Here is a 56,299-nt window from a genome sequence, read left to right as displayed (position 1 = left end):
ACAGAGTGGAACCCTTCCGTTTCCTCGGCGCCGTCCCCGGCGCCGTGCTGGGCGTCGGCGGGGAGGCACGCAGCCGCGGGCAGAACGCGGCGAGCGTGGTCAGCAGGGTGAGCGTCAGCAGGACGCGGTCCCCGCTGAAGGCGTGCGCGGCTATCAGTACCGTGGCGACGAGCATCGCGGCGCTCACGCTCAACAGGACGGCCAGCATCAGCCGTTCCAGCAGGTCGGAGTGGCGTTCGAAGTGCGGGTCCCGGCGCTCGACGGGGGCTTCGGCACGGCGGGCCCGCAGCGCGGGGCCGCAGATTCCGACCAGGGCGGCGCCCGGGCCGACGGACAGGAACGCGGCGACTGCCGCGCCGCGCAGTGGTGAGCCGCCGGGCAGGGCGAGCGCGGCGAGCGCCAGCCAGCCGGCGAACGGGGGCAGCATACGGATCACGAGGTCCTGCGGTGTCGTGGCGCCCCGCGGTGTCATGGCGCCCCGCGGTGTCATGGCGTTCTGCGGTGTCATGGCTGACTCGCTCCCCTTCTCAGCTCGCCGGTTTCAGGACGTAGAGCACGCCGGCGCTGTTCTCGGCGACCAGCTCGAACCTCGGTGACGCCGCCACGGACTCCCGTACGCGCGCCAGCTGCGCCTTGTCCAACTGGCCGTTCATCTCCGAGTTGGCCGTCTGCCCCTGGGTGAGCAGGAAATAGGCGCGTGCCGGTGCTTCCACGGCGGCCATGTCGCGGGCCAGGACGGCGGCCGGGTCGCGGACTATCTCGTCGACGTGGCGTCGGTCGTCGTCGAGGAACCAGTAGTGGTCGACTCTCCAGTACTGCTCGTAGGCGAGCGGGTAGTTCCGGTTGGCGGCGACGACCAAGGAGTCGTCGGGCGCCTGGTCGAAGAGCTGCCGGACGAGGGCGACCTCCCGGGGCGGGAAGTAGTTGATGCGGTCCTTGCCCGAGTAGCTCGGTACGAAAGCGAGGGTCCCGGCGAGCAGCACGAGCGGCGGCACCCACGCGCCGTACCGCAACGGGGGCAGGGAGGGCAGTGGCAGGCGGCGGCGTCGGGCGGTGGTGGCCGGCAAGCGTCCACCCGTCTCCCGCGCGGCGGCGTCGGCGGCCAGCGTGCGGACCTTGGGCAGCAGCGCGGCGGCGGCGAAGAAGGCCGCGCCGGGCAGCGTGAACATCAGGACCCGGAAGATCATCTCGCTGCCGTAACTGCTCGCCACGAACATCGGCAGCGGCGCCGCGGCGACCAGCAGCAGCGGCAGCGCCCGGTGCCGCAGCACCCGTTGGCGCAGTACACCCACCAGCGCGAGCAGGAGCACGGAACCCGAGAGCAGCCGGGCCGCCCAGGAGGTCGCCACCGCTCCGGTGCCGGTGGGGGTGGCCCCGTACCCGGTCTCGACATTGGCGCCGACGTCGCCGATGGAGCGAATCATGTCCGGCATTGCGGCGGACAGAAAGGGCAGCGCGGCCGTGAGGCACCAGGCCAGGAAGATCACGACCGTCGTGACCGCAGGGACCCAGTGGCGGTAGCGGCGCGTGAAGGCCAGCGCGACGAGCGTGACGACGAGCATGCCGGGTGTCAGCTGGTGCGAGACGACGATGGCGGTGACCAGCACGCTGAGCAGTACGGTCCACACGGCCTGCCCCTGCCGGCCTTCCCGCCCGCCGGAGCGGCCGTAGTGGCGCAGTACGACCGTGATGACGCCCAGGTGGAGGACGAAGGCCACGGACTGCGGGGAGAAGTAGTCCTGGCCCACCCAGTTGGCGACGCAGAACAGCCACACGGCGGTCCAGATCAGCCGCCGGTCCTCGGTGAAGGTCCGGTAGATCAGCAGCAGCGGGAGCAGCAGCAGCACGCTGGAGACCAACGGCCACCAGGCCATGTACATCGCGGCGTTGTCCACACCCAGCAGCCGCACCAGCGCCGCCTGGGCGGCGAAGAAGGCGGGCCACTGGTCGTAGACGGCCATGTCGCCGAGTTGGTCCGCGGTCTGCAGACCCCCGGACGTCAGCAGGTGGTCGATGACCGCGTCGTGCTTCCACGCCCACGCGTAGAGCGGGGTCGGGTAGAGAACGGCCTGGGTGGCCCGCTCCATCACCAGCAGGCCCAGAACGTACGCGAGGGACCAGCCGTTGCGGCGGCGCGGGTCGCGGACCGTGCACCAGAAACCCGCGGTGAGCACGGCGAGGCCGGCCCAGAAGGTGGGGTGCAGCGCGCTGGCCAGGCCGTAGTCGTCCAGGGCGGACACGTCGGTGTGCCGCATCGCGTAGCCCCACAGGGCGAGGGCGACGAGGAGGGGCACGGCAGGCCAGGCGGCGGCCGTGCGGGCCGGCCAGGCGGCGGGGGTGAGGTCGGACAGGTCCGTCACGGGCAGCTCGGCGGCGGAGTCGGAGGGCCCCGGGGTGGAGGGGCGGTGGGCGCGTGCGGTACTCCTCGGGCCCGGCCGGGCGGACGCTTCGTCCGACGTCGTGGTGGCCGACTCCTGCGCAGTGCGGGACCGCTCCTGCGCGGTGCGGGGCCGCTCCTGCGCGGTGCGGGGCCGCTCCTGCGCGGTGCGGGGCCGCTCCTGCGCGGTGCGGGGCCGCTCCTGCGCGGTGCGGGGCCGATCATGTGAGGTGGAGGGCTCCCCGGTTGCTTCCGGCGTGTCCCGGTTCGACGCGTCCCGGGGTTCCTGCCCGGGCGCGGGCTCTGGTGCGGATCTCTCCCGTGGAGTTGCTGGCGGACGCACGGCGGTTCCCCCCTGGCGATTCGGCTCTGTGCTTGATCAGTCCCTGAACATGCCGTTCGGTCTGGTGCGATGCGGGGGCTCCGTCACAGCTCTCTTGTCGGTCGTGTCGATCGCGCCAGTCGCGTCCGTCGCACCCGTCGCGTCCGTCGCACCCGTCGCACCCGTCGCACCCGTCGCACCCGTCGCACCCGTCGCACCCGTCGCGCCCGTCGCGCCCGTCGCGCCCGTCGCGTCCTTCATGGGGGACGGGCGGCGCAGGGACAGGAGCAGGACGACGAGGGCGAGCAGCAGGAGGAGAGGCGGCGCGATCGGCGCCAGCTCCTCACGCCAGACCCAGCTCCCCACCGCGACGAGATACAGAACCCCCCAGCGTCCCTGCCGCGGCAGCCGGCCGCCCGCCATCGCGAGCAGCAGCCACAGCGGTACGAGACACAGCAGATGCAGGACGAGCGGAGTCCAGCGCAGCAGTGGGCCGGGCCCGTCGAGCCCCGCCGCTTCCGCGATGAATTGGGCCGTCTCGGTGTATAACGTCCCGCCGACCGCCTCCGGTTCCCAGCCGAGCGCCACGGGCGCCGCGTGCAGGGCGAGGACGGCGGCGCCAAGTGCGCCACCGGGGAGCCACGGGTCGGGCGAGGCGCACAACGTCACGGACGCCACGAACACCACGAGCATCAGGGCCCCGGCGACCAGCGCCGGCAGAGGAACCCCCCGCAGCAGCTCCTGCCCGGTGAGTTGGGCCCCGACCTCCGAGACGCCGCTCAGCCACGGCAAGTCGCGCAACGCCACCAGGAAGACGATGGTGGCGACGCCGATCAGCAGCCACAGAACAGGCCTCAGAAGCCGCTCGGGGACCGCCCCGGTCCCGCCGGCATCACCCTCCACGAAGTCGCCGTCAGCGTCGCCGTAACCGTGGTCGCCGTCTCCGTCGCGATCGCCTACGGGGCGGGAGCCGGAGCCGAGGCCCGAGTCCGCGTCGGTCGCGTCAGCCCCGTGGAGCGCCCGGGGCATGTCAGCCATGCTGGCCCCGTGGGTCGCGGGGGGCATGTGAGGCTCGTGGGCCACGTGGAGCCCGTCGGAGTCATGGGTCGCGTCGGACGCGTCGGGTGTTGCAGTCGCACCGGACGCTCCCGTCGCACCGGAGGCAGTAATCGCACCGGACGCTCCCGTCGCACCGGAGGCAGTAATCGCATCAGACGCTCCCGTCGCACCGGACGCAGCAGTCGCATCAGACGCAGTGCTCGCACCGGTCAAGTCCGGCGTCGGGCCCTGGCCCGACGGGAGCCCGGCCCCGGCGTCCGGGTTCTGGGGCCGCCGGACGATCACCGCGAGGGTGTCCGCCTCCAGGGCCTCCCGCTCGTACCCCGGGCGCCCTATGAACAGGGCGACGGTGTCGTCCCGTGGCGCCTCGTCGGACTGCCCGTGCTCGTAGGCCGCCCGCCGCGCCCAGGTCGTGCCGTACCCGGCGGTGGCGTTCAACCGGGCCCAGTGAGTGCCGTAGGAGTTGCCGGGGCCCGGCTTCCGAACGCCCCGCAGCCGGAGGCGATCGGAGGCGTCCGTGTCCCGGGGCCCGCCGGAACGACCGGCTCCGTCGCTGCCGCGCAGGGTGGCCCGCAGGCCGGGGACGCAGCCGACGGCGACCACCGTCATGCCCCCGAGCACCGCCCAGCCGGCGCCCGCGATCCCGGCCGGGCTGAACAGCATGACCGCGCTGCCCAGCACGAGGACGCACATGGTGCCCTGCACGGCGGCGAGCACGCCGGTACGCCCCTGGACGCGCAGCACGCCGATGTACAGCTCGACCACGATCCTCGGCAGCGCGCCGATGGCCAGCAGCCGCAGCACCGTGGAACCGTGCTCGGCGTAGTCCTCGTCGAAGGGCGCGAGGATCTGCGGCGCGAAGACGACCAGGAAGAGCACCACCGGCACCAGCAGCAGCGTCATGCGGCGCAGTGCTCCCCGGACGCCGTCGGCGAGGCGGCGCGGATCGTGCGAGGCGTGCGCGGTGAGGGAGGAGGCCATGTTGATGGCCATGAACTCCATCGTGCCGCCGACGGTGTACGCCACGTAGAAGTAGCCGTTCTCCGCGGCGCTGAAGTTGACCGCGACCATCACCGGGAGCAGGTTGATCATCGCCAGGCTGAACACCGCGCCCAGCGAGTCCCCGGCCAGGAACCGGCCCATCTCACGGACCTTGAGCGGCTCCACGTCGTGGTCGGCGGCGGCCTGGCGCGGGATGAGTCTGCGGAAGATCAGCCAGCCGAGCGGCAGGGTGGAGAAGGCGATGGCCACGGCCCAGGACACGAAGATGCCGAGCACCGGCAGCGTGGTGGCGAAGAGGGCCAGCAGGATCAGCTTCCCGACCGAGAACACCGCGTTCCCGGCGGGCACCCACTCCGCCTTGCGCAGCCCGGTCAGCACGCCGTCCTGGAGGGTGAGCAGCGCCCAGGCCACGCACGCCGCGACGAACAGCGCCCCCGCCTCGGCGGTGCCCAGCGGGGCGTACGAAGCCCCCCACAGGTCGAGGGTGAGCAGGAAGACGACGGCGGCCACGGCGACGACCACCGAACTGGCCGCGTACGCCCGCCACACGAGCGGCCCGGTCGCGCGGCCGGCCCGGGGTACGAAACGGACCACGGCGCCGATCATGGTGGTCGCCGTGATACTGGCGAGCAGCCGCATGGCGGCGATGGCGGCGGAGCCCTGCCCGACGGCCTCCTCCGAGTAGTAGCGGGCGGCCACGAGCCAGAAGCCGAGGCCGAGCACGGCGGAGACGCCGGTGCTGAGCATCAGGAAATAGGCGTTCTTGAAGAGCGAGTCGCCTCCGTGCCCGCTCCCGGACGGCGTCGGGTCACCGCCCGCGGGTGCCGCCGCGGTCTCGTGCACCTGAGCCTCAGCCACCGGTCGGAACCAGCCCTTCGGGTGCCTCGGCCGGTCGTACTCCGGACTCCTCCAGCGCGGCGACGGCCGCACGGGCGCGCAGCGGATCCACGGGCAGCGCGTGCCGCGCGAACCAGCGCGCCCCCTCCGGAGAGGGTGACGGGTCGGTGAAGGCGGCGCCCGCGTAGTCGTCCAGCGGCGGGTCGTAGAGGTAGCCGACGACGATGCCGCGCCGGGCCAGCACCCGCACCGCCGCGTCCCGGTCCGCCACCAGCAACGGCACGCGGAACAAGGGCTGCGCGGCGCCCGGTGATCGGCTCCTCGCCACCTCCCACCCGGCCGGCTTCGCCCAACGCGTCGACAGCAGCAGCTCCGTACCCGCACGGCAGTCGGCGAGCACGTCGTCCAGCCGGTCGAGCCCGCGTCCGATGCGCCCGAGCCGGAACCGGCCGGCACGCAGCCGGTAGTCGTGCATGTCGACGCGGACCCAGGGGTCGTGAGCGTCGAGGGAGTCCCGGGCATCGAGGTCGGGGGCCGAGGCGACCGCGCGGGTCAGCTCCTCCGGACGCAGCGGCATCCGGATCTCCTCCCGCTCCATCAGTCCCAGCAGCCGCATCGCGCCCCAGGCGGCCCGCCGCAGCCGCAGGCCTCGTACGGCGGCCTCCGCGTACGGTCTTACGGCATAGGCGAGTTCGGCCGTCCTACGGCGCGGCAGCAGCAGGTCGTCGCAGGTCTTCGCCAGCGCGTCCCGCAGCCCCGGGTCGGCGACCGCGAGGATTCCCCCGGCCTTGGCACCGACGTGTTTGGACAGGCTGAAAACGGAGGCATCGCCCCAAGCGCCCACCGGCCGCCCGCCCACCTCGCTGCCGATGGCGTGCGCCGCGTCCTCGAACAACGGGATGCCCGACGCGTCGCAACGGGCCCGCAGTCCGGGCGCTGGGTCCGGGTTGCCGTACAGGTTGGTCGTCACTACGGCGGACAGCGAACCCCACACCTCCGCGGGCACGGCATCGATGTCGATGGACGCGTCCGACGGATCCAACGGCGCCTGCACCGGGCGCAGTCCGGCCGCGAGCACGACGAAGAAGATGACGTCGTCGTTGACCGGCGACATCAGCACCCGGCCGCCCGGCGGGCACCAGTGACGCAGTGCCGCGTACAGCCCGAAACGGCATGACGGTACGTACACGCATTCTCGGCCGAGTCGGCTGCGCATGGTCTCTTCCAGCCGCTTCCTCGGCTGCGAACCATCCCGCACCGAACCCGGACCGGCCTCCCCAACGGCCATCCGCCCCCCTGGTGTGCCATCGAAAGCCCCCTCCCCGAGGCCTTCCGGCACCCGCCCAGAGTCGCCCCGTTCGCACCGCTCCGTCAAGATTGCGTACCTGCCTGTGGACAACTTCCCGTACACAAGCGGAAGCGGAGCGCCACATCCCCGGCCGTTCGCGCGGGCGTACGCGGGCGGCGCAGGAGCCGCCCCACCGGTCACTCCCCCGCCTCCACGCACGGGTGCCCGCACCACTCACCGCACGTCAGCACGCGGGACCGCGCCTCCCCCGCCACGCGCCGCCACCTCCCGACGCACTGCCCAAGACCGGTATGTCACCCGTAACGTGTGGCCCGACCACGAACCACGTGGCGCACCCGGCGCGCACGGCGCACATGGCGAGCACGAAAGCGAGGCAGCACCCGATGCCCCCCTTCGATGTCCCCGAGGGCGACCCCTTCGGCCCGCACAACCTTCCGTACGGCGTGTTCTCGATCCCCGGCACGCAGGAGCGGACGGTGGGCGTCCGGCTCGGCGACCACGTCCTGGACGCCGGCGCGGCGGCCCACGCACTCGGATCGCCGTACGCCTCCCTGCTCGCACGGCCCACCCTGAACCCGCTGCTGGCGGCCGGCCGCACCGCCTGGTCCGACGTACGGCGCGCGCTGACGGCCTGGGTGACGGTCCCCGCCCACCGCGAAACCCTGGAACCCCTCTTCCACCCCCTCTCCTCGGTGACGCTGCACCTGCCCTTCGAGGTCGCGGACTACGTCGACTTCTACGCCTCCGAGAACCACGCCCGGAACGTCGGCCAGATCTTCCGCCCCGACGCCGCCGACTCCCTCACCCCCAACTGGAAGCACCTCCCCATCGGCTACCACGGCCGCTCCGGCACGGTGGTCGTGTCCGGCACGGACGTCGTACGGCCGTCCGGGCAGCGCAAGGCCCCCACCGACACCGCTCCCGTCTTCGGCCCGTCCGTCCGCCTCGACATCGAGGCCGAGGTCGGCTTCGTGGTGGGCGCGCCGTCCGAGCTGGGCAACCCGGTGGCGCTCGGCGACTTCCGCGAGCACGTCTTCGGACTCTGCCTGCTCAACGACTGGTCCGCGCGGGACGTCCAGGCCTGGGAGTACGTCCCCCTCGGCCCGTTCCTCGGCAAGTCCTTCACCACCTCGGTGTCGGCCTGGATCACGCCGCTGGACGCTCTGGAGGAGGCACGGGTGGCCCCGCCGGAGCGCACGCACGAGCTGCTGCCCTACCTCGACGACACGGGCGGGGAACTCGACGAACCCGGAGGCTACGACCTGCGGATCTCCGTCGCCGTCAACGGCCACGTCGTCTCCGAGCCGCCGTTCTGCACCATGTACTGGACGGCCGCCCAGCAACTGGCCCACATGACCGTCAACGGCGCCTCCCTGCGCACCGGCGACCTCTACGGCTCCGGCACGGTGAGCGGACCGGCCGACCGGGAGCGCGGGTCCTTGCTGGAGCTGACCTGGAACGGACGCGACCCCATTGAACTGCCGGACGGCAAGCGGACGTTCCTGGAGGACGGGGACGTGGTGACCCTGTCGGCCTGGGCACCGGGGCCGGGCGGCACCCGGGTGGGGCTGGGCGAGGTGACCGGCCAGGTGGTCCCGCCACGGACCGGACGGTAACCACCGCGACTCCCCCGACTTCCGCGCACTCGGATCCGTTGCCCGTCGGGGCCTGCCTCACGCCGCCCGTCACCGTCATACTGGCGTCGGGCGGTGTGTACGGCACGTCCGCGCCCGCGCGGCGGACCCGTCACGCCGGCCCGGCAGACGCACCCCGGACACACCCCGGACACCCCGCTGTCTGCACCACAGCACAGCCCAGCACAGCCAGAGCCGCCCATCCGACCAGGATCCGGAGCCCGTGGCATGACCGTCTGCCTGCTCCTGCTGTTCGTCGTCGCCGTGACCGCCGCGGTACCGGTGCCGCGCGCGCTGACCCGTTCCGCGTGGCCCGAACGGGAGCCCGTGGTCGCGCTCTGGGTGTGGCAGTGTCTGGTAGCCACCGTCCTGCTGTGCTGTCTGACGGCCCTCGTCCTCGGCGCCGCCGCCGTCTTCGGCACCGTGCGCGCCCAGCTCTTCGCGCCGGCGCCACCGGCGGTGACCGCGGCCTACAACCTCTCCGCCGGCCCGCCGTGGGCGGCCGCCCTCACCCTCCTGCTGGCCGGCGGCGCCGCCTGGACGACCGCCATGCTCGCCCGCGAACTCGTCGAGGCCCGCCGACGGCGCGCCCGCTCACGCGCCCACCTGCGCGAACGCGCCCCCGACCTGCCCGCCGGGCTCCCCGCCGCCCGCGGCCCCCTGCTGGTCCTGGAGGACGAGTACCCGGACGCCTGGTGGATGCCCGGCAACCCACCCCAGCTGATCGTCACCACCGGTGCCCTGCAGCGCCTCACCGACCATCAGCTCGACGCCGTCCTCACCCACGAGCGGGGCCACGCCCGGGCCCGCCACGACTGGCTGCTGCACCTGTCCAGCGCCCTGGCCACCGGCTTCCCGCGGGTCCCGCTGTTCACCCATTTCTGCGACCAGACCCACCGCCTGGTCGAACTCGCCGCCGACGACACCGCCTCCCGCCGCTGCGGCCACCTGACCACGGCACTGGCCCTGATCGAGCTGAACCAGCACCGCGGTGTCCTGTCCTGCTCCTCCAGCCACCGCCTCCTCGGCGAACGGGTCGACCGCCTCCTGGAACCCCCGCCCCGCCTGCTTCCCCGGCACAGGGCCCTGACCACGGCGACAGCCGCTCTGGTCCCCCTCCTTCCGCTGCTGATCACCTTCGCCCCGGGCCTGACGGCGCTGGCGTAGGGAACAGCGTCACGCGTCCGTCGCTCGCCACCCGTCGCCCGCCGCTCGCCGCCCGTCGCCCGTCGCCCGTCGCCCGTCGCCCGTCGCCCGTCGTTCGTCGTTCGTCGCCCGTCGCCCGTCGCCCGTCGTTCGTCGCCCGTCGTTCGTCGCCCGTCGTTCGTCGCCCGTCGCCCGTCGCCCGTCGTTCGTCGCCTATATCCAGTCGTCGGGCTCGGGCTCCGGCTCGTGTTCGGGCCAGTCGTCCACGCCGGAACCAGCATCTGCGCCGGAGCCTGATCCGGCCGACGGGCGGTCCGGTACGGGCGCCGTGGCCGCCGCCGGTCCGTTCAGCTCCGCCAGCACCACGAGCACGCCCTCGCCGTACGTCGCCAGCTTCTTCTCGCCGACCCCGCTGATGCCTCCGAGCTGCCCGATCGAGGTGGGCCAGGCGGTGGCGATCTCCCGGAGCGTGGCGTCGTGGAAGATGACGTACGCCGGGACGCCCTGCTCGCGGGCCTGCTCCGCGCGCCAGGCGCGCAGGGCCTCGAAGGCGGGGAGCAGCTCCTCGGGCAGTTCGACCGCGGCGGCCTTCGGCTTACGGCCCCCCCGCCCGCCGCCTGCCGACCGGGCCGTGGCCGGCTTCTCGGGCTCCTTGCGCAGCGGCACCTCCCGCTCCCGGCGCAGCACCGACCCGCTGGTCTCGGTCAGCACCAGCGTGCCGTACTCGCCCTCGACCGCGAGGAGCCCCTGGGCCAGCAGCTGCCGGGCGACGCCCCGCCACTCGCCCTCGGTCAGCTCCTCGCCGATGCCGAACACGGAGAGCTGGTCGTGGTCGAACTGGATCACCTTGGCGGTGCGCTTGCCCAGCAGGATGTCGATGATCTGTCCCGCGCCGAACTTCTGCCCGCGCTCCCGCTTCAGCCGCACCACCGTCGACAGCACCTTCTGTGCCGGGACCGTGCCGTCCCAGGTCTCCGGGGGCGTGACGCAGGTGTCGCAGTTGCCGCAGCCGGCCGGGTCCGGGTCCTGCCCGAAGTAGGCGAGGAGCTGGCCGCGGCGGCACTGGACGGTCTCGCACAGGGCGAGCATCGCGTCCAGGTGGGACTGGGCCCGGCGGCGGAACGCCTCGTCACCCTCGCCGGACTGGATCAGTTTGCGCTGCTGTATGACGTCGTTGAGGCCGTACGCCATCCAGGCGGTCGACGGCAGGCCGTCCCGCCCGGCACGGCCGGTCTCCTGGTAGTAGCCCTCGACCGACTTGGGAAGGTCCAGGTGGGCGACGAATCGCACGTCCGGCTTGTCGATGCCCATACCGAAGGCGATGGTCGCCACGACCACCAGGCCCTCCTCCCGGAGGAACCGGGACTGGTGCGCGGCTCGGGTGCCCGCGTCCAGGCCCGCGTGGTACGGCACGGCCTCGATGCCGTTGCTCGACAGGAACTCGGCTGTCTTGTCGACGGAGTTGCGCGAGAGGCAGTACACGATGCCCGCGTCGCCGGGGTGCTCCTCGCGCAGGAAGTGCAGCAGCTGCTTCTTGGGGTCGGACTTCGGCACGACCCGGTACTGGATGTTGGGCCGGTCGAAGCTCGCCACGAAATGCCGCGCCGCCGGCATGTTCAACCGCTCGGTGATCTCGCGGTGCGTCGCGTGCGTGGCCGTCGCCGTGAGCGCGAGCCGGGGCACGTCCGGCCAGCGCTCGCCGAGCAGGGACAGGGCCAGGTAGTCGGGCCGGAAGTCGTGGCCCCACTGGGAGACGCAGTGCGCCTCGTCGATCGCGAAGAGGGAGATCTTGCCCCGGGAGAGCAGGTCGAGGGTGCCCTCCAGCCGCAGCCGCTCGGGGGCCAGGTACAGCAGGTCCAGCTCGCCGGCGAGGAACTCGGCCTCCACCACGCGCCGCTCGTCGAAGTCCTGCGTGGAGTTCATGAACCCGGCCCGCACACCGAGCGCCCGCAGCGCGTCCACCTGGTCCTGCATCAGCGCGATCAGCGGCGAGACCACGATGCCCGTGCCGGGCCGGACCAGGGACGGAATCTGGTAGCACAGCGACTTGCCGCCGCCGGTCGGCATGAGCACAACGGCGTCACCGCCCGCCACCACGTGGTCGACGACCGCCTCCTGCTCGCCGCGGAAGGCCTCGTACCCGAAGACCCGGTGCAGCGTGGCCAGCGCCTCGCTGTCCACGCTTCTGGTCTGTGTCGCCTCTGCCATATCGCCGATCACGCCCGTCCCGCCCATCGTCCCGTCCCCCGTACGTCCTGCCTCGCCCGTCCGGGCCAGCCCGTCCCGCCCGGCCTGTCTGATCCGTCTGGTCCGTCCTGTCCCGACCACTGCCTCAACGATAGGGGTCCGCGCCGACAGCCCCGGAGTTATCCACAGGCTTCACCCGTCGCCGATCGTCACGAGCCGATAGCCTGAAGTGGCATCCGACACTCCTATCACTGGGAACTCACAAGAGTGGCAACCGAGGCCTCACTCCCCAAGTGGCCGATCCCTCCTGCCGAGGGGTGGAGCGCTGACGATCTGGACCGCCTCCCCAACCTGCCGGCGCATACGCAACTGATCGACGCCAGTCTTGTGCTCCCTTGCCCGCAGTCGGTCTTCCACGAGCGAGCGACGTCCTTCTTCGGCCGGCAGCTCTCCGTAGCCGCACCTCAGGGGCTCGATGTCCTGTGCGGGTTCACTGTGGACGTGGACCGGCAGAACAGGCCGGAGCCGGACGTGCTGATGCTGCGGGAAGAAGCACTGACGAGTCCCGACCAGACCCGGGTCCCGGCATCAGCCGTCGTACTCACCGTGGATGTCGTCTCATCGGACTCCGTCTCCCGCGACCGCGAGACCAAGCCCCTGAAGTACGCCCGGGCGGGCATCGCGCACTATTGGCGAGTGGAGAACGGGAAGGGCCTCGCCGTCGTCCACGCCTTCGAGCTGGAGCCCACCACCGGCACCTACGTCGACGTCGGCATCTTCCGTGAACGCATGAAGGTGAGCGCGCCCTTCCCGATGGACCTGGACCTGACCGCCATCAAGGCCCGTCCTGGCGGCGAGTAACCCCCCGCACTCAGGGCGGCGGCCCGGCACCCCCGAAGGATGCCGGGCCGCCGCCGTGTCCGAACCGGCGAGCGCCGCGTCAGCGCACGAACACCCCCGCCTGTCCAGCCAGGTCCAGGAAGTACTGCGGCGCCACACCGAGCACCACCGTGACCGCCACTCCGACGCCGATCGCCGTCATCGTCAACGGTGACGGCACCGCGACGGTCGGGCCCTCCGGCCTCGGCTCGCTGAAGAACATCAGCACGATCACGCGGATGTAGAAGAACGCCGCGATCGCCGACGAGATCACACCGATCACGACCAGCGGAGCCGCGCCGCCCTCCGCCGCCGCCTTGAACACGGCGAACTTGCCGGAGAAGCCGGAGGTGAGCGGGATGCCCGCGAAGGCCAGCAGGAACACCGCGAACACGGCCGCCACCAGCGGTGACCTGCGGCCGAGTCCGGCCCACTTCGACAGGTGGGTCGCCTCACCGCCCGCGTCGCGCACCAGGGTCACGACCGCGAAGGCGCCGATCGTGACGAAGGAGTACGCGGCCAGGTAGAAGAGGACGGACGAGATGCCGTCCGGCGTGGTCGCGATGACACCGGCGAGGATGAAGCCCGCGTGCGCGATCGACGAGTACGCCAGCAGCCGCTTGATGTCGGTCTGCGTGATCGCGACGATCGCGCCGGCCAGCATGGTGACGATCGCCACGGCCCACATCACCGGCCGCCAGTCCCAGCGCAGGCCGGGCAGGACGACGTAGAGGATGCGGAGCAGGGCGCCGAAGGCCGCCACCTTGGTCGCCGCCGCCATGAAGCCGGTCACCGGCGTCGGCGCGCCCTGGTACACGTCCGGCGTCCACATGTGGAACGGCACCGCGCCCACCTTGAACAGCAGGCCCATGACGATCAGCGCGGCCCCCACCAGGAGCAGCGCGTCGTTGCCCATGGTGTCGGCGAGCGCCGGGGTGACGTTCTGCACGGTGCCGTCGACGACCTGCGCGATCGTGCCGTACGACATCGAGCCCGCGTAGCCGTAGAGCAGGGCGATGCCGAACAGGGTGAAGGCGGAGGCGAAGGCGCCGAGCAGGAAGTACTTGACCGCCGCCTCCTGCGACATCAGCCGCTTGCGGCGGGCCAGCGCGCACAACAGGTAGAGGGGAAGGGAGAAGACCTCCAGCGCCACGAAGAGCGTCAGCAGGTCGTTGGCGGCCGGGAAGACCAGCATGCCGGCGACGGCGAAGAGCAGCAGCGGGAACACCTCGGTGGTGGTGAACCCGGCCTTCACCGCCTTCTGCTCGCTCTCGCTGCCCGGTACGGACGCCGCCTGTGCGGCGAAGGAGTCGACGCGGTTGCCCTGCACGTCCGGGTCGAGCCGCCGCTCGGCAAAGGTGAAGAGGCCGACCAGGCTCGCCAGCAGGATGGTGCCCTGAAGGAACAGGGCCGGTCCGTCGACGGCGATGGCGCCCATCGCAGCGATGCCCGCCTTGGTCGTGCCGTATCCGCCCGCCGCGAGCGCGACGACCGCGGCGAAGGCGGCGATGAGTGCGACGGCGGACATGAACGTCTGTACGTAGTAGCGGGACCGGCGCGGCACGAAGGCCTCGATCAGGATTCCGATGATCGCCGCGCCGAGGACGATGAGGACGGGCGACAGCTGCCCGTACTCGATCTTCGGCGCGTCGATCTTCCCGATCGGGTCGGCCGCCGTTGCCGCCGTTGTCCACAGGCTGTGGACGGCTGTTGCGCTCACTTGGCCGCCTCCACCTCAGGCTGGGGGTCCTTCTTGTGTACGTCGGACATGGTCTGCTCCACCGCGGGGTTGACGATGTCCGTGAGGGGCTTCGGGAAGACGCCCAGGAAGATCAGCAGCGCCACCAGCGGAGCCACGACCACCAGCTCACGCACCCGCAGATCGGGCATCGCGGACACCTCCGGCTTCACCGGTCCCGTCATCGTCCGCTGGTAGAGGACGAGGGTGTAGAGCGCGGCGAGCACGATGCCGAACGTGGCGATGATGCCGATCACCGGATAGCGCGTGAACGTGCCGACCAGGACCAGGAACTCACTGATGAAGGGCGCGAGACCCGGCAGGGAGAGAGTCGCCAGGCCACCGATCAGGAAGGTGCCGGCGAGCACCGGGGCGACCTTCTGCACTCCGCCGTAGTCGGCGATGAGCCGCGAGCCGCGCCGCGAGATCAGGAAACCGGCGATCAGCATCAGGACGGCGGTCGAGATGCCGTGGTTGACCATGTAGAGCGTCGCGCCGGACTGGCCCTGGCTGGTCATCGCGAAGATGCCCATGATGATGAAGCCGAAGTGCGAGATCGACGCGTAGGCGATCAGCCGCTTGATGTCGCGCTGACCGACCGCGAGCAGCGCCCCGTAGATGATGCTGATGACCGCGAGGACGAGGACGACCGGTGTCGCCCACTTGCTCGCCTCCGGGAAGAGCTGGAGGCAGAAGCGCAGCATCGCGAAGGTGCCGACCTTGTCGACGACCGCCGTGATGAGCACGGCGACCGGGGCGGTCGACTCCTGCATGGCGTTGGGCAGCCAGGTGTGCAGCGGCCACAGCGGTGCCTTCACCGCGAAGGCGAAGAAGAAACCGAGGAACAGCCAGCGTTCCGTGCTGGTCGACATGGTCAGCTCGCCGCTCGCCCGTGCCTCGGCGATCTCGGTGAGGGAGAAGTTCCCGGCGACCACGTAGAGCCCGATCACCGCGGCCAGCATGATCAGGCCGCCGGCCAGGTTGTAGAGGAGGAACTTCACGGCGGCGTACGAACGCTGCGTCGCCGCCGTCTTCTCACCGTGCTCGTGGGCCCGGTCCCCGAAGCCGCCGATGAGGAAGTACATCGGGATCAGCATGGCTTCGAAGAAGATGTAGAAGAGGAAGACGTCGGTGGCCTCGAAGGAGATGATCACCATCGCCTCGACGGCCAGGATCAGGGCGAAGAAGCCCTGCGTCGGCCGCCACCTGGTGCTGCCGGTCTCCAGCGGGTCGGCGTCGTGCCAGCCCGCCAGGATGATGAACGGGATCAGCAGGGCGGTCAGCGCGATCAGTGCCACCGCGATGCCGTCCACGCCCAGCTCGTACCGGACGCCGAACTCCGCGATCCAGGAGTGGGACTCGGTGAGCTGGTAGCGGTCGCCGCCGGGGTCGAAACGGACCAGGATCGTGATCGCCAGCGCGAGCGTGGCCAGCGAGACCAGCAGCGCCAGCCACTTGGCCGCGGTGCGTTTCGTGGCCGGCACGGCTGCCGTCGCGATCGCCCCGACGGCCGGCAGGGCCGCCGTGACTGTCAGCAGGGGAAAGGACATCGGTATCAGACCGCCCTCATCAGCAGGGTCGCGGCGACGAGGACCGCCGCACCGCCGAACATCGAGACCGCGTACGAGCGCGCGAAGCCGTTCTGCAGCTTGCGCATCCGCCCGGACAGGCCGCCGACCGAGGCCGCCGTGCCGTTGACGACCCCGTCGACCAGGGTGTGGTCGACGTAGACCAGGGAGCGCGTGAGGTGCTCCCCGCCGCGGACCAGGACGACGTGGTTGAAGTCGTCCTGGAGCAGGTCGCGCCGGGCGGCCCGGGTGAGCAGCGACCCGCGCGGGGCGACGGCCGGGACGGGACGGCGGCCGTACTGTGCCCAGGCGGCCGCGACGCCGATCACCATCACGGCGACCGTGGAGATCGTGACCGTCAGGGCGCTGATCGGCGCGTGGCCGTGGTCGTGCCCGGTGATGGGCTCCAGCCAGTGCACGAAGCGGTCGCCGATGCTGAAGAACGCGCCGCCGAACACCGAGCCGACGGCCAGCACGATCATCGGGATCGTCATGCTCTTCGGCGACTCGTGCGGGTGCGGCGGGGTGTACTCGCCGCGCGTCTCGGCGGCCGGCTCCACGTCGGGCTCGGCGGGCGACGGCGTCGGAGCCTTGCGCCAGCGCTCCTCGCCGAAGAACGTCATCAGCATCACGCGCGTCATGTAGTACGCCGTGATGGCCGCGCCCAGCAGGGCCACGCCGCCGAGGATCCAGCCCTCGGTGCCGCCCTTGGCGAACGCCGACTCGATGATCTTGTCCTTGGAGAAGAAGCCGGACAGACCCGGGAAGCCGATGATGGCGAGATAGCCGAGGCCGAAGGTGATGAACGTGACCGGCATGTACTTGCGCAGTCCGCCGTAGCGGCGCATGTCGACCTCGTCGTTCATGCCGTGCATGACCGAGCCGGCGCCGAGGAACAGCCCGGCCTTGAAGAAGCCGTGCGTCACCAGGTGCATGATCGCGAAGACGTAGCCGATCGGGCCGAGACCGGCCGCCAGCACCATGTAGCCGATCTGCGACATGGTCGAGCCGGCCAGCGCCTTCTTGATGTCGTCCTTGGCGCAACCGACGATCGCACCGAACAGCAGCGTGACCGCGCCGACGATGGTGACGACCAACTGCGCGTCGGGCGCGCCGTTGAAGATGGCGCCGGAGCGGACGATCAGGTACACGCCCGCCGTCACCATGGTCGCGGCGTGGATGAGGGCGGAGACCGGAGTCGGGCCCTCCATCGCGTCCCCGAGCCAGGACTGAAGCGGTACCTGGGCGGACTTGCCGCAGGCGGCGAGGAGCAGCATCAGCGCGATCGCGGTGAGCTTGCCCTCGTCCGCCGATCCGGCGAGTCCGGCCTCCCCGTGGCCGCCGAGCACCGGCCCGAAGGCGAAGGTGCCGAACCACAGGAACATCAGCATGATCGCGATCGACAGGCCCATGTCGCCGACGCGGTTGACCAGGAAGGCCTTCTTCGCGGCGGTGGCGGCGCTGGGCTTGTGCTGCCAGAAGCCGATCAGCAGGTAGGAGGCGAGACCGACGCCCTCCCAGCCGACGTAGAGCAGCAGGTAGTTGTCGGCGAGGACGAGCAGCAGCATCGCCGCGAGGAACAGGTTCAGGTAGCCGAAGAAGCGGCGGCGGCGCTCGTCGTGCTCCATGTACGCGATCGAGTACAGATGGATGAGCGAGCCGACGCCGGTGATCAGCAGGACGAACGTCATCGACAACTGGTCGAGGCGGAAGGCGACGTCGGCCTGGAATCCCTCCACCGGGATCCAGCTGAACAGGTGCTGCGTCAGGGTGCGGTCCTCGGCGCCGGCGCCGAGCATGTCGGCGAAGAGGACGGCGCCGATCACGAAGGACGTGGCGGCCAGCACCGTCCCGATCCAATGACCTACGGCGTCCAGTCGGCGTCCGCCGCACAGCAGGACCGCCGCTCCGAGCAAAGGCGCCGCCACCAGCAGCGCAATCAGATTCTCTGCGTTAGTCACGGTTCTAGCGACCCCTCACAGCTTCATCAGGCTGGCGTCGTCGACCGAGGCCGAGTGGCGGGAACGGAACAGGGACACGATGATCGCGAGCCCGACGACGACCTCCGCGGCGGCGACGACCATCGTGAAGAAGGCGATGATCTGGCCGTCGAGATTGCCGTGCATCCGGGAGAAGGCGACGAAGGCGAGGTTGCAGGCGTTGAGCATCAGCTCGATGCACATGAAGACCACGATCGCGTTGCGCCTGATCAGCACGCCGGTGGCGCCGATCGTGAACAACAGGGCCGCGAGGTAGAGGTAGTTGACTGGGTTCACTTCGGCGCCTCCTCGGACCGCTCGGAGTTGCCCGGCTCGACCGCCTTGCGCTCGAGGCGCTCCTCGGCCCGCTGCTCCAGCGCCTTCAGGTCGCCCAGCGCCTGCATCGAGACGTCGCGGATCTGGCCCCGCTCGCGCAGCGTCTTGCTGACGGTGAGTTCGGACGGGGTGCCGTCGGGCAGCAGGCCCGCGATGTCGACCGCGTTGTGCCGGGCGTACACGCCGGGCGCCGGGAGGGGCGGCAGCTGCTTGCCCTCGCGGACGCGCCGCTCGGCCAGCTCGCGCTGGGTCGCCGCCCGTTCGGTGCGTTCGCGGTGGGTGAGGACCATGGCGCCGACGGCGGCCGTGATGAGCAGGGCGCCGGTGATCTCGAAGGCGAACACGTACTTGGTGAAGATGAGGGACGCGATGCCCTCCACGTTGCCGTTCGCGTTCGCCTGGGCCAGGCCGCTGAACTCCGTGACGGACGCGTTGCCGATGCCGGCGATCAGCAGGATGCCGAAGCCGAGCCCGGACAGCAGGGCCAGCCAGCGCTGGCCCTTGATGGTCTCCTTCAGGGAGTCCGCCGCGGTGACACCGACGAGCATCACCACGAAGAGGAACAGCATCATGATCGCGCCGGTGTAGACGATGATCTGCACCACGCCGAGGAAGTAGGCACCGTTGGCGAGGTAGAACACCGCCAGGACGATCATGGTCCCGGCGAGGCAGAGCGCGCTGTGCACGGCCTTCTTCATGAAGACGGTGCACAGGGCGCCGATCACCGCGACCGTGCCGAGGATCCAGAACTGGACGGCCTCTCCGGTGGAGGTGCCGGCGGAGAGAGTCGCTGCGGCGGCGAGCTGCTCGGTCATCGGCGGATCACCTCCTCCGACGCCGGCTCGGTCCCGCCGAAGGTCGAGTCGGCCTCCTGGACGACCTCTCCCTCGGAGTGGGCGACCTGCTGCTCGGTGCCGGGCGCGGCCTCGGTGACCAGACCCCGGTAGTAGTCCTGCTCGTCCGTGCCCGGGTAGATGGCGTGGGGCGAGTCGACCATGCCCTCCTCAAGGCCGGCGAGCAGCTGCTCCTTGGTGAAGATGAGGTTGGCGCGACTGGAGTCGGCCAGCTCGAACTCGTTGGTCATCGTCAGCGCGCGCGTGGGGCACGCCTCGATGCACAGGCCGCACAGGATGCAGCGGGCGTAGTTGATCTGGTAGACGCGGCCGTACCGCTCGCCCGGCGAGTAGCGCTCCTCGTCGGTGTTGTCCGCGCCTTCCACATAGATGGCGTCGGCCGGGCATGCCCAGGCGCACAGCTCACACCCGACGCACTTCTCCAGGCCGTCCGGATGGCGGTTGAGCTGGTGCCGTCCGTGGAAGCGCGGGGCAGTGGTCTTCTGCTGCTCCGGATACTGCTCCGTCAGCCGCTTCTTGAACATGGCCTTGAAGGTCACGCCGAAGCCGGCCACGGGGTTCATGAAACCGGGGTCGGTCTCCTTGGGTTCCTCAGTCATCGGACGCCTCCTTTCCATCCGTCGATCCGCTCAGAGGTCCGTCACTCCGAGTATCGGTCCCACCACTGACAATCAGCTCCCGCTCCCGGCGCGGGCGGCGTCGCGGCACCGGCGGCAACTCCTGTCCGGGCATCGGTGGTACGGGGAACCCGCCGGCCATCGGGTCGAAGGCGGCCGGCTCCTCGACCGGGACCGCGGCCTGCTTGCCCTTGTCGCGGTACATGTCCACGACGAAGGACAACAGCAGCAGGACCAGGACGCCGCCGCCGATGTAGAAGGCGATGTCGGCGAAGCCGTAGTTCTCGTTCCTGAGGGCCCGCACGGTCGCGACCAGCATCAGCCAGACCAGCGAGACCGGGATCAGGACCTTCCAGCCGAGCTTCATCAGCTGGTCGTAGCGGACTCGGGGAAGCGTGCCGCGCAGCCAGATGAAGAAGAACAGGAGCAACTGGACCTTGAGTACGAACCAGAGCAGCGGCCACCAGCCGTGGTTGGCGCCCTCCCAGAAGGTGCTGATCGGCCAGGGAGCCCGCCAGCCGCCGAGGAAGAGCGTGATGGCGACCGCCGACACCGTCACCATGTTCACGTACTCGGCGAGCATGAACATCGCGAACTTGATCGACGAGTACTCGGTGTTGAAGCCACCCACGAGGTCGCCCTCGGACTCGGGCATGTCGAAGGGGGCGCGGTTGGTCTCGCCGACCATGGTGACGATGTAGATGATGAAGGAGACCGGCAGCAGCACGATGTACCAGCGGTCGTTCTGCTGCTCGACGATCGCCGAGGTCGACATCGACCCCGAGTAGAGGAACACCGAGGCGAAGGCGGCGCCCATCGCGATCTCGTAAGAGATCATCTGCGCGCAGGAGCGCAGCCCGCCGAGCAGCGGATAGGTCGAGCCGGAGCTCCAGCCTGCCAGCACCATTCCGTAGATGCCGATCGAGGCGACCGCGAGGATGTACAGCAGCGCGATCGGCAGGTCGGTGAGCTGCATGGTGGTGCGCTGGCCGAAGATCGAGACCTCGTTGCCGGCCGGCCCGAAGGGGATCACCGCGATCGCCATGAAGGCCGGGATGGCCGCGACGATCGGCGCGAGGACGTACACCACCTTGTCGGCGCGCTTGACGATGACGTCTTCCTTGAGCATCAGTTTGATGCCGTCGGCGAGCGACTGGAGCATGCCCCAGGGGCCGTGCCGGTTCGGGCCGACGCGCAGCTGCATCCAGGCGACGACCTTGCGCTCCCACACGATGGCGAACAGCACGGTCACCATCAGGAAGGCGAAGCAGAACACCGCCTTGATGATCACCAGCCACCAGGGGTCGGTGCCGAACATCGAGAGGTCTTCAGCGGCGAGGTACGGGCTCATGCCTCCACCTCCTTGGGGGCTACGCCCGCGAGCGTCGCCGGTCCGATGCGGACGAGGGTTCCGGGCAGCACCCCGGCGTCGGAGGCGACGCCGGTGCCGGCCGAGTTCAGCGGGAGCCAGACCACCCGGTCGGGCATCTCGGTGATCTGCACCGGGAGTTCGACGACCCCGGCGGGACCGGTCACGGCCAGGAGGTCGCCGTCCTTGACGCCCGCCTCGGCGGCCGTGGCGGCCGACACGCGCGCGCGTGCGGCATGCCGGGTGCCGGCGAGTGCCTCGTCGCCCTGCTGGAGGAGGCCCTGGTCGAGCAGCAGCCGGTGCCCGGCCAGTACGGCCTCTCCGGCGGCCGGCCGCGGCAGCGCGTTCGCGGTCCCCAGCGGTTCGCCGGCCCGCGGCCCGTCCCAGACGCCGAGCCGGTCGATCTCCGCGCGCGTGGTGCGCAGATCCGGCAGGCCCAGGTGGACGTCCATGGCGTCGGCCAGCATCTGGAGTACGCGGGCGTCGGCGGGCGCGAGTCGGCGGGTCATCTGATCGGGCTTGAGCGCCGCCTCGAAGAGGCGCGCCCTGCCCTCCCAGTTCAGGAAGGTCCCGGCCTTCTCGGCGACCGCGGCGACGGGCAGGACGACGTCGGCGAGTTCGGTGACCTCGCTGGGCCGCAGCTCCAACGACACCACGAAGCCCGCCTCGGCGAGTGCCGCACGCGCGCGTGCCGGATCGGGCAGGTCGGCGACCTCGACGCCCGCCACCAGCAGGGCCTGGAGCTCGCCCCGGGCCGCGGCCTCGACGATCTCGCCGGTGTCGCGGCCGTAGCGGTGCGGCAGGTCGGCCAGGCCCCAGACGGCGGCGACCTCCTCACGCGCGCGCGGGTCGGTCGCCGGGCGCCCGCCCGGCAGCAGCGACGGCAGCGCACCCGCCTCGATCGCGCCGCGCTCCCCGGCCCGGCGCGGAATCCACACCAGCCGGGCGCCGGTCGCGGAGGCGGTCCGTACGGCGGAGGTGAGGCCACCGGCCACGGACGCCAGGCGCTCGCCGACGACGATCACGGCACCCTCGGCGCGCAGCGCCTCGGCGGCCTGGGCACCACCGGTCTCCAGGCCGACGCCGCTCGCGAGCGCGTCCAGCCACTCGGTCTCGGTGCCGGGAGCGGCGGGCAGCAGCGTGCCACCGGCCTTCTCCAGGCCCCTCGTGGCGTGCGTGGCCAGCGAGAAGACCTTCTGCCCGTGCCCGCGCCAGGCCTTGCGCAGCCGCAGGAAGACGCCGGGCGCCTCCTCCTCCGCCTCGAACCCGACCAGCAGGACGGCGGGCGCCTTCTCCAGCGCGGTGTACGTGACCCCCGTGCCCCCAAGGTCCCGGCCGCGTCCGGCGACCCGGGAAGCCAGGAAGTCCGCCTCCTCGGTGCTGTGCACGCGCGCGCGGAAGTCGATGTCGTTGGTGTCCAGCGCCACGCGCGCGAACTTGCTGTACGCGTAGGCGTCCTCCACCGTGAGCCGCCCGCCGGTCAGGACACCGGTCCGGCCCTTCGAGGCGAGCAGCCCCTGCGCGGCGATCTGCAGGGCCTCCGGCCAGGAGGCCGGCTCCAGCTCGCCCTCGGCGTTGCGCACCAGGGGTGTGGTCAGCCGGTCCCGCTGCTGCGCGTACCGGAACGCGAAGCGCCCCTTGTCGCAGATCCACTCCTCGTTGACCTCGGGATCGTCGGCCGCGAGGCGCCGCATGACCTTGCCGCGCCGGTGGTCGGTGCGGGTCGCGCAGCCGCCGGAGCAGTGCTCGCAGACGGACGGCGAGGAGATCAGGTCGAAGGGGCGGGAGCGGAACCGGTACGCCGCCGAGGTGAGCGCGCCGACCGGGCAGATCTGGATGGTGTTGCCGGAGAAGTACGACTCGAAGGGGTCGCCCTCCCCGGTGCCGACCTGCTGGAGCGCGCCCCGCTCGATCAGCTCGATCATCGGGTCGCCCGCGATCTGGTTGGAGAACCGGGTGCAGCGGGCGCACAGCACGCACCGCTCGCGGTCGAGCAGCACCTGGGTGGAGATCGGTACGGGCTTCTCGTAGGTCCGCTTCTTTCCCTCGAAGCGGGAGTCGGACTGGCCGTGCGACATGGCCTGGTTCTGCAGCGGGCACTCGCCGCCCTTGTCGCAGACCGGGCAGTCCAGCGGGTGGTTGATGAGCAGCAGCTCCATCACACCGTGCTGGGCCTTTTCGGCGACGGGCGAGGTGAGGTGCGTCTTCACCACCATGCCGTCGGTGCAGGTGATGGTGCACGACGCCATGGGCTTGCGCTGGCCCTCTACCTCGACGATGCACTGGCGGCAGGCACCGGCCGGTTCGAGGAGGGGGTGGTCGCAGAACCGGGGGATCTCGATGCCGAGCTGTTCGGCGGCCCGGATGACCAGGGTGCCCTTGGGCACGCTGATCTCGGCGCCGTCGATCGATAGCGAGACGAGGTCCTCCGGCGGGACCGCCGCCTCTCCCCCGCCCGAGGGAGCATTGGTGGTCACGGTCATGCGTTCACCTCCGTGCGGTCGGCCCAGGCCGTGGACTTGGCCGGGTCGAAGGGGCAGCCGCGGCCCGTGATGTGCTGCTCGTACTCGCCGCGGAAGTACTTGAGCGAGGAGAAGATCGGCGAGGCGGCACCGTCGCCGAGGGCACAGAAGGACTTGCCGTTGATGTTGTCGGCGATGTCGTTCAGCTTGTCGAGATCGCTCATCGAGCCCTTGCCGGCCTCGATGTCGCGCAGCAACTGGACGAGCCAGTACGTGCCTTCACGGCACGGCGTGCACTTGCCGCAGGACTCGTGCGCGTAGAACTCGGTCCAGCGGGTGACGGCCCGCACGACGCAGGTGGTCTCGTCGAAGCACTGGAGTGCCTTCGTGCCGAGCATGGAACCCGCGGCGCCCACTCCCTCGTAGTCGAGAGGGACGTCGAGGTGCTCGTCGGTGAACATCGGCGTCGAGGAGCCGCCGGGTGTCCAGAACTTCAGCCGGTGACCGGGGCGCATGCCGCCGCTCATGTCGAGGAGCTGGCGCAGCGTGATGCCGAGCGGGGCCTCGTACTGGCCGGGGCCCGCGACGTGACCGCTGAGGGAGTAGAGCGTGAAGCCCGGGGACTTCTCGCTGCCCATCGACCTGAACCAGTCCTTGCCCTTGTTCAGGATGGCGGGAACCGATGCGATCGACTCGACGTTATTCACCACAGTCGGGCAGGCATAGAGGCCTGCCACAGCAGGGAAGGGGGGACGGAGCCGCGGTTGACCCCGGCGGCCTTCGAGCGAGTCGAGCAGTGCGGTCTCCTCACCGCAGATGTACGCGCCCGCGCCCGCGTGCACGGTGAGTGTGAGGTCGAGTCCACTGCCCAGGATGTTCTCGCCGAGGAAGCCGGCCGCGTAGGCCTCGCGCACGGCCTCGTGCAACCGCCTCAGCACTGGGACGACTTCACCACGCAGGTAGATGAAGGCATGCGAAGACCTGATGGCGTAACACGCGATGACGATGCCCTCGATGAGGCTGTGCGGGTTCGCGAAGAGGAGCGGGATGTCCTTGCAGGTCCCCGGCTCCGACTCGTCGGCGTTGACAACCAGATAGTGAGGCTTGCCGTCCCCCTGGGGAATGAACTGCCACTTCATCCCCGTCGGGAAGCCCGCGCCGCCGCGTCCGCGCAGACCGGAGTCCTTGACGTACGCGATCAGGTCGTCCGGCGACATCGCCAGCGCCTTGCGGAGCCCCTCGTACCCCTCGTGCCTCCGGTAGACGTCCAGAGTCCAGGACTCGTCCTCGTCCCAGAAGGCCGACAGCACGGGTGCGAGCAGCTTCTCCGGGCTGGTGCCCTTGATCTCGGCTGCCACGGTCATCACTCCCCCTCCTCGGCGGTAGGCCCTGCCGGGTTGGCAGGGTCGGAGGCCGATGTGTCCTGCGGCGCGTCGTGCGAGCTCAGGTGTTCCGTCGGGGACGGGTCGTGCACGGCCCGGTCCTGCGGCCCGTCGTGCGGTCCGCCGTCCCGCGGGTGCACCACGCGCGCGGCGGACGTCTCACCCTTGGCCAGCTTCAGGCCGGCCAGGGAGGCGGGACCCGCGCTGCCGCCGGCCGCGACGGCGCCGTCCCGCTCGTCGGGGAAGCCCGCCAGGATCCGGGCGGTCTCCTTGAAGGTGCAGATCGGCGCACCGCGCGTGGGCGTCACCGGCCGTCCCGCGCGCAGGTCGTCGACGAGGCGACGGGCGCTCGCGGGGGTCTGGTCGTCGAAGAACTCCCAGTTGACCATCACGACCGGTGCGAAGTCGCAGGCCGCGTTGCACTCGATGTGCTCCAGGGTGACCTTGCCGTCCTCCGTGGTCTCGCCGTTGCCGACGCCGAGGTGCTCCTGGAGGGACTCGAAGATCGCGTCGCCGCCCATGACCGCGCACAGCGTGTTGGTGCAGACACCGACCTGGTAGTCGCCGCTCGGCCTGCGCCGGTACATGGTGTAGAAGGTGGCGACCGCGGTGACCTCGGCCGTGGTCAGGTCCAGCATGTCCGCGCAGAACCGCATGCCGGTGCGCGTGACGTGCCCCTCCTGGGACTGCACGAGGTGCAGCAGCGGCAGGAGGGCGGACCGGGAGTCCGGGTAGCGGGCGATGATCTCGCGCGCGTCGGTCTCCAGCCGGGCCCGGACGTCGTCCGGGTAGGCGGGCGCGGGCAGTTCCGGCATGCCCAGGCTGACGCCCCGCTCCGAAGAAGAGGTGGTCACCGGTCGACGCCTCCCATCACGGGGTCGAGGGACGCCACGGCGACGATGACATCGGCGACCTGGCCGCCCTCGCACATCGCCGCCATGGCCTGCAGGTTGGTGAAGGACGGGTCACGGAAGTGGACCCGGAAGGGGCGGGTGCCGCCGTCGGAGACGACGTGCACTCCGAGTTCGCCCTTGGGCGATTCCACCGCCGCGTAGGTCTGGCCCGGCGGCACGCGGAAGCCCTCGGTGACCAGCTTGAAGTGGTGGATCAGGGCCTCCATGGAGGTGCCCATGATCTTCTTGATGTGGTCGAGGGAGTTGCCCAGTCCGTCCGGTCCCAGGGCGAGCTGGGCGGGCCAGGCGATCTTCTTGTCGGCGACCATGACCGGGCCGGGCTGGAGCCGGTCCAGGCACTGCTCGACGATCCGGAGCGACTGGCGCATTTCCTCCAGCCGGATCAGGAAGCGGCCGTAGGCGTCGCAGGTGTCGGCGGTCGGGACGTCGAAGTCGTACGTCTCGTAGCCGCAGTACGGCTGGGCCTTGCGCAGGTCGTGCGGCAGGCCGGTGGACCGCAGGACCGGACCGGTGGCGCCGAGGGCCATGCAGCCGGCCAGGTCGAGATGGCCGACGTCCTGCATGCGAGCCTTGAAGATGGGGTTCCCGGTGGCGAGCTTGTCGTACTCCGGGAGGTTCTTCCTCATCTTCTTCACGAACTCGCGGATGTGGTCCACCGCGCCGGGCGGCAGGTCCTGGGCGAGTCCGCCCGGGCGGATGAACGCGTGGTTCATCCGCAGGCCGGTGATCAGCTCGTAGATGTCGAGAACGAGTTCACGATCACGGAAGCCGTAGATCATGATCGTGGTGGCGCCGAGTTCCATGCCGCCGGTGGCGATGCACACCAGGTGGGAGGAGAGCCGGTTCAGCTCCATCAGCAGGACCCGGATGATCGTGGCCCGGTCCGGGATCTCGTCCTCGATGCCGAGCAGCTTCTCGACGCCCAGGCAGTACGCCGTCTCGTTGAAGAACGACGTCAGGTAGTCCATGCGCGTCACGAACGTGGTGCCCTGCGTCCAGGTCCGGTACTCGAGGTTCTTCTCGATGCCGGTGTGCAGGTAGCCGATGCCGCAGCGGGCCTCGGTGACCGTCTCGCCGTCGATCTCCAGGATCAGGCGGAGCACGCCGTGCGTGGACGGATGCTGCGGACCCATGTTGACGACGATGCGCTCGTCGTCGGCGCGGGCCGCGGACTGGACGACCTCGTCCCAGTCGCCGCCGGTGACCGTGTAGACGGTGCCCTCGGTGGTCTCGCGAGGGGATGCGTGCGAAGTACTCACGAGTACGACCTCCGCTGGTCCGGAGCCGGGATCTGGGCGCCCTTGTACTCGACGGGGATGCCGCCGAGGGGGTAGTCCTTGCGCTGCGGGAAGCCCTGCCAGTCGTCCGGCATCATGATCCGCGTCAGCGCCGGGTGATCGTCGAAGACGATGCCGAAGAAGTCGTACGTCTCGCGCTCGTGCCAGTCGTTCGTCGGATAGACGACAACCAGCGACGGGATGTGCGGGTCGCCGTCGGGCGCGCTGACTTCGAGGCGGATCAGCCGGTTGTGGGTGATCGAGCGCAGGTGGTAGACGGCGTGCAGTTCGCGGCCCTTGTCGTGCGGGTAGTGGACGCCGCTGACTCCGGTGCAGAGTTCGAAGCGCAGGGCCGGGTCGTCGCGCAGGGTGCGGGCGACGCGGACCAGGTGCTCGCGCTCGATGTGGAAGGTCAGCTCGTCGCGGTCGACGACCGTCTTCTCGATGGCGTTGCCGGGCAGGAGTCCCTGCTCCTCGAGCGCGCCCTCGAGTTCGTCGGCGACCTCGTCGAACCAACCGCCGTACGGCCTGCTCGCCGGCCCGGGGAGCCGGACGGAGCGGACCAGCCCGCCGTAGCCGGAGGTGTCGCCGCCGTTGTTGGCGCCGAACATTCCGCGCTGGACGCGGATCTCCTCACCGCCCTGACCGCGCTGGCCGGGGAGGTTCTCCGCGGACAGGTCCTTCTCGGGGTTCACCCCGTTCGCGTCACCTGCCGTGTTGTTCGCGTCGCTCACCGCAGCAGCCCCTTCATCTCGATCGTGGGCAGGGCCTTGAGCGCCGCTTCCTCCGCCTCCCGGGCCGCCTCCTCGGCGTTCACTCCGAGCTTGGAGCTCTGGATCTTCTGGTGGAGCTTGAGGATGGCGTCCATCAGCATCTCGGGCCGCGGCGGGCAGCCGGGGAGATAGATGTCGACCGGGACGATGTGGTCGACGCCCTGGACGATCGCGTAGTTGTTGAACATGCCGCCCGAGGAGGCGCAGACCCCCATGGAGATCACCCACTTCGGGTTCGGCATCTGGTCGTAGACCTGCCGCAGCACCGGCGCCATCTTCTGGCTGACCCGGCCCGCGACGATCATCAGGTCCGCCTGCCGCGGCGATCCGCGGAAGACCTCCATGCCGAAGCGCGCCAGGTCGTAGCGGCCGGCGCCGGTGGTCATCATCTCGATGGCACAGCAGGCGAGGCCGAACGTGGCGGGGAAGACGGACGACTTGCGCACCCAGCCCGCGGCCTGCTCGACGGTGGTCAGCAGGAAGCCGCTCGGCAGTTTTTCTTCGAGTCCCATGTCAAAGGCCCCTCAGTCCCATTCCAGGCCGCCGCGCCGCCATACGTACGCGTACGCGACGAAGACGGTGAGCACGAAGAGCAGCATCTCCACGAGCCCGAAAATCCCCAGGGCGTCGAAGGTGACGGCCCAGGGGTAGAGGAAGACGATCTCGATATCGAAGATGATGAAGAGCATCGCCGTCAGGTAGTACTTGATGGGGAAGCGCCCGCCGCCGGCCGGCGTGGGGGTCGGCTCGATGCCGCACTCGTAGGCCTCGAGCTTCGCCCGGTTGTACCGCTTCGGACCGATCAGCGTGGCCATGACCACGGAGAAGATCGCAAAGCCTGCCCCGAGGGCTCCCAGTACGAGGATGGGCGCATAGGCGTTCACCGCTCCTCGCTCCTCTCAGTCGGCACTGACTGCTGGCGGTTGCACTGGACTCACAGCCGCCCCAACAGCCACACGAGCTCCGCTCGTAACGACGAAGATCGCGAACATGTGAAGCAGGTCACAAGCCCAACTGCCTCGCATCCTATGCCTGCCACTCTGTGATCTGCGACACGGGGTATTGCACAAGCTTTGTGATCTCCACCACCTGACGAACGATCATGAAGTCGGATGAGCGGTGATCTTCACACAAGAAGCGTTCAGGTGATCACCAGAGGTGACATTTTCGCTCGTCGCCGCTGGCCAGAGGCTGCGAGTGGCGGGCGTCTCAATATCAAGATGGTTCTCGTGCATGCAAATTGGTGCCGGACGCGAAGCCTTGATAGAGGACGCGTTCACACATCAGGGGGAGGGCGCGGTGCGATGTGGACACGTGCACGCGTTCACGAGCGCCGCGAAGCCGGTCGCGCGCCGCGGACGCGGCCGGCGGGGCAACCGTTCCGTGACCTGCGCCACATCCATGAGAGACGTCTGAGAACCGGGCTTGGCCAACTGCCCCAACGAGTGGTAAGCGCGGGGCAATTCGGGCGTAACGATCAAAGTGCGTGATCACAGGCCGGTTACGGGCCGTCCGCAATGTCCGTTAGGGCGTCAATAAGGAGCGACACGCCCGGGATTCGAGGCCCGATTGAACAACTGTGGCGCAGCCCACGTTTCTTGAAGGTATGGAGGAGCTCCTGATACCGGTTGTCCCTATGTCCCACACCGCTCACATACGCAGCCACCGGAAACCCCGCCGCAGCGCGTCGACCATCGCGATGCGGGCCGGAGTTGCCGGTGGCGTCCTCAGCACCCTGGCAGTGGCCGGGGCATCGGGTTCGGCCAACGCGGCCGAACCGGTGACGCAGACCCTCGAACTGCCCACCCTGACGGCCGACCTGGCCGCTCAGGTCGCCCAGTCCGCGGACGTCACGCAGCAGGCGGCCGCGAGCTACGAGCTGCAGGCCGAGCGTGACGCGGCCGCCGCGAAGGCCGCCAAGGAAGCCAAGGCCGACCTCGCCGAGGCCAAGAAGAAGGCCGCGGAGGAGAAGGAGAAGGCTGCGGAGGCCGCGCGCAAGGCGGCCGCCGAGCGCGCCTCGCGCAGCGCCGAGCGCGCCACCCTGAGCGCCTCGGCGGACACCGGGTCCTCCGACAGCTCGGGCAGCAGCGCCGGCAGCAGCACGTCCACGTCCACGGCCACCGGTTCGGCCGCCGCGGTCGTCGCCTTCGTGCAGTCCCAGGTCGGCGACGCCTACGTCTCCGGCGGCACCGGCCCCAACTCGTGGGACTGCTCCGGTCTGGTGCAGGCCGCCTTCAAGTCGGTCGGCGTCGACCTGCCGCGCGTCTCCCAGTCCCAGTCGACCGCCGGCACCCAGGTGGGACTGAGCAACCTCCAGCCGGGCGACATCCTGTACTGGGGCGGCGCGGGCAGCGCGTACCACGTGGGCGTCTACGTCGGCGACGGCATGTTCGTCGGCGCGCAGAACTCCTCCACCGGCGTCGTCAAGGCGTCGCTGGACTACGACCCGCCGAGCGGCGCGGTGCGCGTGCTCTAGGACGCGCACACGCGACGCACGCACGCGACGCACACACGCACGCGGCGCACACGCGCCCGGGCTCCGGCGGAGCCCGGGTACGACTCACGCGGGGCCGCAGCCGCTCGGGGCTGCGGCCCCGCGGGCGCTCCTGACATGGTCGTGGTCGGGCCGGATCCCCACCGGCCCGACCACGAGCCGAAGCAACTTCGCGCGCTGCCTCGCCCACGGGAGCGACCACGCGAACGGGCACGTCCACCTGGACCGGCTCTCCGCGCGCGACCGCAGGGCGGCACTGCGGCAGTCGGCGGACCGGCGCGCGGAGGTCCTCGCACGCTGGGCCGCCAACGCCCGGACCGCCAACGCCCGGGCCCTCGAAGTCGACGGGGACTCCGGCGGCCTCACCGGGCCCCGGCGCCGACCGGGGCCGCGAGGCCCGTCACGCCTTCTGGGCGACCTCGCTCAGTCCGTTGAGCGCGAGGCCCGTCACGCCTTAGGCGCGACCTTGCTCAGTCCGTTGATGATGCGGTCCATCGCGTCGCCGCCCGTCGGGTCGGTCAGGTTGGCGAGCATCTTGAGGGTGAACTTCATCAGGATGGGGTGGGTGAGGCCGCGCTGGGTCGCGATCTGCATGACCTTCGGGTTGCCGATGAGCTTCACGAAGGCGCGGCCCAGGTTGTAGTAGCCGCCGTAGGTGTCCTTCAGGACGCGCGGGTAGCGCTGGAGGGCGATCTCACGCTGGGACGGCGTGGCCCGCGCGTGGGCCTGGACGATGACGTCGGCGGCGATCTGACCGGACTCCATGGCGTAGGCGATGCCCTCGCCGTTGAAGGGGTTCACCAGGCCGCCGGCGTCGCCGACGAGCAGCAGGCCCTTGGTGTAGTGGGGCTGGCGGTTGAAGGCCATGGGCAGGGCGGCACCGCGGATCGGGCCGGTCATGTTGTCCGGGGTGTAGCCCCAGTCCTCCGGCATGGACGCGCACCAGGCCTTCAGGACCTCGCGCCAGTCGAGTTCCTTGAAGGAGTCGGAGGTGTTCAGCACCCCCAGGCCGACGTTAGAGGTGCCGTCTCCCATGCCGAAGATCCAGCCGTAGCCCGGCAGGAGGCGGTCCTGGGCGCCGCGGCGGTCCCACAGCTCCAGCCAGGACTCCAGGTAGTCGTCGTCGTGGCGGGGCGAGGTGAAGTACGTGCGGACCGCGACGCCCATCGGACGGTCCTCGCGGCGGTGCAGGCCCATCGCCAGGGACAGCCGCGTGGAGTTGCCGTCGGCGGCCACGACCAGCGGCGCGTGGAAGGTGACCTCGCGCTTCTCCTCCCCCAGCTTGGCGTGCACGCCGGTGATGCGGCCGGTGCGGTCGTCGACGACCGGGGCGCCGACGTTGCAGCGCTCGTAGAGGCGGGCGCCGGCCTTCTGGGCCTGCCGGGCGAGCTGCTCGTCGAAGTCGTCGCGCTTGCGGACGAGTCCGTAGTCCGGGAAGGAGGCCAGATCCGGCCAGTCCAGCTGGAGGCGGGAGCCGCCGCCGATGATGCGCAGGCCCTTGTTGCGCAGCCAGCCGGCCTCCTCGGAGATGTCGATGCCCATCGCCACGAGCTGCTTGGTCGCGCGCGGGGTGAGCCCGTCGCCGCAGACCTTCTCCCGCGGGAAGGCGGTCTTCTCCAGCAGGAGGACGTCGAGCCCGGCCTTGGCCAGGTAGTACGCGGTCGTGGAGCCGGCTGGCCCCGCGCCCACGACGATCACATCGGCGGTGTTGTCGGAGAGGGGCTCGGTCACGGCGGGATCTCCCCAGGTTCGAAAATCTGCGTGCCGACGGGCACTGGACATGGGCAGTCTATTCAGCGTCACCGATCACCCGGCTGAAGGGCTGCCCAGTGAACCGAGCTTCCCCCGTTGTACGGTTGCGCGTCCCCACCGACGAGGACGCCGTCGCCTGGCACCGGGTCTTCGACGACCCGGACGTCATGGAGTTCCACGGCGAGAGGTCCGCGGAGCTGTCCGTGTACGAGGAACTCACCGCCCGCCAGCGCCGGCACGACGCCGAGCACGGCTTCTGCCTGTGGACCATGGTGGACGGGGACGGCCGGGTCATCGGCTTCACCGGCGCCCAGCCGTGGCCGCGGGACTGGGGCCCCAGGGGCGACATCGAGATCGGCTGGCGCCTGGGGCGGGCGCACTGGGGCAAGGGGTACGTCACGGCGGCGGCCCGGCAGACCCTGGAACGGGTGCGGGCGGCGGGTGTGGCGGAGGTGGTCGCGATGGTCGACGCGCGCAACACCCGGTCCATCGCGGTCACGGAGCGGCTGGGCATGCGGCTCGACGAGGTCTTCACGACCCCGGTCTCGCAGCAACGGGGGCACTGCTACCGACTCCCCCTGCAAGGAAAGTGACGGAAAGTAACTGCCTGTCACAGTAAGCCACTCGGTGCTTCCCGGCAGTGCCCCGCGGAGCTACTCTGCCGGGTACCGCTGGGGGGTGACGTCCGTGCGCCTGGTACCCGGGAGAGCCGATGTGCGCGTACCGCGCCTGGTCGGCCTGATGGCCGTCGACGCGCGGGAGGCGGCCCGGGCGCGGGGCCTGTCCCTGCACGCGCCGGACCGGCCCGATCTCCACCTCGCCGTCGTCGACTACGTCGTACGCCAGTACCCGCAGCCCGGCGCCCACGTGCCGCGGGAGTCACAGGTGTGCGTGTGGTTCGACTTCGGGGAGGGCGAGGGCGGCGGGGGCATCCGGGAGCCGCGGGTGCCGGGTCCGCCCCGGGGCGGGCCCCGGCGGGAGCCGGCCGAGCCGGGCGAGCCGCCCCGTCGCGAGGTCCTCAGCCCTCCTTGAACCCCCGGTGCAGCGCCACCACGCCGCCCGTCAGGTTCCGGTAAGCCACCCGGGACCAGCCGGCCTTGCCCAGCCGCTGAGCGAGCGCCGGCTGGTCGGGCCAGGCGCGGATGGACTCGGCGAGGTAGACGTACGCGTCGGGGTTGGACGACACCGCGCGGGCCACCGGCGGCAGGGCCCGCATCAGGTACTCGGTGTAGACGGTCCGGAAGGGCGTCCAGGTCGGGTGCGAGAACTCGCAGATGACGACCCGGCCGCCGGGCCGCGTCACCCGGTACATCTCGCGCAGCGCGGCGTCCGTGTCCTGTACGTTGCGCAGCCCGAAGGAGATGGTGACCGCGTCGAAGGTGTCGTCCTGGAACGGCAGCCGGGTCGCGTCGCCCGCGGTGAACGGCAGCCAGGAGTGCCGCTCCTTGCCGACCTGGAGCATGCCGAGGGAGAAGTCGCAGGGGACGACGTAGGCGCCGGTGCGGGCGAAGGGCAGGGAGGAGGTCGCGGTGCCGGCCGCGAGGTCGAGGACCTTCTGCGCGGGACGGGCGTCGACGGCTCTGGCGACCTCCTTGCGCCACACCCGGTCCTGGCCGAGCGAGAGCACGGCGTTCGTCAGGTCGTACCGTTCCGCGACGTGGTCGAACATCGAGGCGACTTCGTGCGGCTGCTTGTTCAGGGAAGCGCGGGTCACGGGCCCATTGTTGCAGCACGGGCCCACGTCAGCAGGCGCGGCCTCTTCCGCGCGGCGACGTCCTCCACCCATCCGAACAGCAGCACGAACGCCAAGATCAGGGCCCGGCCCACCCCCAGCAGGAACCACTGGCTGTCCAGCGGCAGGTACGCCTCGAAGGCGGGCACCTCCCGGAACCGAGGTCTTCGGGACGTCGGACGCGGACGCCTGGCGGGGCATGGCGCTCACCTCGATGCCCGGTGTCAACGACGTCGCCGGCGAGACGTTCACACTCGCGGACGCGACGGAGGTGCGCGCGTTCGCCGAGGAGAAGGGCATCGCGTGGGTCTCGGCCCGGGCCGCCTTCCGGGACGAGCGGTGCGCCGAGGACGCGTCGGCCACCGACGCGCTCACCACGTGCGGCGGCGTGCGGCAGGAGGACGGGGCGTTCGGCGCGTCGGCCCGTCGGGCGGGCCCCGTGGGACCGCGCGCTCAGCGCCCCCGGTACACCAGGCGGCCGCCCACGACGGTGGCCACGCACGTGGACGCGCCGTCCCGCACGAGCGCGGCCCGGTCGGGTACGTCGAACACCGCGAACCTGGCGGGCTTCCCGGCGGCGAGTGCGGGAAGCAGCACCAGCGGGGCCGGCGAGAAGGACGCGGGCCCGGGCAGGGTGGCCGGACGCGCCGCCACGGCGAGCCCCGCTCCGCGCACCGCGTCCAGGGCCGCCCGGCCCCGCAGCTCTCCGGCGACGGCGACCGTTCCGTGCGCCAGCATGCGTTGTACTCCCCGGCGCGCGCTGGCGCCCCGCGCGGACGCGTGCGCACCGAGGAGGGCGAGCGCGCGCTCCCCGAAGATCGGCTCGGTGCCCAGCCGGTCCGCCTCACGCGGGTCGGGGTGGTAGGCCTGCTCCAGCAGTTCCGAGCCGTACGGGTTGAGCAGTCCGGGCGTCAGGATGCCGGGCCAGCGGCGCACCCGCGCCCGCGGGTGGTCGGCGGCCAGTGCCTCGTACGGGCCGACGGCGGCGAGACGCGCGCCGTCGACCACGACGGCCGTCTCGGGCGAGGCTTCGCAGGTGTGGATCGTCAGCACGGCGGCCTCAGTTGGAGGCGAGCAGCTTCAGTTCCGGATGGGCCGTGCCGCCCTCGATGGCCGTGGACGAGATGTGGGACACGACGCGCTCGTCGACGGGGTCGTTCGCCGGGTCGTCGTGCACGACGAGGTGCTCGTACGTCGTGGCGCGCTGCGCCGGGACGCGTCCCGCCTTGCGGATCAGGTCGATGATCTCCAGCCGGTTGGAGCGGTGCTTGGCACCGGCCGACGACACGACGTTCTCCTCCAGCATGATCGAGCCGAGGTCGTCGGCGCCGTAGTGCAGGGAGAGCTGGCCGACCTCCTTGCCCGTCGTGAGCCAGGAGCCCTGGATGTGGGCGACGTTGTCCATGAACAGCCGGGCGATGGCGATCATCCGCAGGTACTCGAAGAGCGTGGCCTGCGTGCGGCCCTTCAGGTGGTTGTTCTCGGGCTGGTAGGTGTACGGGATGAAGGCGCGGAAGCCGCCGGTGCGGTCCTGCACGTCCCGGATCATGCGCAGGTGCTCGATGCGCTCGGCGTTGGTCTCGCCGGTGCCCATGAGCATGGTGGAGGTCGACTCGACACCCAGCCGGTGCGCGATCTCCATGATCTCCAGCCAGCGCTCGCCGGACTCCTTGAGCGGCGCGATGGCCTTGCGCGGCCGCTCGGGCAGCAGTTCGGCGCCGGCCCCGGCGAAGGAGTCGAGCCCGGCCGCGTGGATGCGCTGGATCGCCTCCTCGGCCGACACCTTCGAGATCCGCGCCATGTGCTCGACCTCGCTCGCCCCCAGGCTGTGGATGACGAGCTGCGGGAACTCCTTCTTGATGGCGGCGAAGTGGTGCTCGTAGTACTCGACGCCGTAGTCCGGGTGGTGGCCGCCCTGGAACATGATCTGCGTGCCGCCCAGCTCGACGGTCTCCGCGCAGCGGCGCAGGATGTCGTCGAGGTCGCGGGTCCAGCCCTTGGCGGCGTCCTTGGGGGCGGCGTAGAAGGCGCAGAACTTGCACGCCGTGACGCACACGTTCGTGTAGTTGATGTTGCGCTCGATGATGTACGTGGCGATGTGCTCGGTACCGGCGTACCTGCGCCTGCGTACGGCGTCGGCGGCGGCGCCCAGCGCGTGCAGCGGGGCGTCGCGGTAGAGGACGAGCGCCTCCTCGGGGGTGATCCGCCCACCGGCGGCGGCGCGGTCGAGGATGGGCTGAAGGTCGGCCTTCTCGGTCACCGGCGTCCCTTTCGCAGAGTTCGTAAGGGTTGTGGACGGACCCGCCCAGCGTACGCCAGGCCTTTCACGGGTCGGTGCTCAGGCCGCGTAGGCCCCCGCGAGGACGCCGAGGAAGGCGCCCGCGATCAGGAACGGACCGAACGGGATGGCCGTCTTTCGCCCCGCCCGCCGGGCGACGACGAGGGCGCCGCCGTAGAGCGCGCCGAGCAGGAACCCGGCGAAGGTGCCGAGCATCACCGTCGGCCAGCCGTACCAGCCGAGGACCGCACCGGCCGTGAGGGCCAGTTTCACGTCGCCGAAGCCCATGCCGGCCGGGTTGATGAGGAACAGCACGAAGTAGCCGGCGCCGAGGGCGAGGGCGCCCAGCAGGGCGGTGGTCCACTCCCCGGCGTGCTCGGGCACGAGGGCGGTGAGGCCGAGGAGGACGAGCGCGGTGCCGGCGAGGGGCAGGGTGAGGGGGTCGGGCAGCCGCCGTACCCGGAGGTCGACGACCGCGAGGAGCACGCCGGCCGGGGCGAGCAGCAGCCAGACCGCCAACTCGGGGCGCGTCCCGGTGGCAGCGGCGAGGGCGGCGCAGACGAGGGCGGTGACGGTGGCGGGTACGGCGGTGCCGGGGCCCTGGAAGGCCGCCCCGGCACCGCACTGACCGCACCGCGCTCGCCCGAGCCAGCCCCGGACGGGATGCGCGCCGCCCGGGCACCGCTCGCGCCACGCCTCCCCCGAGGGGGCGGAGAACCGGTAGGCCGCGCGCGGCAGCAGCGCGCCGGCCGCCGCACCCCAGAGCGCGGCGGCCGGGACGATCAGAACGATCAGGAGATCGACGTTCATCGCGAGATCGGTGTTCACCAGGAGATGCATGGTCACCGGGAGATCCATGGTCACCCGGCGGCGGCGACGCCGTCGCGCCAGGTCGGCAGCAGCTCGTCGAGCAGTGCCTCGGTGCGCGGCGGCAGGCCGCGCGCACCGCTGCGGCCCATGAGGTCGGCCGCGAGCGTGTGGAGCCGGCCGGTGTCGTCGGTGGCGTGCGTGGCGCGCAGCAGTTCGTGCCACAGGCGCTCGTCGGCGGGGGCGGTGCGCAGCGCCGCGTTCAGCGCCTCGATGGCCTTCTCCGCGCGGTTCCTCTCCAGGTGGAACTCGGAGAGCGCCAGGCCGGTGTCCGCGACGAGCAGCGGAAGCTGGGCGTCGATGATCTCGTGGGTGAGCCAGCGGTAGCGGCCCGCGGGCCGGTCGGCGAGCAGCGGCCCGCGCACCAGCACCAGCGCGTCGGTGAGCAGCCGTCCGCGCACCTGGCGGCTGTCGACGCCCCGGCCCTGCGTGGCCTCGTAGTAGAGGGAGCGCAGCACGTCGAGGTCGGAGACGACGGACTTGGCGAGCGTGAGACGTCCGCCGGCGCCGGTGCCGAGCCTCGGCGTGCCGTCGGGGTCGGTGCCCAGCCAGGCCCGCAACCGCTCCAGCAGCGCGTCGCGCACGTCCTCCGTCACGCCGCGGGGCCACAGCGCGGAGGCCAGCACGCGCGGATGGACGCCCTCGCGGTGCAGCAGGAGCAGCGCCAGCGCCTCGTGGAGCTGGGCGCTGCGGTCGCCGTCGGGCGCGTCCAGGCCGATGATCTCGTACGCCCCGACGAGGCGGGCGTACACCGCGGGCCGCCCCTGCTCGCTGACGTCGACGAGGAACGGCGGGGTGTTGGCCGGCCCGCCGGGCCCGCGTTCGGGGTCGGCGTCGGTGAACAGTTCGACGACGGCCCGCTGCTGCGCGACCGGCAGCAACTGGGCCTCCAGCTCCAGTCCGAGGAGCGGCGCGAGCAGCCGGCCCTCGCCGGTGATCTCCATCTCCCAGGCGGCGCCGGGCAGATCGGTGCCCTCGGTGCCGACGAGGTAGCCGATACCGAGACGGCCGGCGTCGGCTGCGAGTTCCGCGAGCCGCAGGGCGTCCTCGTCGGACGGCTGGGCGGCGAGCAGGACGAGGTGCGGCGCCCAACGCGTGTGCTGGGCGGGCCCGGTACGGCCGGTGAGTACGGAGTCGTGCCCGGCGGCCCCCAGCGCGCCGCGCCGCTGCCGGGTCTCGGCGGACATGGTCTCGAAGAGGTCCTCGAACCCGTCGAGATGGCGGATCCGGTTGGGCGCGAGGGGCGTGAGGTCGTCGCCGAACCCGACGAGCGTGATGGTCATACGGTCCGACCAGCCGTTGGTGGCCAGTTCTGCGGCGACCGACGCGAACACGGCGGCCCGGTCGGCCTCCGTACCGCTGAGCGAGACGAGGCCGGGCACGGCCTCCAGGTTGAGCAGCAGCCGGGAGTCGTCCATGGTGCCGAGGCTGACGAGACCCGGGTACGGCGCGGCCGTGTCGGCGTCCTCGTACCCCTCGGCGTCGGCGCGGGCCAGCATCCAGAAGGTCTGGTCCTGCCCGAGCTGCCAGGGTGTCGGCGGCTTGCCGGCCGGCTGGGCGAGCTGGAGGTGCAGGTCGCCGTTGCCGCTCATCCACGCCGCGTACACGACGGGCAGCGACCGCGACTCGGCGGCGAGTGCGGCGGCCAGTCCGCGCAGTGACCGGTCCAGCAGGCGTACGCCTTCGGGGTCGGCGCCGACGAGCAGCGCGTCCTGCGCGTCCTGGGCGTCGCCGGTCGGCGTCGGCGGCTCCATGCCGCGCCGTCCGCCGCCGCTGCCGAGCGCCGACTGCCACAGTGCCTGCCGGCGCCGGCGGCCGAGGGCGCCGAGGAGACCGGCGGCGAGGAGAGGCGCGGCGAGGAGGGCCTCGGGGAGCCCGAAGGAGCGCCCGGACTGTTCGGCGGGGGTGGCGTGCTGCCGGCCGGTGTCGGGTGCGGGAGCCGGGGTCGCGGGCGTGACGGGGTTGGCGGGGCCGGGCGCGGGCCGCTGCTCGGGCAGGGAGACCTGGGCGTCACCGCTGCCCTCGGCTCCGCCCCCGGTGCCGGCTCCGCCGCTGCCCTGCGCCTGGTCACCGGTCTGCGCGTAGTCGCTGATTTGCTGCTGCACCGGCTCGGAGACGTTCGGCGCCTCGCCGGGCAGCTCGACGAGCTCGCCGCCGCGGGCGTCACCGGGCATCTCCATGATCCACCCGGGCCGGATCAGGGACGCCTCGGAGAGCTTGGACCCGTCCGGCTGCACGCGGTCCTTGTTGAGCTCGAAGATCTCCTTGTACCTGCGCCCGTCACCGAGGTGCCGGTCGGCGATCTCCCAGAGGGAGTCGTGGTGGCGTCCCTCGGGCGGCTGGATCCGGTAGTACTTCGTGTCGCCGTGCGCGGCGGAGCCGCCGTCGGCACGGGCCGCGGCCTGCCCGGCCTGCTCGGCGAGGGCGTTCGCCGTACTGGCGGCCTGCTCCTGCTGCTGGGCGAAGAGTCCCGGCGTCTGCTGGGCGGCGGCGACGGACGGCTGCTGGTTCCCCTCCAGGCTCTGCCCGAGCTGCGACAGCCCCGGCGTGAGGCTGGCCGCGGTGGCGCCGACGAGCAGCAGGGCCGCGACGAGCTGCCGGGCGAGCAGCTGACTGGGCCCGGACCCGGGCACCCGCCCCGGCACCCCGACGCCGGACAGCGCGGCCTTGACCTCGACGAGCACGCAGGCGGTGAACTGCGCCCACGCGAACCAGACGACGACGGTCAGGATGCTCAGGAAGGTGTCGACGGTGATCTCACGCTGGAGCCAGTCGAGGCCGGGCATGCCGTCCGGCAGGGGCCAGCCGATCTGGGTAGCCAGCGCGAGGGGCACCCCGACGAGCAGCACGAGCAGCACCACGAAGGCGAGGAATGCCTTGACGAAGTCCCCGAACGACCGCCGCCGCACCCGCACCGGTTGGGGCGTCCGGTTCCTCGGAGCCGGCGAACTTCCCGTCGCGCCCGTCGAGCTTGACGGGCTGGTGGTGCGGCGTCGAGGCATGGCGGGTTTCCCGGGTCGTGTGTCGTGGGTGGGCGTGTGCGGGGTGTATGTGGACGCGTACGGAGGCCGGCCGGAGCGTCCGGTACGAGGGGTGTGCTGGGTGTGCCGAGCCTACAGAGATCTTATGGACTCACACCGACACCGTCGAAGGCCCACCGCGGGAGGCCCTCACACCCCCCGCCCCCTTCACGGCCTTTGCCCCACAACGCCGGCCGCCCCTTCACGCCCCCCACACAATCCCCAGAAACCGCCCAGGGCCCCTGCCCCTCCCCCTGATAGCTTCGTTCCCTGTCGCACACGCCGTACCCCGGGGGGAACCAACCGTGGCCCGCAGCGCCCTCACGACCACCGCCGCCGCCTTCACCGCGACAGCGGCCCTGCTCCTGACCGCCTGCGGCGGAGGCGGCGACGACGCGTCTTCGGACGACATCAAGGGGGCGGGGACGGGCAGCCCGTCGGCTACAGCATCCGCGCCGGACGCGAACCGGCCCGACGTACGCCTGCCCGAGGATCTGGAGCTGGTCTTCGACTTCGAGAAGCCCTCGGACGTGGATGCCGCTGCCGCACTGGCCGATGCCGCCAACTACATCAGAGCGTTGAACCACGGCATCACTGAGCAGAACGCGAAGGACCCGGCGTACCGCTTCTACTCGGCGGCCGGGGCCGCTCGGTACGCCGAGTCGCAGATCAAGGAGTACGTGGACGGCGGCTGGACCCTCACGGGTGAGGACCGTTACTACCAGGCCGAGACCAGCCCGGCCGGCGAGGCCGAGAAGGCCAAGACGATCCTCGTCACGTTCTGCGAGGACCAGTCCAAGGCCTATGGCAAGGAAGTGAAAACCGGGAAGGTGCACCGCACCGAGGAGAGCCTGGCCAGTTACCAGAAGTTCAGCATCCTCATGGCGTCCCAGCAGGACTCACCGGTGTGGCGAGCTCAGCAGATCACCGTCGAGGGGAAGGCCGCGGAATGCCGAGGCTGATCGCCCCCGGACGCGCGAAGTGGGCCGTCGCGCTGACCGCGGGTTCCCTGCTGTGGGCTGCGGGGGTGGCGCACGCCGACAAGCCCGTGGGCGGCAGCACTCAGCCAACGGGCGGCAGCGACGAACAGCAGGGCGACCGCAACGGCAGCACGCTGCTCGCCTCGGTCTCCCAGTCCAGGATCCAGGTCACCCACCCCGACGGCCGTACCGGGAGCGGCTCCATGGAGGACCTGACCTCGGTCGACCCGAACTGGGAGCCGCCCGCATGCTGGTACGAGCCGGTGTTCAGCCCGGAGGAACTCAAGTCCGCGGTCGGGAACCTGGAGAAGGACGGCGGCCTGGGTGCCGTCAACGCGCACGAGTGGTGGACCTCGGGCATCTTCGTGGACCACTACGAAGAGGGCGAGGGCCAGGACAACTTCGACATCAACTCGTCCACGAACAGCACCGCCAAGGGCTACAAGGACTACAACGTCGGCAAGGACGGGATGTTCTGGCGCAGCGTGGTTCGCAAGGGCCACGAGCACGACCCCAAGGCCTGGGACTGCGGCCGCATCATGTTCTGGCAGGACGCCGGCACGATCCCGGACGACGAGCACGCGCCCACTCCCGAGACGCTCGCCGCCTACGCGTACGACCAGATCGACGTACCAAAGACCGAGGTCGAGCTCAAGCCCGCGGCCAAGTCCACCGTCAACCTCCCCACCTGGGTCTGGCTGGACAAGGGCACCTTCAAGGAGGTCAAGGTCCGCGCCGAACTGCCCGACACGGGCCTGTGGGCCGAGACGACCGCGAAGCCCGTCGCCCTCCACCTGGAGCCCGGCACGGACGACGCGGAGACCTTCCCCGCCTCCGGCGACTGCGAGATCAACCCCGACGGCTCCATCGGCACGCCGTACACGAAGGGCAGGGCCGACGAGACCCCGCCCTGCGGCATCCGCTACCTCCGCGCGTCGAACGGGGAGCCGTACCAGCTGAAGGCATCGGTCACCTGGGAGATCTCCTGGGAGGGCAACGGCGGAGCCGCGGGCGACCTGCCGGACGGCACCTTCGAGACGACGCAGGACATGGAAGTCCAGGAGATCCAGTCCATCAACCGCTGAACAGGTCCTCGGCCCGGTCCACCGTCATCGCCCGCTGAGCCCAGACTTGAGCTGATCCGGGAGCCTTCGACCCGGCCCTCCTGACGAACCCTCTCGGCCACCGGGTTGCGACAGAAGTGCCGGATCTCTCGTGGCGTCTCAGTCCTACCCCTCCGTGAACAGATCCTCCGCACGCATGACGTGGATAGCCCGCCGGGACCACATCTTGAGCTGCTTCAGATCGGAGCAGGAAAGCACCCGCTCCCGGACTGCGTCGGACACCGGAATGTTCCGCCACTCCAGAATCTCCAGCGTGGTCTCGGAGCGGTCCTCGGCCCGTCCCTCATCACGTCCCTCCTCACGGACCTTCTCGGCCACCGAACTGTTGAAGAAGTAGCGGACCTCCGACATCAGTTCCCTCCAGATCTCCTTGGCCTGGGAATCACCCAGGCACGATTCGATGAGCTGCCCGAACACCGCCGCACTCTCGGCGTCGACAGTCCGCAGAGCGAAAGCCAACGGTTCCAGTATGGCGGCGGCCTTGGTGCCCCGCCCATGCGTCATGGCCGACAGGACGGCAAGTGGAACGTCCCTTTCGGCCTCCCGCTCATTCGCGATCACCGGCACGTTGTCCGGGCCGATCACCAGCGGTCGCACCGTCATCGAGTGCCAGCCGGGCAGGCCCCGCCGAATGGGCTGCGCCGCCCAGCGCGCCGTCGCGCTGTTCTGCGTGATCACGACGAGCACCGGCTCCCAGCCGTACTTCGCGTACAAGTACGACAGGTAGTACGGCCAGCTCCCGCGCTTGCCCTCGTCCCTTTTCCCCTGCGCCTCGACGACGATGAGGTACGTGCCTTCGTCCGTATCCACCCGCATCAGCGTGTCCACACGCCGTTCGACGGGCTCGATCTCGGTGACATCGGCGTTCAGGACCGCGAAGTCACGCGGTTCCGGGAACGGAACGCGCAGCACGCTCTGGAACGCCCGCGTCAGCAGCGCCGGGTCCTTCTGAAAGTCCCAGTGCAGCGCCTCGTGCGAAGAACTGACCATCAGCCCTCCTTCCTGTACGACGAGATAACGCCCTATGCCGCGACAAGGTCACACCACACGTACTTGCCCCGGTTCCCGCCCCTGGCCAGCGGCTGCCACCCCCACACGTCCGCGCACGCCCGCACGAGCGCGAGCCCCCGCCCCTCCTCCGCATCGACGAGCGCCTCCATCCTCCCCGGCGGCTCGGGCGGTTCCGGGTCGGCGTCCCACGCCCCGATCCGCAGCACGCCGGCCGCCCACCGCACCCGGAGCGCGGCGGGGCCTTTGGTGTGCCGTACGGCATTGGAGACCAGCTCGGTCGCGAGCAACTCGGCGGTGTCCACGAGGCGGATGAGGCCGTGCATCGTGAGGATCAACCGGAGGGTGCGGCGGCAGACGGTGACGGCGCGCAGGTCGTTCGGGATGTAGAGGGTGTACTCCCAGGGGGCGGACGGGTCGGGCGACTGGGTTTCGGGCATGGGTGAACTCCGTTCCGAGAGGAGGATGTTGGCCGGTGGCTTCGCCACAACCGTCGCGACAATGACGGCGCAGTGCACTTCCGTGCACTTCCGCACCAGACACAGCGCACTGTGTGCACTGCGTCACTGACGGTAGAGCAAAAATTTTTGCCCGCGCAAGCCGTTGCCCTAATCTGACCCCGTAAGCAGTACAACGCCAGATGAGTTGAGGTCCGGAGGGGACACGTGGCGCCAAGGAGCCGACCGACGGCGCGGCAGGTACGTCTGGGTACGGAGTTGCGCAGGTTGCGGGAAGCCGCTGGGCTCAGGGCCCGCGAGGTGGCGGGGCTGCTCAGCTCCACTTCGGCCCAGATGAGCCAGGTCGAGGCCGGCTTCGCGGGAGCGAGTGAAGAGCGCGTGCGCAGGTTGGCCGCTCACTACGCCTGCGCCGACGAGGCCTTGGTCGATGCTTTGGTAGCCATGGCCACCGACCGGACACAAGGCTGGTGGGAGGAGTTCCGCGGCGTCCTTCCCCCAGTGTTCCTGGACGTGGCCGAGCTGGAACATCATGCGACGTTCCTGCACGAAGTCGTGATCACCCACGTGCCGGGACTACTGCAGACCCCGGACTACGCCCGCGCCGTCTTCGGCTACATGGTTCCGGAGTTGCCCGACAGCGAGTTGACTCCGCGTGTCGAGCACCGGATGAGACGCCGGGCAGTCATCGACCGTGATCTGCCGGTCCCGTACGAAACGATCGTCCACGAAGCCGCGCTGCGCATCCGCGTAGGCGACCGCCGGGTGACCCTCACCCAGCTCCGGAGGATCCTGGACGAGATGGAGAGGGAACACGTCACGGTACGGGTCGTCCCCTTCGAAACCGACCATTTCGCCGGCGCCGGCGCCGCGATGATGCATGTGGGCGGCCCCCTCCCGCGCCTGGACACCGTGCTCCGCGACTCCCCCAGCGGCACGGCTTTCCTGGATGCCGAATCCCAACTGGAGCGCTTCCGAACGCTCTTCCGTAAGGTGGAGAAAGCGGCACTCGACCCCACCCGGACGCGGGACTTCATCCACCACTTGGCGAAGGAATTGTGAGGCGAGAAGCGTGACCGGACCCAAGCGCTGGCAGAAGTCCTCCTACTCGGAGGGGGGCGACGGCAACACCTGCGTGGAGGTCGCGCCTCTGCGAACCCGCGTCGCCATACGCGACTCGAAGGACCCGTCCAAGGGCATGGTGACCGTCCCGGTCGGATCCTTCACCGCCCTCGTCCAGAGCCTCAAGACGGTCTCCATCTGACCTGATCCCGCCCCACCCAGCACACGGTGCGACAGCACCTGCGATAAGTTCGTACGCGCGTTCCAAGCGGTAGGCATCGCACGTGTACGGGGGAGAGCACGGTGTCGCAGAGGCCGGCGGACTGGCATGTACTGGACTTGGAGAAGGATCCGACGCCGGGCAACCCGGACCGCATTCGCACACTCGCCGGCACCCTGCACGACTTCGCCGACGACGTGTCCGACGTCCTGCGCGACCTCAAGGGCATCGCCAAGGAGGAGGAGATCCTCTCCTGGGCGGGCAAGACGGCGGACGTGTTCGCCGAGGAGTTCGAGGACGCCCCGAAGAAGCTGCGCAGGCTGAAGAAGTCGTACGACCTGGCCGGAGACGCGCTGGCCACCTTCTGGCCCGATCTACAAGACGCACAGGAGAAGGCCGACAAGGCGCTGCGTGACGGCCGCAAGGCCCGTGAGGAACTCACCACCGCGCAGACGGCGTTGTCGGGAGCCAACGACTGGGTCCGCACCGCGACCGAGAAGGTGGACTCCTACGACCCCGCCAAGAACGGCGGCAAAGACGTCCCGAAACCGGATGAGGCCGACGTCCGCCGCGCCACCCGCGACGCCCAGCACGCGAACGCCCGCCAGGCCGCGGCCGAACGGAACGTCGAAAGCGCGCAGAGCGCCCTGGACGCTGCGAAGAAGCTGGCCGGTCAGGCGAAGGGCCTCCGTGAGGAGGCGGCCCGGCGGACGGTGACCAAGCTCAAGGAGGCCTCCGACGCCGGTATCCCGAACCGGCACTGGTGGGAGGAGATCGGCGACTGGGTCTCCGACCACTGGGACGAGATCGCCACCATCTGCAAGTGGGTCGTGGCCATCGCCGGGATCATCGTGATGATCGTCGGTGGACCGCTGGGGTGGTTGGTCTTCGCGGCGGCGCTTGTGGTGATGGCTGACACCATACGAAAAGTCATCAAAGGTGAAGCGGGTTGGGGCGACCTCCTGTGGGCGGCGCTGGACTGCATACCGGCGACCAAAGGCTTCACGAGCCTCGCGAAGCTCGGAAAGCTGTGGAAGGCCGGAGGGCTGAAAGCTCTCGGCGCCGGTTTCATGGGCGGCATCGGTGGCGGCCTCAAAGGGATCGCCAACGGTCTCCGCTCAGGATCAGCCAGTATCGTATCGATCGTCAAAGGACTTCCAGGTCGGGGAAAGAAGCCACTTTCTTTCCAGGTGCAGTCCTTCAAGGACGGCCGCCCCGGCATGCTGGTATTCAAACCGGGCGATCCTCTACTCAAGAGTATGAACCGCGTGAAAAACGACGGTACATTCGATGTAGGAATCCATGGAGCACCGACTTCGGTAGGTTACCAGGTAAAAGATGGAGCTGCCCATCTGGCCGATAACTGGCACAACTTCAATCACCGAGAGATGGCTTCACTCATACGGACACACGGATGGAACGGAGAACCTGTTAGACTCCTTTCCTGCCAGACCGGTATGAAATCCGACGGATTCGCACAGAACTTGGCAAATACTCTCGGCGTGAAAGTCGAGGCCCCCAACGATTTCCTCTGGGTTTGGCCTCACGGCAGGACGGCCGTGGCACCCTTCAATGATGCCGGAACATACATGCATCCGACCGTTCGCGGCGCATTCGAAACATTTCATCCCAATGGAGGCGCATAGCACATGCCCAAGCTCCCCGTACCTCACCGCATCGGCGAGGCCCAAGTCGAGGCCGACTTCTCGCCCGGGACACTCGACGAGGAACTAGCCAATCGCCTTTCCAGTTTCCTTGAGGAAGCGGAGCCCGTGTTGTTCTCACCGGGCACCGTTCCCGACCCATTCTCCGAATCTTCGGACATGCACGTGCGTGTTGGGATCATGACTGATGGAACGTGGGTCTGGCAGCTCGCATGGTCGGACTATGTCAAATACCATCGAGTAGCGCCGCCACGCGAACTTGTCGAACATGCGGCTTCACTCGACTTCACTGCCCCAGAAGTCAGCGTTGAAGAAGCGTTGGCTGTCGCGAAAGCCGAGGGACTTCCCTTGCCTGAATAGCGCGGTCTAACATGGGCACCGAATCAGGTTGGGAAATGTGAATTATGAGCGAGAAAAACTCGGCAGTCTCTGGGCATCACGACGCTCTATTCGGTGTATCGATCTCCGTTCCTGAGTCGTGGTGGGAGTTCGATGTCCGCTCCGAGGGCCGCGAGGGAGCCATCCGCTCCGTCGTGAACGAGCGGATCCGGCATGTGCCTGAGCTGGCGCCGTACCGGGCAGAGATATCGGCCATGCTTCGCAGGATGGCCAAGGACGCCCACGACTCCGGTGCCCTCTACCTCGGCTGCATGGCCGAGAACTTCGACGGCGTTCCGCTCTCCGCGACCGTCACCGTGTCCGTCCTCGGCGCCCAAAACAAGCAGGGCATCGCCCTCTCCACCGACCCCCGGGCCATCGCCGGGAGCTTGCGCACGATCACCCCGAGCCGCGAGGGCGACGCCTGGCGCAAGGTCACGACCGTTGACGTTCCCGAAGTGGGCACGGCCGCGCGGACGTACGGCGTCGAGGACGTGCCCGTCGCTCAGGGCGACAGTCGTACCCTGCGTATGGTGCTGACGCAGACGTACATCCCCGTACCGGGAACCACCGACCAGGTCGTGCTCGTCTCGGGGGCCAGCCCGGTGTTGGACCTCGCCGAGGCGTTCCACGACATCTTCGATGCCGTGACCGGCACCTTCCGATTCGTCTGAACCGACCCGACCCGAGCCTGCAGAGAGGACTCCGCGCCATGGGCAAGAGCGACCTCGCACTGCCGCTGACCGAGCTGGAGGACTACGGGCGTCGGCTGCGCTCCCTCAAGACGCGGCTGAACCACACCAAGAAGCTCTTCGAGTCGTACAAGGACGACATCGGCGACGGCAGCGTCAACGACGCCCTCGGCGACTTCGAGTCCAACTGGGAGGACGGCCGCGAGGACATCACCCAGCAGCTCGACGCCCTCGGTGACATGTCGGACGCCGTCGTCCGGGAGTTCAAGAAGCTCGACGACGAGCTGACGAAGCAGGTCAACGAGGCCGTGAAGACGGAGGACAAGCGGGGCGGCAAGGGTGGCGGCGGCACGTGACGTGACGGTGTCGGCCCATGTCGCGACCGCGATACCGCACCGGCCCGAGTCCTCCTGCCGGAGCACGGGCAGATGACACCGCAGATGACACAGGACGAGTACCGCGACCGGATGCGGCGACTCCACCCCAAGCGGGCCACGCCCCGCGCCCCGCACCGTCTCAGCGGGCGGCTCACCCGCCGGGTCCCCGTCCTGCCACGCGCCGCCGTGCTGTGCGCCGCGTGCGCGGTGCCTCCCGCGGCGGCACGGACACCCCAGTACCAGGACGGGAAGACACCACCCGGCCCGAGCACCGTGCCCCTGCCGCCCGAGGCCACCAGCGGATCGCTTCTGTCCCTCACCACTCGCAGGGGGATGTCCGCCGCCTTGAGCAGGCCGGTCACACCCGAGCGGCTGAGGAGCTGCTCGCCCCGGACGGACCGCTTGGGCAGCACGGGCGACTCGGGCAGCCAGTCCTTGACGTCGAACCGGCCGCGTTGTCCTTCAATACGGCATCGGTCTTGGCGTCCCCAGTGGTCTCGGGAGCGAATACCAGGGTGTCGCCCTCTGGCAGGCTGACGTGCGGTCGATCGATGCCGTCATCAGTCGCCGTAGGTGTAGGCGACGCCGAAGCACCCGTATCAGCCCCCGCGATCTTGTCCTTCCCTGAGTCCTCACTGTCCGAGCCGCCGCAGCCGGTCAGCAGCAGCGCCACCGCTGTCGTCAGGGCGGCTGCGGCTGCCGTCGTACGTGTGCGCATGGGAGTGGTACCTCCGTTGGCGGGGGGATGGGGAGCGGGCGGAGGCGGGGTGGCGTCGGGTCAGCCCACCTCGTTCTCCGCCACCGCCTGCCCGTGGACGACGACGTCGCCGCCGTAGAACATTCCCGTGAAGACCGGGGAGTAGGTGAGCCGGACCTCGACCTGCACCTGCTCGGCGTCGGCCGTCACGCAGTGCGTCGCGGCGATGTCCTGGCCGGCCATGTCCATCTCCGCGGCGAAGGCCTTGACCCTCGCGTCGCAGTTCTCGTAGTTGATGGGGGCGGGGCCGCCCACGTCGTCGTAGAGGGCCTCGCGGTCGATGTCCTGGGCGGCATAGCGGGCGGCCTGTTCGGCGATGTCCGCGGCGCGTTCGCGCTTGGAGATGGACATGCCCCCGTCGATGACGAAGGCGGAGAGGGCGAGGAAGACGAGGGCGAAGATGATGACCGCGCCGGCGCCCGAGCCGCGGTCGTCCAGCCGGGCGCGCCGGTCCGTGAGCCACGCGCGTACGAGGGATCTCACGCCGTCCTCCGGTACGGGTCCAGCGGGGAGCTGAAGCTCGCCGAGAGGGTCGTCGGGATGTTGAGGCCGAGCGAGGCCAGGCCCCGTACCTCGCAGCTCACCTCGACCGTGAAGAGGGTGTCGGGTTCGAAGCCGGCGCTCTTCTGGACGACGGAGACCGGGCCGGAGCAGACATCCGCCAGGTTGGACTCGGCCGCCCTCCTCGCCTCCGCGATCGCCGTGCCGTGGTCCTTCTGGATCGAGCCCGCGCGTGCCGCGTCCCGGGCCGCGCCGTCGAGGGCGCCGCGGCCTTCGACCAGCTGGCCGAAGGCCACCAGGACGAGGATGAAGAGGATCATCACGGGGGCCAGGATCACCACCTCGATGGTGGACAGGCCCCGGTCGCCGGCCTCGGCCTGTCGCACGCTGGAAGTGACGCGGGAGCTGATGCGAGAGGTGGCGCGGGAGGTGGCGCGGGAGAGGTCCATCTAGTTCTCCCCCTCCTGCACGAACCGCTCCACCGGTCCCATCGACTGCGCGTGCACCGTCAGGTCCAGGCCCGGGAACACCGTCGGGATACGGGCCGTGATCTCCACGCCGACCGTGTCCTGTTCCGGCTGGAGCATGGTCACGTCCGGCGCCACCACGAGCTGCGGGCCGAGTTGGCGGATGTAGCTGTCCACGACGTCCCGCGCCTCGCCCCGCCACGCGCCGGGCTGGTCGTGCGCCGTCGCGCGGGCCTTGCGCGCGCCCGCCTGGGCGGCGGCCTGGGCGACGTGGTCCGCGAAGAAGTACAAACCGAACTGCACCGTCGCGAAGATCATGAAGAACAGGATCGGCGTGAGGAACACGAACTCGATAGCGGTCATGCCGGAATCGCCGCGGGTGGCCGCCGCTTCACGTGCGGCCTCCACCCTGCGGCGCACCCGCCTGAGCACGTCTGCCGGCATCCCCGTGTACCCCGTACGTCCGAATCCGAGTCCGAGTCCGATCAGCAGGTGCTGCTCGCGTCGGCGCCTTCGATGCACTCGCCGACCTTAGTGGCGCCCTTGTCCAGCGCCTGGCTGATGATGGCGGCCACCACCCCGACGATCGCCACGACGACCGCCGAGATGATGACCCACTCGACCGCGGACGCGCCGCGGTCCAGCTCGCCGGAGCGGGCACGCTCCACGCGGCCCTGCAGGAAGGTGACCAGGAAGTCCACGGCCGGGATGCCGGTGCGGAAGTTCCGTCCGTTCATGGTGGGTTCTGTCCTCTCGTATCAGTTCTGGGAGCGAAGCGGCTCGGAGCTGCTGAGGCGACGCTGAGAAAGCTGCGTCGAAGCCTGCGTCACACCTGAAACACCCGCATCGCCGCCGGATAGATCAGGAACACCAGGAACCCGGCGCACAGCAGGAGCTGGGCCACGAGCATCGACTGGGACTTCTCTCCCGCGCTGCCCTCGATCTCGGCGAGTTCGCGATGCCGCATGGTCTCGGCGCGGGAGGCGAGGGACTCGCGGACCTTGGCTCCGTCGTCGGCCACCAGGGCGAGCGAGGCGGAGAGGTCCTTGAGCTCCTCGATGCCGAGGTCCTCGCCCAGCTGACCCAGTGCCTGCCACTGGCTGATGCCCGTGATGCGGGCGTCGGACAGGGCGTTGCGGATGCGGTGGGTCGCCCAGCCGTCCGACACCTCCGCCGCCGCCATCAGGGCCTCGGGCAGGCCCCGTCCGCCGGCCAGGCTCATGGACACCAGGTCCAGGTACGCGCCGATCACTCGCCGCAGGTCACGGCGCTTGTCGGCGGCGTCCCGGCGTACCTCCAGGTCGGGGAGGAAGAAGAAGAGCGCCGCGCAGAGCAGGGCCAGCCAGACCGGGATGACCGGGCTGTCGCCGAAGCCCAGCTGCCAGACGATGGCGAACAGGAACGGACCGAAGAACAGACCACCCGCGGCCAGCAGCGCCTTCGTCGCCAGGAACTTCTCCCAGCTGCGGTCCAGCACCGCCAGATCCGCGCGCAGCGACCGCAGTTCCCAGCCCTGCTGCAGGTACAACTCGGCGACGCGTGCGCCGACCTGGGCACGCAGCGAGCCGAGGCGGCTGGTGTCCTTCGCGACGCGGGTCGACTCGTACGCCGCTCCCCGTGCCCGCATCGCGTCGATCCGCGCGACCTGCTGGACCGGGCTCCGCCTGCTCGGCATCAGGGCACGGACCAGGGCGTAGACGCCCAGGCCGAGGACGGCGCCGACCAGTACCGGCATTGTCAGGTTCATCGTCGTACCCCCTCGTCCCCAGACGCCTGCGACGGCTGGGACGGTTGCGGCAGCCGCTGCGCGGGCTGGGACGGCTGACCCGGATGGCTCGGCTGACCCGGTGTGCGGGGGCGTACGAACTGCACGTCGGAGCCGTCCCGGACCAGGAAGCGGTCGGGCGTCTCGATGGTCGACAGCTTGCGCATCCACCAGAAGCCCAGCGCGAACAGGCCGCACACGCAGGCCAGTACGAGCTGGCCCACGGGCGAGCCGTACGGCTCGACGAAGTCCCGGTTGAAGATGGACAGGCCGAGGACGAAGAGGACCGACACCGCCACGACGATCTGGACGGAGCGGCGGGTCGAGGCGCGCTGGGCCAGCACGCGCTGGCGCATGTCGACCTCCTCGCGCGCCGACTTGGCGAGCGCGCCGAGCACCTGGCGCAGACCCGGACCGCGCAGCCGCGCGTTGAGGATCAGCGCGGCGACGATGATGTCGGCGGAAGCGTCGTCGATCTCGTCGGCGAGGTGCTGGAGCGCCTCGGGCAGCGGCGTGCGGGAGCGCAGCCGGTCGACCAGGGCGTCCAGGTGCGGGCGCAGGACCGGGGCGGCGGCGCGGGCCGAGGCCGGGATGGCCTGCTCCAGGCCGACCGCGCCCGCGATGGTGTCGCGCAGCGACTCCGTCCAGGAGGCGAGGGCCTCCACCCGCTTCATGGCGGCGCGTTCCTCGGCGGCGCCGCCGAAGAGGCGGTCCCAGAAGAAGACGAGGATGCCGGCCGCGATGCCCAGCACCGCCCAACGGGTGAGGAGCAGGACGACGAGACCGACGATGGCCGCCAGGGAGCCGCGCCGGCCCGCCCAGCGGATCAGTTCGTTGGCCCGCTCGCTGGCCTGGCGCTTCTCGTGCTCGGGCTTGGCGGGCAGTCCGCGTACGGCGACCAGGAGGAGGGCGAGTCCGCCGCCGACGGCGACGCCGCAGCCGAGCGCGTACAGGACGGTGGTGGAGAACAGGCCGCCCATGGAGCTGAGCGAGTCCAGCGCGGCCAGGGTCGTGGGCTTCGTCATCTCCCTCACCCCCACGTTCCGTTGGGCCGGTAGCCGTAGGCGATGAGTTCCTCCAGGCAGGCTATGGGGGCGTGCGGTACGACCCGGCCGTCGGGCGTCTCCGCGAAGACCTCGCTGGACAGCACGCGGCCGTCGACGCCGTTCACCTCGCGGACCGAGGTGACCACGCGCTGGAGCCGACCGCCGCTCTGGAAGTTGTTGCGCCGCTGGATGAAGACGACGAAGTTGACGGCGCCGGCCACCAGCATCTGGCTGGCCTCGATCGGCAGCCGTTCCGTGGCCTGGAGGGCGTACGTGGAGATGCGGTTGAAGACCTCGTGCGAGCTGTTGGCGTGGATCGTGGACAGCGAGCCGTCGTTGCCCTGTGACATCGCGTTCAGCATGGTGACGATCTCGTCGCCGAGCACCTCGCCGACGATGACGCGGGAGGGGTTCATACGGAGGGAACGGCGGACCAGTTCCGCCATGCTGATCGTGCCCTGGCCCTCGGAGTTGGGCAGCCGCTCCTCGAACGCCACCACGTTGGGGTGGAGGTCGGGGAAGGTGTCGAGGCCGAGCTCCAGGGCTCGCTCGACCGTGATGAGCCGCTCCTGCGGGGGGATCTCGTTGGCGAGGGCGCGCAGCAGCGTCGTCTTGCCGGCGTTCGTGGCGCCCGCGATCATGATGTTCTTGCGGGCGCGGACCGCGCAGGCCAGGAAGTGGCCGAGCTCGGGGGCGAGGGTGCCGTTGCCGACCAGGTCGGAGATGAAGACCTTGCCCATGCGCGCGCGGCGGATGGACAGCGCCGGGCGACGGGCGACGTCCATGACCGCCGACAGACGCGAACCGTCCGGCAGCCGGAGGTCCAGCTGCGGGTTGGCGGAGTCGAAGGGGCGGGACGACAGACCCGAGTAGGCGCCGAGGATCTGGATCAGCTCGATGAGTTCCTCGTCGGTCTCGGCGACCGGTTCGCCGCGCTCCTCGCGTCCGTCGGAGTAGCCGACGAAGACGTGGTCGCAGCCGTTGATGTCGATGTTCTCGACCTCGGGGTCGTCGAGGAGCGGCTGGAGCCGCCCGACGCCGAACAGCGCGGCGTGCACGGCTGCGGCGTACTGCTCCTCCGTCTCCGCGTCCAGCGGCGTACGACCGGCGTTGATCTCGGCGCGGGCGTACTCCTCCAGGATCTGCGCGATGACGGCGCGCGCGTACTGCCGCTCGTCCTCGGTGGACATCGGCGTGACGCCGCTGACCTGGTCCTGGCGGCGCTGCTCGGAGATGCGGTCGCCGGCGTCCTGCCGGAACCGCTTGACCAACGAGTGGTCGACAGCGGTCATCGGCCGGCCCCCGCGTGGCCGGCCATGCCGGTGCCGGCGGGTCCGGTGGGCGCGGACCAGGCGGCGCCGAACTGCTGGTACAGGTCCGAGGTGACCTTGCGGGCGGAGCGGATGAGCAGCGACTTCTCCAGCCGCCCGCGCCTGCGTCCGGCCAGCTGGTCGGCGCCGGCCGGGTCGTCGGCGATCGTGCCGACCACGCGGGCGCCGGTCTGGGCGTGCACGAGCATGTCGTTGACCTGGCCCGAGAGCTTGGCGGCGTGGTTCGTGTCGGCGACGAGCACGACGCCGATCATCGGCATGCCGAGGCTCGCGGCGCCCCGCGGGCCGCCGTGCAGCTTGTTGGAGAGGGCGGCGGCGCGGTCGCGGACGCGGGCGATGGCCTCCGGCTCGGTACGGGAGATGAGGAGTACGAGCGCGGCGTGCGGGAACAGTTCCGCGGCCGGGGTGTCCCCGCTGACGCGGCCGCAGTCGGCGATGACGTCGGCGGGCGCGTTCGGGGAGTCGGCGAGGGAGGCGAAGGCCCGGCCGAGGGTGGGCCACAGGCCCGCGAGACCGGCGGCCTGCTCGGAGTTGCCGAGGCCGACGAGGACTTCGAGGCCGCCGCTGAGCGGCTGCACGTGGTCCCAGAGCTGGTCGGGCACGAGACCGCGCCGCGCGGTGGCGGCGATCGACAGCATGCCGGTGTTGGGGTTGAGCGGACCGCCGTGCGCGGCTGCCGACCGGTACACCAGGTCGCCGCCCGCCGGGTCGGTCTCGGCGAGCAGGACGCGGCGCGGCCAGACCGCCGCGAGGGCGACGGCCGCAGTGGTGACGCCGGGGGAACCCTTGTCGGCGGCGAGGGCGATGAGGGCCATGGCTGCGGGGCCGCCTTCTACTTGCCGGGGACGCGTACGACGGCGACCTCGCCGGCGGCGGCCGCCGAGGCGAGAGCGGCGGCGTCGCCTTCGTCGACGAGAACGGTGACGGCCTTGTTGCCGGTGGTGACGGTGGAGTCGCCTTCGCCCTTGACGGCGGTCACGCGGGCATCGGTGACGATGGCCCCACCCGAGGCGGAGGACGACGCGTCGTTGTCGGAGGAGTCGGAGGAACCGGAGTTGTTCGCGCCGGTGCGGTAGGCGGCGACGGTGTCACCCGACTTGATGCCCGTCGGGTACTGGCCCTCCTTGAGGGCGAGACCCACGGACGCCTTGCCTGCGGGAAGCGCCTCCCCCTCGGCGAACATCTGCCCCATCACGACCGTGTCCTTGTAGATCGTGGACTTGGCCTTCAGGTCCTTGAGTGCCTCAACTTTCGTCCACTCGACGTAGTTGATGCTGTCGTCGGCCGCGACCATGACGAATGTGGCGTTGTCGCCGATGGACTCGCCGGCCTGGATGTCCGCCGTCACCTTGACGACCTCGACCCGGTCCCCGACCCGCAGCACCAGCATCGTCGCGCCCAGCGCACCCAGCAGGATCAGCAGCACCGCCAGCGCGGCCAGCGCCGGCTTGCGCTCGCGAGGAGGGCTGGGAAGCCGGTCACCGACCGACGGCTGAACCGGAGCCGCGGAACGTCCCGCGCCCACCCCCGTACGCTCCTGGATCTTCACGCAACCGCTCCCCGTACAACCAAGAAAAACCGACTGTCACGCACTGCCCAAGTACGCGGAATGACGTGCGAATTCAGACACTTCACCCGCGTCTGCCTGACCGGTGACGTCCAGGGACATCCCCTGACGCACCTGTCCGACCTGGGCGAATACCGAACGCTGAAGGCGAGTGTCAAGCCATCGCACCGTACCAGCAGCACATAAGCCCCTCAAGGCGCGCCCGCCCTGCGACGCACCGCCCCGCCACCATTACCCGTCTGCAACTTCACACAGCAGTAGCCCCCTTGAGCACCGCCTCGCGACCAGGCAACTCGACTGTGCGCTCGCGAATCAGAAACCGATACACCGAGACACCCTGCGGGTGCCGTTCGTCACGGCGCGGCCATGATGCCTGCACGATTCACTCACGAGAGAGCCCGCGGGTGACCGGAGCCCCCATGCCATGATCCTCGCTCGGATCTTCGCTCGGCTCAGTGACCCGGAGCAGCACGAGGACAACACGAGGACAACACGAGGGGCGAGCTCGGGCCTCTGAACTGCCACCGCCCGGACCCGGACAGTTCCTGGCCGTCCCCCTCTCCCCCACACATCGGCCGTCCCCTTCTCCCCCACGCATCGAGGAACCCCATGAACCGACCCACCACGGCAGCCCTCTCCGCCCTCTCCCTGCTCTCCCTCGTTGCGCTCACCGCCTGCGGCGGGGACTCCGGCTCCGGTCCGGACGCGGACAAGCCGGCGGCGACCGCGTCGCAGGAACAG

The 56,299-nt window shown here is 70.4% G+C and carries 52 protein-coding genes and 3 pseudogenes (3 of these 55 only partly in view); 17 read left to right on the top strand and 38 right to left on the bottom strand.

Annotation, left to right across the window (positions count from 1 at the left end; translation table 11 throughout):
• Positions 1 to 2 carry a 2-nt sliver of a glycoside hydrolase family 26 protein gene (locus ACIQ1J_RS29855; protein ID WP_403561660.1) on the bottom strand. It extends 1,138 nt beyond the left edge of the window, so only 2 of the gene's 1,140 nt are visible here; only part of the start codon is in view: it crosses the left edge, with 2 bases visible at positions 1 to 2; its stop codon lies off the left edge, out of view.
• Positions 1 to 508 carry the 5' portion of a hypothetical protein gene (locus tag ACIQ1J_RS29850; RefSeq protein ID WP_403561658.1) on the bottom strand. Its footprint begins 2 nt before the window's first position, so 508 of the gene's 510 nt are visible here — the first part of the coding sequence; the start codon lies at positions 506 to 508; only part of the stop codon is in view: it crosses the left edge, with 1 base visible at position 1. The genes ACIQ1J_RS29855 and ACIQ1J_RS29850 overlap by 4 nt, the downstream gene beginning before the upstream one ends.
• Before the next feature lie 19 nt (positions 509 to 527).
• Positions 528 to 2,360 (bottom strand): glycosyltransferase, encoded by a 1,833-nt coding sequence (locus ACIQ1J_RS29845; RefSeq protein ID WP_403561703.1) that lies wholly within the window; start codon positions 2,358 to 2,360, stop codon positions 528 to 530.
• A 396-nt stretch (positions 2,361 to 2,756) separates the two neighbouring features.
• Entirely contained in the window at positions 2,757 to 5,618 is a 2,862-nt protein-coding gene (locus ACIQ1J_RS29840; RefSeq protein WP_403561656.1) for a lipopolysaccharide biosynthesis protein, read from the bottom strand.
• A complete protein-coding gene (locus tag ACIQ1J_RS29835; protein ID WP_403561654.1) occupies positions 5,611 to 6,885 on the bottom strand; it encodes a DegT/DnrJ/EryC1/StrS family aminotransferase in 1,275 nt (424 codons plus the stop codon). Before ACIQ1J_RS29835 ends, ACIQ1J_RS29840 begins: the two co-directional genes overlap by 8 nt.
• A 404-nt stretch (positions 6,886 to 7,289) precedes the next feature.
• Between ACIQ1J_RS29835 and fahA the strand changes: the two genes are divergently transcribed.
• The gene (gene fahA, locus ACIQ1J_RS29830; protein ID WP_403561652.1) at positions 7,290 to 8,522 is read left to right on the top strand and encodes a fumarylacetoacetase; all 1,233 of its coding nucleotides are present in this window, start codon (positions 7,290 to 7,292) and stop codon (positions 8,520 to 8,522) included.
• A 246-nt stretch (positions 8,523 to 8,768) separates the two neighbouring features.
• Positions 8,769 to 9,707, top strand: a complete 939-nt coding sequence (locus ACIQ1J_RS29825; protein WP_210958007.1) for a M56 family metallopeptidase — start codon at positions 8,769 to 8,771, stop codon at positions 9,705 to 9,707.
• A gap of 192 nt (positions 9,708 to 9,899) precedes the next feature.
• Here the strand turns inward: ACIQ1J_RS29825 and recQ are convergent, their stop codons facing one another.
• The gene (recQ, locus tag ACIQ1J_RS29820; protein ID WP_403561649.1) at positions 9,900 to 11,921 is read right to left on the bottom strand and encodes a DNA helicase RecQ; all 2,022 of its coding nucleotides are present in this window, start codon (positions 11,919 to 11,921) and stop codon (positions 9,900 to 9,902) included.
• Between the two features lie 219 nt (positions 11,922 to 12,140).
• On the opposite strand from recQ, the gene ACIQ1J_RS29815 reads away from it, so the two are divergent.
• Positions 12,141 to 12,734 carry a Uma2 family endonuclease gene (locus tag ACIQ1J_RS29815; protein WP_403561647.1) on the top strand — a complete coding sequence of 198 codons (594 nt, stop codon included), beginning with the start codon at positions 12,141 to 12,143 and terminating at the stop codon, positions 12,732 to 12,734.
• Between the two features lie 79 nt (positions 12,735 to 12,813).
• On the opposite strand, the gene nuoN is transcribed toward ACIQ1J_RS29815, so the two are convergent.
• The 14 genes from nuoN to ACIQ1J_RS29745 are packed head-to-tail and all read right to left on the bottom strand — an operon-like array spanning position 12,814 to position 28,905.
• Positions 12,814 to 14,472 carry an NADH-quinone oxidoreductase subunit NuoN gene (gene nuoN, locus ACIQ1J_RS29810; protein WP_403561645.1) on the bottom strand — a complete coding sequence of 553 codons (1,659 nt, stop codon included), beginning with the start codon at positions 14,470 to 14,472 and terminating at the stop codon, positions 12,814 to 12,816.
• Positions 14,469 to 16,040 carry an NADH-quinone oxidoreductase subunit M gene (locus ACIQ1J_RS29805; protein ID WP_210958011.1) on the bottom strand — a complete coding sequence of 524 codons (1,572 nt, stop codon included), beginning with the start codon at positions 16,038 to 16,040 and terminating at the stop codon, positions 14,469 to 14,471. The genes nuoN and ACIQ1J_RS29805 overlap by 4 nt, the downstream gene beginning before the upstream one ends.
• Before the next feature lie 5 nt (positions 16,041 to 16,045).
• The gene (gene nuoL, locus ACIQ1J_RS29800; RefSeq protein ID WP_210958012.1) at positions 16,046 to 18,019 is read right to left on the bottom strand and encodes an NADH-quinone oxidoreductase subunit L; all 1,974 of its coding nucleotides are present in this window, start codon (positions 18,017 to 18,019) and stop codon (positions 16,046 to 16,048) included.
• Positions 18,020 to 18,034: 15 nt separating this feature from the next.
• A complete protein-coding gene (nuoK, locus tag ACIQ1J_RS29795; RefSeq protein WP_003974374.1) occupies positions 18,035 to 18,334 on the bottom strand; it encodes an NADH-quinone oxidoreductase subunit NuoK in 300 nt (99 codons plus the stop codon).
• Entirely contained in the window at positions 18,331 to 19,188 is an 858-nt protein-coding gene (locus tag ACIQ1J_RS29790) for an NADH-quinone oxidoreductase subunit J (protein ID WP_403561642.1), read from the bottom strand. Before ACIQ1J_RS29790 ends, nuoK begins: the two co-directional genes overlap by 4 nt.
• The gene (gene nuoI, locus ACIQ1J_RS29785) at positions 19,185 to 19,826 is read right to left on the bottom strand and encodes an NADH-quinone oxidoreductase subunit NuoI (RefSeq protein WP_403561640.1); all 642 of its coding nucleotides are present in this window, start codon (positions 19,824 to 19,826) and stop codon (positions 19,185 to 19,187) included. Before nuoI ends, ACIQ1J_RS29790 begins: the two co-directional genes overlap by 4 nt.
• Positions 19,819 to 21,195 (bottom strand): NADH-quinone oxidoreductase subunit NuoH, encoded by a 1,377-nt coding sequence (gene nuoH / locus ACIQ1J_RS29780; protein ID WP_403561638.1) that lies wholly within the window; start codon positions 21,193 to 21,195, stop codon positions 19,819 to 19,821. The genes nuoI and nuoH overlap by 8 nt, the downstream gene beginning before the upstream one ends.
• Positions 21,192 to 23,696: an NADH-quinone oxidoreductase subunit G gene (locus tag ACIQ1J_RS29775; protein WP_403561636.1), complete on the bottom strand. Its 2,505-nt coding sequence runs from the start codon at positions 23,694 to 23,696 to the stop codon at positions 21,192 to 21,194. Before ACIQ1J_RS29775 ends, nuoH begins: the two co-directional genes overlap by 4 nt.
• Entirely contained in the window at positions 23,693 to 25,042 is a 1,350-nt protein-coding gene (gene nuoF, locus ACIQ1J_RS29770; RefSeq protein ID WP_210958017.1) for an NADH-quinone oxidoreductase subunit NuoF, read from the bottom strand. The genes ACIQ1J_RS29775 and nuoF overlap by 4 nt, the downstream gene beginning before the upstream one ends.
• Entirely contained in the window at positions 25,039 to 25,911 is an 873-nt protein-coding gene (nuoE, locus tag ACIQ1J_RS29765) for an NADH-quinone oxidoreductase subunit NuoE (RefSeq protein ID WP_403561633.1), read from the bottom strand. The genes nuoF and nuoE overlap by 4 nt, the downstream gene beginning before the upstream one ends.
• Complete coding sequence (locus ACIQ1J_RS29760) at positions 25,908 to 27,230, bottom strand: NADH-quinone oxidoreductase subunit D (RefSeq protein WP_403561631.1); 1,323 nt, start codon at positions 27,228 to 27,230, stop codon at positions 25,908 to 25,910. The genes nuoE and ACIQ1J_RS29760 overlap by 4 nt, the downstream gene beginning before the upstream one ends.
• Positions 27,227 to 27,982 (bottom strand): NADH-quinone oxidoreductase subunit C, encoded by a 756-nt coding sequence (locus ACIQ1J_RS29755; protein WP_210958020.1) that lies wholly within the window; start codon positions 27,980 to 27,982, stop codon positions 27,227 to 27,229. Before ACIQ1J_RS29755 ends, ACIQ1J_RS29760 begins: the two co-directional genes overlap by 4 nt.
• The gene (locus ACIQ1J_RS29750; protein ID WP_018528252.1) at positions 27,979 to 28,533 is read right to left on the bottom strand and encodes an NADH-quinone oxidoreductase subunit B family protein; all 555 of its coding nucleotides are present in this window, start codon (positions 28,531 to 28,533) and stop codon (positions 27,979 to 27,981) included. The genes ACIQ1J_RS29755 and ACIQ1J_RS29750 overlap by 4 nt, the downstream gene beginning before the upstream one ends.
• Positions 28,534 to 28,545: 12 nt before the next feature.
• Positions 28,546 to 28,905, bottom strand: coding sequence for an NADH-quinone oxidoreductase subunit A (locus ACIQ1J_RS29745; protein WP_003974383.1), 360 nt, complete (start codon positions 28,903 to 28,905; stop codon positions 28,546 to 28,548).
• A 752-nt stretch (positions 28,906 to 29,657) separates the two neighbouring features.
• On the opposite strand from ACIQ1J_RS29745, the gene ACIQ1J_RS29740 reads away from it, so the two are divergent.
• Both ACIQ1J_RS29740 and ACIQ1J_RS29735 read left to right on the top strand, forming a co-directional pair.
• Positions 29,658 to 30,497, top strand: a complete 840-nt coding sequence (locus ACIQ1J_RS29740) for a C40 family peptidase (protein WP_403561628.1) — start codon at positions 29,658 to 29,660, stop codon at positions 30,495 to 30,497.
• Between the two features lie 187 nt (positions 30,498 to 30,684).
• Positions 30,685 to 30,828: pseudogene (locus ACIQ1J_RS29735) on the top strand (peptide deformylase); the annotation flags it as partial.
• Between the two features lie 134 nt (positions 30,829 to 30,962).
• Here ACIQ1J_RS29735 and ACIQ1J_RS29730 read toward each other — a convergent pair.
• A complete protein-coding gene (locus ACIQ1J_RS29730; RefSeq protein WP_210958022.1) occupies positions 30,963 to 32,297 on the bottom strand; it encodes a geranylgeranyl reductase family protein in 1,335 nt (444 codons plus the stop codon).
• A 47-nt stretch (positions 32,298 to 32,344) separates the two neighbouring features.
• On the opposite strand from ACIQ1J_RS29730, the gene ACIQ1J_RS29725 reads away from it, so the two are divergent.
• A complete protein-coding gene (locus ACIQ1J_RS29725) occupies positions 32,345 to 32,860 on the top strand; it encodes a GNAT family N-acetyltransferase (RefSeq protein WP_403561626.1) in 516 nt (171 codons plus the stop codon).
• Positions 32,861 to 32,981: 121 nt separating this feature from the next.
• On the top strand, positions 32,982 to 33,299 hold the full coding sequence (locus ACIQ1J_RS29720; RefSeq protein WP_403561623.1) for a PASTA domain-containing protein: 318 nt from the start codon (positions 32,982 to 32,984) through the stop codon (positions 33,297 to 33,299).
• Here ACIQ1J_RS29720 and ACIQ1J_RS29715 read toward each other — a convergent pair.
• Both ACIQ1J_RS29715 and ACIQ1J_RS29710 read right to left on the bottom strand, forming a co-directional pair.
• On the bottom strand, positions 33,286 to 33,981 hold the full coding sequence (locus ACIQ1J_RS29715; protein ID WP_403561621.1) for a demethylmenaquinone methyltransferase: 696 nt from the start codon (positions 33,979 to 33,981) through the stop codon (positions 33,286 to 33,288). The genes ACIQ1J_RS29720 and ACIQ1J_RS29715 overlap by 14 nt on opposite strands.
• Positions 33,978 to 34,160: pseudogene (locus ACIQ1J_RS29710) on the bottom strand (acyltransferase); the annotation flags it as partial. The gene ACIQ1J_RS29715 and the pseudogene ACIQ1J_RS29710, both read right to left, overlap by 4 nt.
• Between ACIQ1J_RS29710 and ACIQ1J_RS29705 the strand changes: the two are divergent.
• Positions 34,160 to 34,420 (top strand): annotated as a pseudogene (locus tag ACIQ1J_RS29705) (hydrolase); the annotation flags it as partial. The pseudogenes ACIQ1J_RS29710 and ACIQ1J_RS29705 overlap by 1 nt on opposite strands.
• A 32-nt stretch (positions 34,421 to 34,452) precedes the next feature.
• Here the strand turns inward: ACIQ1J_RS29705 and ACIQ1J_RS29700 are convergent.
• The 4 genes from ACIQ1J_RS29700 to ACIQ1J_RS29685 all read right to left on the bottom strand — a co-directional run bounded on the left by ACIQ1J_RS29700 (position 34,453) and on the right by ACIQ1J_RS29685 (position 40,146).
• Positions 34,453 to 35,052: an imidazolonepropionase-like domain-containing protein gene (locus tag ACIQ1J_RS29700; RefSeq protein WP_403561619.1), complete on the bottom strand. Its 600-nt coding sequence runs from the start codon at positions 35,050 to 35,052 to the stop codon at positions 34,453 to 34,455.
• A 7-nt stretch (positions 35,053 to 35,059) separates the two neighbouring features.
• Positions 35,060 to 36,259 (bottom strand): cyclic dehypoxanthinyl futalosine synthase, encoded by a 1,200-nt coding sequence (gene mqnC, locus ACIQ1J_RS29695; protein ID WP_403561617.1) that lies wholly within the window; start codon positions 36,257 to 36,259, stop codon positions 35,060 to 35,062.
• A gap of 78 nt (positions 36,260 to 36,337) precedes the next feature.
• Complete coding sequence (locus ACIQ1J_RS29690) at positions 36,338 to 37,087, bottom strand: prepilin peptidase (protein WP_403561701.1); 750 nt, start codon at positions 37,085 to 37,087, stop codon at positions 36,338 to 36,340.
• Positions 37,088 to 37,137: 50 nt separating this feature from the next.
• Positions 37,138 to 40,146: a BTAD domain-containing putative transcriptional regulator gene (locus ACIQ1J_RS29685; RefSeq protein WP_403561615.1), complete on the bottom strand. Its 3,009-nt coding sequence runs from the start codon at positions 40,144 to 40,146 to the stop codon at positions 37,138 to 37,140.
• A 323-nt stretch (positions 40,147 to 40,469) separates the two neighbouring features.
• Between ACIQ1J_RS29685 and ACIQ1J_RS29680 the strand changes: the two genes are divergently transcribed.
• Together ACIQ1J_RS29680 and ACIQ1J_RS29675 are read left to right on the top strand one after the other, a co-directional pair.
• On the top strand, positions 40,470 to 41,126 hold the full coding sequence (locus ACIQ1J_RS29680) for a hypothetical protein (RefSeq protein ID WP_403561613.1): 657 nt from the start codon (positions 40,470 to 40,472) through the stop codon (positions 41,124 to 41,126).
• Entirely contained in the window at positions 41,114 to 42,229 is a 1,116-nt protein-coding gene (locus tag ACIQ1J_RS29675) for a hypothetical protein (RefSeq protein WP_403561611.1), read from the top strand. Before ACIQ1J_RS29680 ends, ACIQ1J_RS29675 begins: the two co-directional genes overlap by 13 nt.
• A gap of 144 nt (positions 42,230 to 42,373) precedes the next feature.
• Here ACIQ1J_RS29675 and ACIQ1J_RS29670 read toward each other — a convergent pair whose 3' ends face one another.
• Together ACIQ1J_RS29670 and ACIQ1J_RS29665 are read right to left on the bottom strand one after the other, a co-directional pair.
• Entirely contained in the window at positions 42,374 to 43,258 is an 885-nt protein-coding gene (locus ACIQ1J_RS29670) for a hypothetical protein (protein ID WP_403561609.1), read from the bottom strand.
• A 32-nt stretch (positions 43,259 to 43,290) separates the two neighbouring features.
• Entirely contained in the window at positions 43,291 to 43,716 is a 426-nt protein-coding gene (locus ACIQ1J_RS29665) for an ATP-binding protein (RefSeq protein ID WP_403561607.1), read from the bottom strand.
• Between the two features lie 225 nt (positions 43,717 to 43,941).
• On the opposite strand from ACIQ1J_RS29665, the gene ACIQ1J_RS29660 reads away from it, so the two are divergent.
• The 6 genes from ACIQ1J_RS29660 to ACIQ1J_RS29635 all read left to right on the top strand — a co-directional run bounded on the left by ACIQ1J_RS29660 (position 43,942) and on the right by ACIQ1J_RS29635 (position 48,103).
• Complete coding sequence (locus tag ACIQ1J_RS29660; RefSeq protein WP_403561605.1) at positions 43,942 to 44,793, top strand: helix-turn-helix domain-containing protein; 852 nt, start codon at positions 43,942 to 43,944, stop codon at positions 44,791 to 44,793.
• Between the two features lie 10 nt (positions 44,794 to 44,803).
• Positions 44,804 to 44,995: a DUF397 domain-containing protein gene (locus tag ACIQ1J_RS29655; protein ID WP_403561603.1), complete on the top strand. Its 192-nt coding sequence runs from the start codon at positions 44,804 to 44,806 to the stop codon at positions 44,993 to 44,995.
• Between the two features lie 137 nt (positions 44,996 to 45,132).
• The gene (locus ACIQ1J_RS29650; protein ID WP_403561601.1) at positions 45,133 to 46,659 is read left to right on the top strand and encodes a putative T7SS-secreted protein; all 1,527 of its coding nucleotides are present in this window, start codon (positions 45,133 to 45,135) and stop codon (positions 46,657 to 46,659) included.
• A 3-nt stretch (positions 46,660 to 46,662) separates the two neighbouring features.
• Positions 46,663 to 47,037: a hypothetical protein gene (locus ACIQ1J_RS29645; protein ID WP_403561599.1), complete on the top strand. Its 375-nt coding sequence runs from the start codon at positions 46,663 to 46,665 to the stop codon at positions 47,035 to 47,037.
• Between the two features lie 44 nt (positions 47,038 to 47,081).
• Positions 47,082 to 47,729, top strand: coding sequence for a hypothetical protein (locus ACIQ1J_RS29640; RefSeq protein WP_403561597.1), 648 nt, complete (start codon positions 47,082 to 47,084; stop codon positions 47,727 to 47,729).
• A 38-nt stretch (positions 47,730 to 47,767) separates the two neighbouring features.
• The gene (locus tag ACIQ1J_RS29635; protein WP_121748557.1) at positions 47,768 to 48,103 is read left to right on the top strand and encodes a hypothetical protein; all 336 of its coding nucleotides are present in this window, start codon (positions 47,768 to 47,770) and stop codon (positions 48,101 to 48,103) included.
• A 799-nt stretch (positions 48,104 to 48,902) separates the two neighbouring features.
• Here ACIQ1J_RS29635 and ACIQ1J_RS29630 read toward each other — a convergent pair.
• The 9 genes from ACIQ1J_RS29630 to ACIQ1J_RS29590 all read right to left on the bottom strand — a co-directional run bounded on the left by ACIQ1J_RS29630 (position 48,903) and on the right by ACIQ1J_RS29590 (position 55,540).
• Positions 48,903 to 49,364, bottom strand: a complete 462-nt coding sequence (locus ACIQ1J_RS29630; protein ID WP_403561595.1) for a TadE/TadG family type IV pilus assembly protein — start codon at positions 49,362 to 49,364, stop codon at positions 48,903 to 48,905.
• The gene (locus ACIQ1J_RS29625; protein ID WP_403561593.1) at positions 49,361 to 49,831 is read right to left on the bottom strand and encodes a TadE/TadG family type IV pilus assembly protein; all 471 of its coding nucleotides are present in this window, start codon (positions 49,829 to 49,831) and stop codon (positions 49,361 to 49,363) included. Before ACIQ1J_RS29625 ends, ACIQ1J_RS29630 begins: the two co-directional genes overlap by 4 nt.
• On the bottom strand, positions 49,832 to 50,293 hold the full coding sequence (locus ACIQ1J_RS29620; protein WP_403561591.1) for a TadE family protein: 462 nt from the start codon (positions 50,291 to 50,293) through the stop codon (positions 49,832 to 49,834).
• Positions 50,294 to 50,334: 41 nt separating this feature from the next.
• Positions 50,335 to 50,586, bottom strand: a complete 252-nt coding sequence (locus ACIQ1J_RS29615) for a hypothetical protein (RefSeq protein WP_210958046.1) — start codon at positions 50,584 to 50,586, stop codon at positions 50,335 to 50,337.
• Positions 50,587 to 50,675: 89 nt separating this feature from the next.
• The gene (locus ACIQ1J_RS29610; RefSeq protein WP_403561589.1) at positions 50,676 to 51,596 is read right to left on the bottom strand and encodes a type II secretion system F family protein; all 921 of its coding nucleotides are present in this window, start codon (positions 51,594 to 51,596) and stop codon (positions 50,676 to 50,678) included.
• Positions 51,593 to 52,639 carry a type II secretion system F family protein gene (locus ACIQ1J_RS29605; RefSeq protein ID WP_403561587.1) on the bottom strand — a complete coding sequence of 349 codons (1,047 nt, stop codon included), beginning with the start codon at positions 52,637 to 52,639 and terminating at the stop codon, positions 51,593 to 51,595. The genes ACIQ1J_RS29610 and ACIQ1J_RS29605 overlap by 4 nt, the downstream gene beginning before the upstream one ends.
• Before the next feature lie 5 nt (positions 52,640 to 52,644).
• The gene (locus ACIQ1J_RS29600; RefSeq protein ID WP_210958049.1) at positions 52,645 to 53,952 is read right to left on the bottom strand and encodes a CpaF family protein; all 1,308 of its coding nucleotides are present in this window, start codon (positions 53,950 to 53,952) and stop codon (positions 52,645 to 52,647) included.
• On the bottom strand, positions 53,949 to 54,806 hold the full coding sequence (locus ACIQ1J_RS29595) for a hypothetical protein (protein ID WP_403561585.1): 858 nt from the start codon (positions 54,804 to 54,806) through the stop codon (positions 53,949 to 53,951). The genes ACIQ1J_RS29600 and ACIQ1J_RS29595 overlap by 4 nt, the downstream gene beginning before the upstream one ends.
• A 17-nt stretch (positions 54,807 to 54,823) precedes the next feature.
• The gene (locus ACIQ1J_RS29590; RefSeq protein WP_403561583.1) at positions 54,824 to 55,540 is read right to left on the bottom strand and encodes a hypothetical protein; all 717 of its coding nucleotides are present in this window, start codon (positions 55,538 to 55,540) and stop codon (positions 54,824 to 54,826) included.
• Between the two features lie 627 nt (positions 55,541 to 56,167).
• Between ACIQ1J_RS29590 and ACIQ1J_RS29585 the strand changes: the two genes are divergently transcribed.
• Positions 56,168 to 56,299 carry the 5' portion of a hypothetical protein gene (locus ACIQ1J_RS29585; protein WP_403561581.1) on the top strand. Its footprint extends 618 nt past the window's final position, so the window shows 132 of its 750 coding nt (coding positions 1-132); it begins with the start codon at positions 56,168 to 56,170; its stop codon lies off the right edge, out of view.

The organism is Streptomyces sp. NPDC097107 (assembly GCF_044762405.1).
GTDB classification, from domain to species: domain Bacteria; phylum Actinomycetota; class Actinomycetes; order Streptomycetales; family Streptomycetaceae; genus Streptomyces; species Streptomyces thinghirensis.
Note: the sequence above shows the minus strand (reverse complement) of the source record. Positions and strands in the feature narration are given on the sequence as shown.

Coding starts and splice junctions, on each gene's coding strand:
- ACIQ1J_RS29835 (WP_403561654.1), bottom strand. CDS start 6,885: ATGGCCGTTGGGGAGGCCGGTCCGGGTTCGGTGCGGGATGGTTCGCAG.
- fahA (WP_403561652.1), top strand. CDS start 7,290: ATGCCCCCCTTCGATGTCCCCGAGGGCGACCCCTTCGGCCCGCACAAC.
- ACIQ1J_RS29825 (WP_210958007.1), top strand. CDS start 8,769: ATGACCGTCTGCCTGCTCCTGCTGTTCGTCGTCGCCGTGACCGCCGCG.
- recQ (WP_403561649.1), bottom strand. CDS start 11,921: ATGGGCGGGACGGGCGTGATCGGCGATATGGCAGAGGCGACACAGACC.
- ACIQ1J_RS29805 (WP_210958011.1), bottom strand. CDS start 16,040: ATGTCCTTTCCCCTGCTGACAGTCACGGCGGCCCTGCCGGCCGTCGGG.
- ACIQ1J_RS29790 (WP_403561642.1), bottom strand. CDS start 19,188: ATGACCGAGCAGCTCGCCGCCGCAGCGACTCTCTCCGCCGGCACCTCC.
- nuoI (WP_403561640.1), bottom strand. CDS start 19,826: ATGACTGAGGAACCCAAGGAGACCGACCCCGGTTTCATGAACCCCGTG.
- nuoH (WP_403561638.1), bottom strand. CDS start 21,195: ATGAGCCCGTACCTCGCCGCTGAAGACCTCTCGATGTTCGGCACCGAC.
- ACIQ1J_RS29775 (WP_403561636.1), bottom strand. CDS start 23,696: ATGACCGTGACCACCAATGCTCCCTCGGGCGGGGGAGAGGCGGCGGTC.
- ACIQ1J_RS29750 (WP_018528252.1), bottom strand. CDS start 28,533: ATGGGACTCGAAGAAAAACTGCCGAGCGGCTTCCTGCTGACCACCGTC.
- ACIQ1J_RS29740 (WP_403561628.1), top strand. CDS start 29,658: ATGTCCCACACCGCTCACATACGCAGCCACCGGAAACCCCGCCGCAGC.
- ACIQ1J_RS29730 (WP_210958022.1), bottom strand. CDS start 32,297: ATGTCCAGTGCCCGTCGGCACGCAGATTTTCGAACCTGGGGAGATCCC.
- ACIQ1J_RS29690 (WP_403561701.1), bottom strand. CDS start 37,087: ATGAACGTCGATCTCCTGATCGTTCTGATCGTCCCGGCCGCCGCGCTC.
- ACIQ1J_RS29685 (WP_403561615.1), bottom strand. CDS start 40,146: ATGCCTCGACGCCGCACCACCAGCCCGTCAAGCTCGACGGGCGCGACG.
- ACIQ1J_RS29675 (WP_403561611.1), top strand. CDS start 41,114: ATGCCGAGGCTGATCGCCCCCGGACGCGCGAAGTGGGCCGTCGCGCTG.
- ACIQ1J_RS29670 (WP_403561609.1), bottom strand. CDS start 43,258: ATGGTCAGTTCTTCGCACGAGGCGCTGCACTGGGACTTTCAGAAGGAC.
- ACIQ1J_RS29665 (WP_403561607.1), bottom strand. CDS start 43,716: ATGCCCGAAACCCAGTCGCCCGACCCGTCCGCCCCCTGGGAGTACACC.
- ACIQ1J_RS29645 (WP_403561599.1), top strand. CDS start 46,663: ATGCCCAAGCTCCCCGTACCTCACCGCATCGGCGAGGCCCAAGTCGAG.
- ACIQ1J_RS29640 (WP_403561597.1), top strand. CDS start 47,082: ATGAGCGAGAAAAACTCGGCAGTCTCTGGGCATCACGACGCTCTATTC.
- ACIQ1J_RS29635 (WP_121748557.1), top strand. CDS start 47,768: ATGGGCAAGAGCGACCTCGCACTGCCGCTGACCGAGCTGGAGGACTAC.
- ACIQ1J_RS29625 (WP_403561593.1), bottom strand. CDS start 49,831: ATGGACCTCTCCCGCGCCACCTCCCGCGCCACCTCTCGCATCAGCTCC.
- ACIQ1J_RS29620 (WP_403561591.1), bottom strand. CDS start 50,293: ATGCCGGCAGACGTGCTCAGGCGGGTGCGCCGCAGGGTGGAGGCCGCA.
- ACIQ1J_RS29615 (WP_210958046.1), bottom strand. CDS start 50,586: ATGAACGGACGGAACTTCCGCACCGGCATCCCGGCCGTGGACTTCCTG.
- ACIQ1J_RS29610 (WP_403561589.1), bottom strand. CDS start 51,596: ATGAACCTGACAATGCCGGTACTGGTCGGCGCCGTCCTCGGCCTGGGC.
- ACIQ1J_RS29605 (WP_403561587.1), bottom strand. CDS start 52,639: ATGACGAAGCCCACGACCCTGGCCGCGCTGGACTCGCTCAGCTCCATG.
- ACIQ1J_RS29600 (WP_210958049.1), bottom strand. CDS start 53,952: ATGACCGCTGTCGACCACTCGTTGGTCAAGCGGTTCCGGCAGGACGCC.
- ACIQ1J_RS29595 (WP_403561585.1), bottom strand. CDS start 54,806: ATGGCCCTCATCGCCCTCGCCGCCGACAAGGGTTCCCCCGGCGTCACC.